This window comes from Kitasatospora sp. LaBMicrA B282, assembly GCF_050325825.1.
Classification (GTDB): Bacteria; Actinomycetota; Actinomycetes; order Streptomycetales; family Streptomycetaceae; genus Kitasatospora.
Genome location: NZ_JBNQTI010000035.1, coordinates 10602 through 58353, shown reverse-complemented (window position 1 = coordinate 58353; position 47752 = coordinate 10602). Strand labels below are relative to the sequence as shown.

The following is a 47752-nucleotide window of genomic DNA, read 5'->3' as shown; positions in this document are numbered from 1 at the left end:
CCTGGGCCCGGCCGGCCGGCGCGGCGCGCCCGGCCCCCGGCGGCGCGGCGGGCGGACCCGCCGGCTTGGTTCGGGCGGCGGCGCGATGGGATCCGGACATGCGATCGATCCTGCCAAATTCGACCACGGACGGTAAACCCGGGCCACCATAAATCCTCATGAAGAGGCGTCAGGCCCGGTGCGGGACCCGTGGCGTGGCCCGCGGCGGTCGGGTCAGAGGCGCATCGCCTGCGGGGTCTCCCGGCGCAGCGGGTCCGGGCCCTCGTACTCGCGGATGATCTCGTAGCGGGTGTTGCGCTCGACCGGCCGGAAACCGGCGTCCCGGATCAGCCCGAGCAGGTCGTCGCGGCCGAGCTTGTTCGGGGTGCCGAAGTTGTCCGCATCGTGGGTGATCTTGTACTCGACCACCGAGCCGTCCATGTCGTCCGCGCCGTGGCTGAGCGCCAGCTGCGCGGTGGTGACGCCGTGCATCACCCAGAAGACCTTGACGTGCGGGACGTTGTCGAAGAGCAGCCGGGACACCGCGAAGGTCTTCAGCGCCTCGGCGCCGGTGGCCATCTCGGTGCGCGCCATCAGGCGGTTGCGGACCACGCCGTCCTTGGAGTCGTGGAAGTCGTGCTGGTAGCGCAGCGGGATGAAGACCTGGAAGCCGCCGGTCTCGTCCTGCAGCTCGCGCAGCCGCAGCACGTGGTCGACCCGGTGGCGGGGCTCCTCGATGTGGCCGTAGAGCATGGTGCACGGGGTCTTCAGACCCTTCTCGTGCGCCAGGCGGTGGATCCGCGACCAGTCCTCCCAGTGGGTCTCGTGGTCGACGATGTGCTGGCGGACCTCCCAGTCGAAGATCTCCGCGCCGCCGCCGGTCAGCGACTCCAGCCCGGCGTCGATCAGCTCGTCCAGGATCTCGCTCGCGCTCAGCCCGCTGATCTTCTCGAACCAGTGGATCTCGGTGGCGGTGAAGGCCTTCAGCGAGACGTTCGGCAGCGCCGCCTTCAGCTCCCGCAGCGAGCGCGGGTAGTAGCGCCAGGGCAGGGTCGGGTGCAGGCCGTTGACGATGTGCAGCTCGGTGAGCGAGTCCGACTCCATCGCCTTGGCCAGCCGCACCGCCTCCTCGATCCGCATCGTGTAGGCGTCCTTCTCGCCCGGCTTGCGCTGGAACGAGCAGTAGGCGCAGGAGGCGGCGCAGACGTTGGTCATGTTGAGGTGGCGGTTGACGTTGAAGTGGACCACGTCACCGTTCTTCACCGTCCGCACGTGGTGCGCCAGACCGCCCAGCCAGGCCAGGTCGTCGCTCTCGTAGAGCGCGATGCCGTCCTCGCGGGTGAGCCGCTCCCCCGCGTAGACCTTCGCCTCCAGCTCCCGCTTCAGCCCTGCGTCCATGCGGTGAACCGCCTCCCACGTCTTCGATCCGATGGCTGTGCGCCGCGAACGAGACTACGCCTATGCGGTCAGCAGCTCGGACAGCAGCTTGGGGTCGAGGTTGCCGCCGCTGACCACGGCGGCGAAGCAACGACCGCGCAGCTCACCGGGCCCGCGCAGCTCCTCGGCCCGGTGCAGGTAGGCGGCGGTGGCCACGGCGCCGGACGGCTCGGCGACCAGCCGGCCGCGCCGGGCCAGCACCGCCACGGTGTCCCGGATCTCCGCCTCGGTGACCGTGACGATGTCGTCCACGTAGGCCTGCAGGTGGGCGAAGTTCAGCACGCCGACCGGGCTGCGCAGCCCGTCCGCGAGGGTCCGGTAGCGCTCCTGGGTCGTCCAGGGCCGCAGCTCGCCGGCCCGCAGGCTCTCCCGCGCGTCGGCCGCGAGCTCCGGCTCGACGCCGATCACCCGCACCCCCGGCGTGGTCAGCTTGAGCGCCGCCGCGGTGCCGCCGATCAGGCCGCCGCCGCTGACCGGGACCAGCACGGTGTCCAGCTCGTCCGGGGCGTCCTCGCCGATCTCCAGGCCCACGGTGCCCTGGCCGGCGATGATGTCCGGGTCGTCGTACGGCGGCACCCAGACGTAGCCGTGCTCCTCGACCAGCTCGGCGGGCCGGGTGTCCCGCTCCGCGGCCGGCACCAGCAGCACCTCGGCGCCGTAGGAGCGGGTGGCGGCCACCTTGACCTCGGGCGAGCCGTCCGGCATCACGATCACCGCGGTGATGCCGAGCTGCCGGGCCGCGTAGGCGACCGCCTGGGCGTGGTTGCCGCTGGACTGGGCGACCACGCCGCGGGCCCGCTCGGCCGCGGTGAGCTGGGCCAGCCGGTTGTAGGCGCCGCGGATCTTGAAGGCGCCGGTCGGCTGCAGGTTCTCCGGTTTCAGCCAGAGCCGGCGGTGGCCGTCCTCGGCCCAGGGGGCCGGGAGCAGCGGGGTGCGCACCGCCACTCCGGCTATCCGGCGCTGCGCGGCCCGCAGCTCTTCCAGTCCGACCAGTGCCATCGTCACTCCCGCCGATCTCGTCCCGGACCCGCTCCGCCGACCCGCGCCACTGCCCCGCGCCGCTCCCTGGGCGCCGCCGCTCAGTCCTGCAGCGGCAGCTCGCTCACCCGGTTCTCCCACTTGGTGGAGAGCACCACCGTGGTCCGGGTCCGGGCCACGCCCTTGGTCCCGGAGAGCCGCTTGACCACCGACTCCAGGCCCTCCACGTCGGAGACCCGCACCTTGAGCATGTACGAGTCGTCGCCCGCGATGAACCAGCAGTCCTCGACCTCACCGAGGTCCTTCAGCCGGCGTGCCACGTCCTCGTGGTCGGCGGCGTCGGTGAGCTGAAGGCCGATCAGGGCGGTGACGCCGAACCCGAGCGAGGCCGGATTGACGGTGGCGCGGTAGCCGGTGATCACCCCGGCCTGCTCCAACCGGTTGATCCGGTCCGTGACGCTCGGGCCGGACAGGCCCACCAGACGGCCCAACTCGGCGTACGAAGCGCGGCCGTTCTCCCGCAGCGCCTGGATGAGCTGTCTGTCCACCGTGTCCATGTACCGTCCGCGTCCTTCCGAACCGAGCCAGACCCCGAGAGCATTATCCGCAGTTCCAAGGTCACGCGGCGCGCGCAACCCGGATTTCGCAGACGTCAGATGTCGGCTGCCAGATATCGCAGAGAAGATACTCTCCCGGAGCGCTCCGTCTCACGCCCCCTCGGCAACTGCCGCCGCTCGGGCCGCCCCCAGCTCGCCCGCCCAGCGGCGGTAGAGCCCGTGCGGCACGCCGATCGCGTCCAGCACCCGACCCGCCACGAAGTCCACCAACTCCCTGGCCGTGGACCCGCCGGCGTAGAAACCGGGCGACGCGGGCAGCACCACGGCGCCGGCCGCGTCCAGCTCGACCAGTTGACGCAACGTCACTCCGTCGAGCGGTGTCTCGCGCAGGCAGACCACCAGCGGACGGCGCTCCTTGAGGGTGACCGCGGCCGCCCGCTGGACCAGGTCCTTGCTCAGCCCGAGCGCGATCCCGGCCACCGCGCCGGTGGTCGCGGGCACCACCAGCATCCCCTTGGCCGGGTAGGAGCCGCTGGACGGGCCGGCCGCGAAGTCGCCCGCGGTCCAGTACCGGACGCCGGCCAGCAGCGCCTCGTCGAACGGCTCGTCCCGGCCCAGCCAGGCGGCCAGGTCGGCCTGCCACTGCGCGTCCCGGAACGAGATGCCGGTCTCGTCCAGGATGGTCAGCCGGGCCGCCCGGCTGACCACCAGGTCCACCGCCTCCCCCGCGGCGAGCAGCGCCCGCAGCACCGCCGCCGGGTACGGCGTCCCGGAGGCACCGGTGACCCCGAGCACCCACGGCCGCCGCACCCCGGCCCCCGCCGACCCGCTCCCGTCCGCGCCGCTCCCGGCCGACCCACTCCCGGCCGACCCGACGCTGTTCACCGCTGCGTTGCCCATACCCCGCACCCTAGGTGGTGCGACGCGGGAGGATGGCGGCATGGCGCCGATCCTGCTCGACCTCACCCACCAGGTCACCACCGGCATGCCCGTCTACCCCGGCGATCCGGAGGTGGTGCTGCGCCCCGCGCTGACCACCGACACCGCCGGGGTCAACCTGCTGGCGGTGCACCTCGGCTCGCAGTCCGGCACCCACGTGGACGCGCCCTACCACGTGGACGTCACCTGGCCCACCCTGGACGGGCTGCCACTGGAGCGCTTCACCGGCCCGGCCGTGGTCGCCGACCTGCGCGCGCTGCCCGCCCGCAGCGCCGTCACCCCGGACCGGCTGGCGCCCGCGCTGGCCCGGGTGACCCCCGGTGCGGTGCTGCTGCTGGCCACCGGCTGGCCCCGGTTCTGGGGCACCGACCGGTACCTGGCCCACCCCTACCTGACCCCGGAGGCGGCGGCGGCGATCGTCGAGGCCGGGGTGCGCACGGTCGGGGTGGACGCGCTGAGCGTGGACCCAACCCCGGACCCGGGGCCGGGCGACCCGGCGGTGGCGGTGCTGCTGGCCGACCTGAGCGACGAGCACGACGGCGAGCCGGCCGCCGCGGCGCCGGAGCTGGCCGCGCACCGGATCCTGCTCGGTGCGCCGGGCGGCGGGGTGATCGCGGAGAACCTGACCGACCTGACCGCGCTGCTGGAGGCGCAGGCCCGGGAGAAGCCGGTCGAGGTGAGCCTCTTCCCGCTGCGGCTGGCGGCCGCCGACGGTGCGCCGGTGCGGGCGGTGGCCCGGGTGGGCTAGGGCGTGTCTTTCGGATCACGCCGGGCGGTCGCCGCCGGGGCACGCACCTCGACGGCTTCTCGTCAGTCGCCGATGCTCCGCATGGACTTCTTCCTCGGCGCCGCCGATGCACGCACCCCAACGCCGCCCGCTGATCCGACGTGATCCGAAAGACACGCCCTGGCCGTGCCGGCCCGGCGGGGCCGCTGCGAGCAAGGCCACAGAGCGATCAAGGCTGGTCACCAGGTACTGTCCGCGCGTGGAAAACGTGATTATCAGCCCCTCGGGTCGCCAGCTCCGGGCCTACCTGCTGCGGCTGGCGGCCCTGGTCGCGGTGATGTGCGGCGGCGCCTACCTGACCACCCGCAACGTGGCCGCCCTGGTCCTGGGCGTGGTGGTGGTCTTCGGCCCGCTGGCCCTCTCCGCCGCCCGCAGCCGCACTGTGCTGAGCCCGACCGGCATCGAGGTCCGGCGCTTCGTCACCGGCAAGCGGCGCTACCGCTGGGACGAGGTCGCGGAGATCCGCGAGGAGCAGCGCAGCGGCAGCCGGATGATGCGGGTCGAGCTGTCCGGCGGGCACACCTTCGTGCTGCCGGCCCCGGCCCACACCGCGCTCTCCCCCAACCCCGACTTCGACGCCGAGCGCGACCGGGTGCTCGGCTACCGCAAGCGCCGGCACGGCCGCCGCCGCTGAGGCCATAGGTCTAGACCAAGCCTTGCCGACCCGGTTAGGCTGACCGGCCATGGCAGAGATCGTCGGTGTGGTCGAGCGGCTCTGGCGCTACCCCGTGAAATCCACCGCCGGCGAGCGCCTGCTGGAGGTCGCCGTGGACGATCGCGGCCTGGCCGGCGACCGGCTCTACGCGGTCCGGGACGCCGACGGCAAGCTCGGCTCGGGCAAGAACACCCGGCGCTTCCGGCGGATGGACGGGCTGCTGCGGCTCGGCTCGCGGCTCGGGCACCGGCTCGACGGCCCCGAGCTGCTCGACCCGCTGGGCCACACCGTCACCGACCCCGACGCCTTCCTCCAGGCCTACCTGCAGCGCGCCGACGTCCGGCTGGCCCGCGAGGACGGCGTCTCGCACTTCGACCAGCTCCCGGTGAGCCTGCTGACCACCGCCACCCTGGACTGGGTCCGCGAGGCGGCACCGAACGCGCTGGTGGACGAGCGCCGGTTCCGCCCCAACATCCTGCTGCGCACCCCGCCGGGCACCCCGCCGTTCGTCGAGGACCAGTGGTTCGGCCACGAGGGCGAGCTGAGGTCGGGCGTCCGGCTGGCCTTCGTCCGCTCCAGCGAGCGCTGCGCGATGGCCACCGCGGCCCAGCCCGGGCTGCCGCGCGCCCCGGAGATCCTGCGGGTGCTGACCCGGGCGCACCAGAGCCGGCTGGACGCGCTGGCCACCGTGCACGCCCCCGGGCTGCTGCGGGTCGGCGACCGGCTGCGGCTGCACTGACCGCGGGGCCTGCCGGCCCCCGGCTCAGGCCGGCGCGTGGGGCGGCACCAGGCAGAACGGGTGGCCGGCCGGGTCCGCGTAGACCGCCCAGCCCTCGGCACGCTGCAGCAGGGCCGCGCCGTGCTCGGTGACCTCGCGCTCGGCGGCCGCCAGGTCCGCCACCTCGACGTCCAGGTGGAGCTGCTGCGGGTGCAGCGGGTCCGGCCACTGCGGCGGGTGGAAGTCCGCCACCCGCTGGAAGCCGAGCACCAGCCCGCCCGGCGTGTGCAGGGTGGACCACTCCTCGTCCAGCGACCAGCGCGGGTCGGGCCGGTCCACCTCGCCGCCGAACAGGACCTGGTAGAACCGGGCCAGGGCCGCCGGGTAGTGGCAGTCCAGGACCACGCACTGCAGGGTGCCGAGCATCGCCGTCTCCTTCGGCCGGAAGCCGTCACCGGCGATCATGCCGCACCGGCCCGGCGGCCGCTCGGCATTCCAGTCAGCTTCGGCCTTCCAGTCAGCTGAAGTGCAGGCCGCGCAGGATCAGGTCGAGCAGCGCGAAGCCGAAGAGCGAGATCCCGACGAACCCGTTGATGGTGAAGAAGGCCCGGTTGAGCCGCGAGATGTCGCCGGGGCGGACGATGCTGTGCTCGTACAGGAAGGCCACCACCACCACGGCCAGGCCCACGAAGAAGGCCGGGCCGGCGTGGGTCAGCACGCCGTACCAGCCGAGCAGGGCGCTGGTCACCAGGTGGCAGCCGCGGGCGCCGTACAGCGCCCCCGCCTGGCCGAACCGGGCCGGCACCGAGCGCACGCCCTCGGCCCGGTCGGTCTCGATGTCCTGGCAGGCGTAGATCAGGTCGAAGCCGCCGATCCAGACGCCGACCGCCAGCCCCAGCACCACGGCCTCCCAGGACCAGCTGCCGGTCACCGCGAGCCAGGCGCCGATCGGCCCCACCGCCTGCGCCAGGCCGAGGATCGCCTGCGGGAAGTCGGTGAACCGCTTGCCGTAGGGGTAGACCACCATCGGCACCACGGCGACCGGGGCGAGCCACAGGCAGAGCGGGTTGAGCAGCGCGGCGGCGCCCAGGAAGACCAGCAGCGCCACCGCCGAGCCGGTGTAGGCGGTGCGCACCGAGACCGCGCCGGTCACCAGCTCGCGGCCGGCGGTGCGCGGGTTGCGGGCGTCGATCTCCCGGTCGATGATCCGGTTCGCCGCCATCGCGAAGGTGCGCATGCTCACCATGGCGACGGTGACGATCAGCAGCTGGCCCCAGTGCACCCGCTTGTCGGCCAGGAACATCGCGGTGAGGGTGGCGATGTAGGCGAAGGGCAGGGCGAAGACCGAGTGCTCGATCATGACCAGGCGCAGGAAGGCCCTGATCTTGTTCGGGGGCGGTGCCTCGAACAGGTCGGCAGTGGTGCTCACAGCCCGTATTCCTTCCAGCGCTTCGTCACCCGTTCGGCGGTGGCCGGGTCCGAGGTGACCATCTCGGGCCACCCTCCGTCGCGGGTGTAGCCCTCCTCCGGGAGCTTACGGGTCGCGTCGATGCCCGCCTTGCCGCCCCAGAACTTCTGGTACGAGGCGTGGTCCAGGTGGTCCACCGGCCCCTCGACCACGCTCAGGTCGCGGCTGTAGTCCACGTTGCCCAGGGCGCGCCAGGCGACCTCCTGGTAGTCGTGCACGTCGCAGTCGGCGTCCACCACGACGATCAGCTTGGTCAGCGACATCATGTGGGCGCCCCAGATGGCGTGCATCACCTTCTGGGCGTGCTTGGGGTACTTCTTGTCGATCGAGACGATCACGCAGTTGTGGAAGCCGCCGGCCTCGGGCAGGTCGTAGTCGACGATGTCCGGGACCACCACCTTGAGCAGCGGCAGGAAGAACCGCTCGGTGAACTTGCCGAGCGGGCCGTCCTCGGTCGGCGGGCGGCCGACCACGATCGACTGCAGCAGCGGACGCCGACGCATCGTCAGGCAGTCGACGGTGAGCGCCGGGAAGAGCTCCTGCGGGGTGTAGAAGCCGGTGTGGTCGCCGAACGGGCCCTCGGGCAGCAGCTGGTCGGGCTCCAGCCAGCCCTCCACCACCACCTCGGCGTCGGCCGGCACCTGGAGCGGGACGGTCTTGCAGTCGACCATCCGGACCCGCTCGCCGGCCACGAAACCGGCGAACAGGTACTCGTCGATGTCGCCGGGCAGCGGGGCGGTGGCGGCGTAGGTGACCACCGGCGGGCAGCCGAAGGCGATGGCGACCGGCAGCCGTTCGCCGCGGCGGGCGGCCACCGCGGCGTGGTTGCGGCTGTCCTTGTGGATCTGCCAGTGCATCCCGATGGTCCGCTTGTCGTGCCGCTGGAGGCGGTAGAGCCCCAGGTTGCGCACGCCGGTCTCGGGATCCTTGGTGTGGGTGAGGCCCAGGTTGAAGAAGGAGCCGCCGTCCTGCGGCCAGGTGAAGAGGGCGGGCAGCGCGTCCAGGTCGACCTGGTCGCCGGTCAGCACCACCTCCTGCACCGGAGCCTCGGTCGGCTTCACCTTGCGGGGCGGTACATGCGTCATCGAGGCCAGCTTGCCGAAGGCGTCGCGCACTCCGGTGAAGCCGTGCGGCAGTTCGGGCTTGAGCAGGCCGGCGATCTTCTCCGCGATGTCGTCCGGCGACTTGAGGCCGAGCGCCTTGGCGAGCCGCGCCTCGGTGCCGAACACGTTCATGGCCAGCGGCATCGTGCTGCCCTTGACGTTCTCGAAGAGCAGCGCCGGCCCCTTGGCCTTCTGCACCCGGTCGACGATCTCGCCGATCTCCAGGTACGGGTCGACCTCGACCTTGATGCGCTTCAGTTCGCCTTCGCGGTCGAGTGCCCGGAGAAACGAGCGGAGATCGTCGTATGCCATGCCTGCCAGTATCGGCTACCCGCTAGCCTGGCCAGGTCATCAGGGCCCGCCCAGTCCGCTCGGCGCGGCCCGGCCGCCGCCCGGCCTGGGGGGAGTTCCCGCATGTGGGATGTCGCGCTGTTCCTGGTCGTCCTGATGCTCTGGATCTGGGCCTTCGTCGACTGCCTGACCACGCCCGACGACGAGGTCCGGTACCTGCCCAAGGTGATCTGGCTGCTGCTCATCCTCTTCACCGGTGAGGTGCTGGCCGGCCCGGTCGCCTGGCTGCTGGTCGGCAAGCGCCGCTTCGCCCGGACCGCCGCCCGCGCCGACCGCGCCGCCCGCGCCGCCCGGGCCGACCGCGCGCCCGAGCCGACGCCCGCCCGGTTCGTGGCGCCGGACGACAACCCGGAGTTCCTGGCCGCGCTCGGCCGGGAGAACGAGCGCCGCCGCCGCGAGGGCGGCACTTCCTGAACCCGCGCCGGTCGCGGTCCTTGGCCGGCGCCGGTCGTCCGCCTTGGCCCGCGGCTGGCCCGCGCTGGTCCCGTGCCTGGCCCGTGCCTGGGCCGGACCAGGTGATCGACTCGCTATAGGTTTTGGCGCATCCCTACCATTGCGGTGGTATGGCTCGCTGCAAGAATGCGACCGCGCCGCCACCGCGAAACGGCCCCGGCCGGACCTCGGAAGATCCCCGGAACACCGGCTCTGAGCTGGGAAGTCTCCGGTTCGATCCGGGCCCGCCCGGCGGTCGCCCGGCAACAGCCGGTGCGACCTGCGCGACGGGTGGGGCCGGCGGCCCCCATTCCACCCCCGGTCGATTTTCTGTTGAGCCTCGACAGGTAAACCCGTCGGACCTTGTACGGAATCAACGCCGAAACCAAGTGCTCCGGCCTCGTAATGTCGTAGGGGAAGCAGGAAATCGCAGCCGGAGCCCGCACTCGACACCGACTGCTCGCTCGCTCAGACCTTGGGAGTTCGAGATGACGGTGTTGCAGGAGGCCGCTGCCGGGGAACCCGCGGACACGCGGGGCCGGGTCGCCGAGCTGCGGGAGCTGCGCGAGCAGGTCCGCCGCGGCCCGAGCGACAAGGCGACCGAGGCGCAGCACGCCAAGGGCAAGCTGACGGTCCGTGAGCGGATCGACCTGCTGCTGGACGAGGGCTCGTTCCACGAGGTGGAGCAGCTGCGCCGGCACCGCGCCCAGGGCTTCGGCCTGGAGGCGAAGAAGCCGCACACCGACGGTGTGGTCACCGGCTGGGGCACCGTGCACGGGCGCACCGTCTTCGTCTACGCGCACGACTTCCGGATCTTCGGTGGCGCGCTGGGTGAGGCGCACGCGCAGAAGATCCACAAGATCATGGACATGGCCATCTCGGCCGGTGCGCCGCTGGTCTCGCTGAACGACGGCGCCGGGGCCCGGATCCAGGAGGGTGTCACCGCGCTGGCCGGTTACGGCGGCATCTTCCAGCGCAACACCAAGGCCTCCGGGGTGATCCCGCAGATCTCGGTGATGCTCGGCCCCTGTGCCGGTGGCGCCGCCTACTCGCCGGCGCTGACGGACTTCGTCTTCATGGTCCGCGAGACCTCGCAGATGTTCATCACCGGCCCGGACGTGGTCAAGGCGGTGACCGGCGAGGAGATCAGCCAGAACGGCCTGGGCGGCGCCGACGTGCACGCCGGTGTCTCGGGTGTGGCGCACTTCGCCTACGACGACGAGCAGTCGTGCATCGAGGAGGTGCGCTACCTGCTGTCGCTGCTGCCGCAGAACAACCGGGAGATGCCGCCCTCGGTGCCCAACGACGACCCCGTCGAGCGTTCCTGCGAGGCGCTGCTGGACCTGGTGCCGGCCGACGGCAACCGGCCCTACGACATGCGCAAGGTGATCGAGGAGGTCGTCGACCACGGCGAGTACCTGGAGATCCACGAGCGCTGGGCGACCAACGTGCTGGTGGCGCTGGCCCGGATCGACGGTCACCTGGTGGGCATCATCGCCAACCAGCCGCAGTCGCTGGCCGGCGTGCTGGACATCAACGCCTCGGAGAAGGCGGCGCGTTTCGTGCAGATGTGCGACGCCTTCAACATCCCGCTGGTCACCCTGCTGGACGTGCCCGGCTTCCTGCCCGGCGTCGACCAGGAGCACGACGGCATCATCCGCCACGGCGCCAAGCTGCTGTACGCCTACTGCAACGCCACCGTGCCGCGGATCTCGCTGATCCTGCGCAAGGCCTACGGCGGCGCCTACATCGTGATGGACTCCCGCTCGATCGGCGCCGACCTCTCCTACGCCTGGCCCACCAACGAGATCGCCGTGATGGGCGCCGAGGGTGCCGCCAACGTGATCTTCCGCCGCGACATCAACGGCGCCGAGGACCCCGAGGCGATGCGGGCCCAGAAGATCAAGGAGTACAAGAGCGAGCTGATGCACCCGTACTACGCGGCCGAACGCGGGCTCGTCGACGACGTCATCGACCCCGCCGAGACCCGCACGGTGCTCGCCCACGCCCTGGCCATGCTCCGCACCAAGCACGCCGACCTGCCCTCCCGCAAGCACGGCAACCCGCCCCAGTGACCACCGCGCGGCCGCGCGCCGCCGACGGCCACGACCCGACGGCGCGCACCGCCCGACGACGAACCACCCACCTGAAGCTTCCCGGGGGAGAACCCGACATGACCGCTTCCGCCGAACCGCTCATCAAGATCACCCGCGGCACCCTCAGCGACGAGGAGCTCGCCGCCCTCACCGCGGTGCTCACCGCCCGCGCCGCGGCCGCCCAGCAGCCCGCCGTCGCGGTGGTGCGGGAGATCACCAACTGGCAGCGCCCCGAGCGCCGGCCCGTCTACTACTCGCCGGTCAGCTGGCAGTGGGCGGCCTGACCGGCAGCCCCCCGCAGCACCGCAACCGAGCACCCGTCGCCGTCCCGGCGCGGGTGCTCGGGCGTTCCCGGCCGCGGCCGGATGGCCGGGCGCCAGAGGGTCCGCCGCCGGAGGGTCGGGCGCCGGAGGGTCAGGCGGCCACCAGGGCCGAGGAGCGGCCCGCGTGCATCACGCTCAGGTGGTCGGCCAGCAGCTGCGGGTCCTGGGCCAGCCAGAGCCGCAGCGCGGCCCCGAGCATCGCGCAGCCGGAGCCCAACCGCACCCCGGTGGCCCGGGCCACCCGCTCCGCCGCGGGCACCAGCAGGTCGGCCAGCGGCGCGGGCAGCCAGACGGTCAGCGCGCACGGCGCGGGTTCGGCCAGCGCCGCCAGCAGCCGGTAGGCGCGGGCGGTGTCGTGCAGCGTCGGCAGGACGTCGAGCAGCCCGTCGGCCACCACCTCGGAGAGGTCGCTGCGGTGCCCCTGGGCGAGGCGCCGCAGCAGCGCACGCTCCGCGACGGTGATGCGGACCGTCAGCATGAGCTCCTCGCTGTCCATCTCGCGCTCTCCTCGCCATCGGGACGCCCGGTTCTTTTGGTACCGGTACGTCCTACTTTGTCACAGCGGGTCGTCCGTTCTGACACTGCCCAGCAGTACCGGTCATGACACCCCGTCCGCCACTTGTCTCGACTGACTCGCGATCAGTTCTGCTGCGGGGCAGGGCTCCTGGGGCGCCCTCGAGCGAGGGCGCCCCGACTGCGGGGCCGGTCAGCCCACGCCGGCGTACGAGTGCTTGCCGGTGATGAAGATGTTGACGCCGTAGTAGTTGAACAGGAAGCAGGCGAAGGCCAGCAGCGCCAGGTACCCCGCCTTGCGGCCGCGCCAGCCGGCGGTGGCCCGGGCGTGCAGGTAGGCCGCGTAGACCACCCAGGTGATGAAGGACCAGGTCTCCTTCGGGTCCCACTCCCAGTACTTGCCCCAGGCCGCCTCGGCCCAGATCGCGCCCGCGATGATGGTGAAGGTCCAGAGCGGGAAGACCAGGGCGTTGATCCGGTAGGAGAGCTTGTCCAGGGTCGCGGTGGCGGGCAGCCGCTCCCAGACCGAGGCCGCGGTCCGGAACGGGCCGCCGGGCAGGCCGGCCGCCTTGCGCTGGTCGTAGGCCTCGCGGCCCAGGTAGAGCGCGGTGGAGGCGAAGGCCGCGTAGAACGCACCGCCGCAGATGATCGCGCAGGTGACGTGGATGCCCAGCCAGTAGGAGTGCAGCGCCGGCACCAGCTGCTCGTCGGCGGTGTACAGCACGCTGGTGGCCAGGCCCAGGGTCAGGCAGGCGGCCACCACCGCGGGCAGGCCCATCCAGCGGACCGGCTTGCCGAGCGCCATCAGCACCAGGTAGGTGCCGATCATGGTGACGCCGAAGGCGCAGGAGAACTCGTACATGTTCCCCCACGGGAACCGGTCCGTGGCCATGCCGCGGAAGAGCACCCCGCCCGCGTTGGCCAGGAAGCCGACCACGGTGAGCGAGATCGCGATCCGGCCCGCCAGGTCGCCCTTCTCGCTAGTGCCGGCCGCACCCAGGCCGTCGACCTGCTGCTCCTCGCCGCGGCCGCTGGTGACCACGATGTTGCCCTCGCCGGCCAGCGCGGTGCGGGTCAGCGTGGTGGTGCCGCCCTCGCCGGTGGCGACCGTGACGGTCACCTTCTTGGCGGCCCGGGCCGCCTGGGCCTGCCCGGCGGCGGAGGCCGCGGCGGCGGCCTCGCCCAGCGAGGCCTGCTCCACCGAGCGGCGGGCGACCGCGCCCTTGCTGCCGAAGGTCCACTCGAACATGTGGGCGAACATGGCCAGCGCGTAGACGAACATGGCCGAGTAGATCAGTTTGTCGGAGATGCCCGCGAGCTGGGCATTGACCCCGATGGCGAGGTGCGTCACCGTTCTCTACTCCTTGGTTTCCGGGGCGGCGGGGGTGGCATCGGTTGCGGCTTCCTCGGCGGCTGCGTCCGCGGCGGCCGGTTCCTCGGCGGCTGGGTCCGCGGCGGGGGCCTCCTCGACGGGGGCCTCCGCGTCGTCCAGCGCCGGGGCGTCGTCCTGCAGGTCGACCGCCAGGTCGGCCAGTTCCTCGGCGATCTTCGCCGACTCGCTGCGGGCCAGACCGGCCAGCTCGACCAGGGTCCGGCCGTCCGGGGTGGCGACCGCGCGCACCCAGATCCGGCGGCGCTGCACCAGCAGCGAGCCGATCAGGCCGGCGATCGCCAGCACCGCGCCGGTCAGCGCGACGTAGTTGCCGGGGCGGTGCGAGATGCTGAAGCTGGCCCACTGCTTGTAGCCGTCGAAGCTGATCGAGCCGTAGCCGTCCGGCAGGGTCCAGCCCTGGCCCGGCACCAGCTTGGCGCGGGCCGGCTGGTCGTCCTGGGTCAGCTGGGTCAGGTGGCTCAGGTCCAGCTGGTAGACGTTCTGCGGCACGCCGGAGTCGGTGCCCAGGTCGCCCTCGTAGGCGGTGAGCACCAGCGCCGGGTTGGCGTCGCCCGGGAAGAGCGAGCGCGGGCCGGTGTTGGCGTCGAAGGCGTCCGGCGCGGTCGGCAGGAAGAACCCGGAGAAACCGAGCTGCACCTTCTTGCCGTCCTTCTGACCGTAGTCACCGACCTTGATCACACCGGTCGAGGTCAGGTTGGCGTCCTGCGGCAGGAAGGGGACCGCGTCGTGGTAGACGACCTTGCCGGACCCGTCCTTGACCGTGATCACCGGCGCGAAGCCGTGGCCGATCAGGAAGACCTTGCTGCCGCCGATCTCCAGCGGGTTGTTGACCGAGATGTTGCCGGTCCTGCTCCTGCTCGGGTCGGAGCCGGTCCAGTAGTGCACCTTGGCGTCGAAGGTGCGCGGCTGGCCCATCTGGTCACCGGTCAGCTGGTAGGTCGCGTCGAAGCCGTCCAGGTGGAAGCCGAACGCGTCCAGGTCACCGGGGCCGTAGAACCGCGAGCCGTTGAAGTCGTCCATCTGGGTCAGGGTGTTGGTGTACCCGTCCCCCTCGACGACCAGCTTGCCGCCGGTGCCGCTGGCCAGGCTGGCCCAGGCGAAGCCGGCCAGCAGGGCGAAGAGCGAGAGGTGGAAGAGCAGGTTGCCGACCTCGCGCAGGTAGCCCTTCTCGGCCGCCACCGAGGCCCCGCCCTTGCCGCCCGCCGAGCCGTGCGCCCGGAAGCGCCGGCGGCGCAGCTGCCGCTCGGCGGCCGCGACCGCGGTGGCCGGGTCGACGTCGGTGTGCCAGGCCGCGTAGACCGGCATCCGGGTCAGGTTGGCCGGCGCCACCGGCGGCTTGGCCCGCAGCACCCCGACGAACTGCCAGGTGCGCGGGACGATGCAGCCGGCCAGCGAGACGAAGAGCAGGATGTAGATCGAGGAGAACCAGACCGAGCTGTAGACGTCGAACAGCTGGAGCTTCTGGTAGATCGGGGTCAGGCCCTTGTGCGCGGCCTGCCAGGTCTGCACCTGGAAGGCGTTCTCCGCGGTCTGCGGGATCAGCGAGCCCGGGATCGCGGCGAGCGAGAGCAGGAAGAGCAGGATCAGCGCGACCCGCATCGAGGTCAGCTGCCGCCAGGTCCAGCGCAGCCAGCCGAGGACTCCTATGCCGGTCGGCCCGTCGGACTCGACCGGCGCGGTGCTGAGCCGCTCGGCGGACGCCTCGTCGGCCGGTGTGGCCCCGGTCTCGGGCTTCAGGTCGGTATCGCTCACGGGTCAGATTCCGATCAGAGTGTCGCCGAAGGCGTACTGGAGCTGGTTGGTCAGGTAGTCCCAGCCACCGGTGATCAGCAGGACGCCGACCACGACGAGCATGCCGCCGCCGATCCGCATCACCCACTGGTAGTGCCGCTTGATGAAGGCGAAGGCGCCGAGCGCCCGGCGGAAGGCGAGCGCCGCCAGCACGAACGGCAGGCCGAGGCCGAGGCAGTACACCGCCATCAGGAAGGCGCCGCGACCGGCGCTGGCCTGGTTGATCGAGAGCGCGTTGAGCGAGCCCATGGTCGGCCCGATGCACGGGGTCCAGCCGAGCCCGAAGACCACGCCGAGCAGCGGGGCGCCGAGCAGCCCGACCGCCGGGCGGCGGTGCGAGCGCATCTCCCGGGTGCTGAAGCCGGGCAGCACCCCCATGAAGGCCAGGCCCATCAGCACCGTGAAGCCGCCGAGGACGTAGTTGATGACCTTCTGGTGGTCCTTCAGGTCCTGCCCGAGGTAGCCGAAGAGCGCCCCGGCCGAGACGAAGACGAAGGTGAAGCCCAGGATGAAGAGCAGCGAGCCGGCCAGCATCCGGCCGCGCCGCCGGCCCCCGGCGTCCGCCAGGTCGGCGGCCGAGAAGCCCGTCACGTAGGACAGGTAGCCGGGCACCAGCGGCAGCACGCAGGGCGAGAAGAAGGAGACCAGCCCGGCCGCGACGGCGACCGGGACGGCGAGCAGCAGCGGGCCGCTCAGCACGGTCTGGTTGTCCGAGAAGGCCAGCTGGACGGCGGTGGGCAGCGTCCCGATCACGAGTGCTGCTCCGCCAGCAGCGGCGTGAGCATGGCGTCCAGGTCGTAGGTCGACATCGGCTTCATCGCGCGCCCGGCCAGCCGGCCCTGCCGGTCGATCACCAGCGTGGTCGGAATGGATTCCGGATTCAGCGATCCCTTGGGGAACTTGAGGATCTGGGTGCCGTCCGGGTCGTAGATGCTCGGATAGGTGATGCCCTGGTTGACCTCGAACTGCCGGGCATTGGTGGTGGAGGTGTCCCGGGTGTTGATGCCGAGGAACTGGACGCCCTGCGCCTGGTACTTCTCGTACGACTGCTCCAGGCCCTTGGCCTCCTGCCGGCACGGCGAGCACCAGGAGCCCCAGATGTTGATCACGACGATCTTGCCGGAGTAGTCCGCGAGCGAGACCTGCTTGCCCTCCAGGTCCGTGCCGCTGATCACCGGCGCCGGCTTGCGGCCGGCCGCCGGGACGGTGTCGATCCCGCTGCTGCCGGTGACGAATCCGGCCTGCGCGTCGCCGCTCCCGCCGGAGCCGGTGGAGCTGCATCCGGCGACGGTGAGGACGGCTGCGGCGGCGGTGAGCAGTGCGGCCATGCGGAAGCGGGGCGTACCAGACATGTGAAAAGTTTCGCATGGCAGTTCAGGGGCCTTGAGGGGGGTCGGCCTTTGCGTGTCGACCCCCCGCTGAACTGGCCTTGTAAAGATCCTTTAAGCGCTGGATGAGAGCGCGGGAAAGTTAGGCCCCGAAGCTTTTCCCGACCGGCTTGTCGCCCTTCTTCCCCTTGCCCACCAGATGGGCCGGCAGCAGGTCGCGGGCCGGCTCGCGGTAGCCGACCGAGACCAGCTTGTCGCCCTCGTAGGTGAAGCTGGTGATCGAGGCCAGCGAGCACTGCCGCTTGCGCGGGTCGTGCCAGAGCCGGCGCTTCTCGGCGAACGAGCGGGCCGTCCAGACCGGCAGCTGGTGGCTGACGGCGACCGCCTCGTGCCCGCGCGCCGCGTCCCGGGCGGCGGCCAGCGCGCCCATCATGCGGACCGCGATCTCCAGGTACGGCTCGCCCCAGGACGGGCGGAACGGGTTGGTGAGGTGCTTCCAGTAGCGCGGGTTGCGCAGCGAGCCGTCGCCCACGCCGAAGGTCTTGCCCTCGAACACGTTGTCGGCCTCGATCAGCCGGTCGTCCGAGGCCACCGTCAGCCCGTGCGACTTGGCGGTCGGCTCGGCGGTCTCCTGGGCCCGCTCCAGCGGGGAGGCGACCACGTAGGTGATGTCCCGGCCGGCCAGGTGCTCGGCGACCCGGTCGGCCATCTGCCGGCCCAGCTCGGAGAGGTGGAAGTCGGGCAGCCGGCCGTAGAGCACGCCCTCGGGGTTGTGCACCTCGCCGTGCCGGACCAGGTGGACGGTGGTGACCTCGAGGCCGGCCCCGTTCGACGCAGTGGTGCTCATCGCAGCTCCTCCGCGGGCTTGGCCAGCGCGGCGGCCTTGGCAGCGGCCGGCAGTGCGGCGGCGATCCGCTCCAGGGCGCGCTCGTCGTGCGAGGCCGAGACGAACCAGGACTCGAAGGCGGACGGCGGCAGGTAGACCCCGTCGGCCAGCAGGCTGTGGAAGAACTCGGTGAAGCGGAAGGCCTCCTGCCGCTTGGCCGAGGCGTAGTCGGTGACCGGCTCCTCGGTGAAGAAGACCGAGAACATGCTGCCGGCCCGCTGCACCCGGTGCGCCACGCCCTCCTTGGCCAGCGCCTCGCCGACCAGCGCCGAGACCGTGTCGGCGACCTGGCCGACCTTGGCGTACACCTCGTCGGTGCAGGCCCGCAGCTGGGCCAGGCCGGCGGCGGTGGCGATCGGGTTCCCGGACAGGGTGCCGGCCTGGTAGACCGGGCCGGCCGGGGCCAGGTGGGCCATCACGTCGGCGCGCCCGCCGAAGGCCGCGGCCGGGAAGCCGCCGCCCATCACCTTGCCGAAGGTGAGCAGGTCGGGCGCCCAGCCCTCGTGCGCCGCCTCCAGGCCGTACCAGCCCGCCTTGGAGACCCGGAAGCCGGTCATCACCTCGTCGGAGACGAACAGCGCGCCGTTCTCCCGGCAGAGCCGGGCCAGGCCGGCGTTGAAGCCGGGCAGCGGCGGCACCACGCCCATGTTGCCGGGCGCCGCCTCGGTGATCACGCAGGCGATCTCCCCGGCGTGCCGCTTGAAGGCCTCCTCGACCGCGGCCAGGTCGTTGTAGGGCAGCACGATGGTGTCGCCGGCCTGAGCGCCCGTCACGCCGGGCGTGTCGGGCAGCGCGAAGGTGGCCACCCCGGAGCCGGCGGCGGCCAGCAGGGCGTCCACGTGGCCGTGGTAGCAGCCGGCGAACTTGATCACCTTGGCGCGGCCGGTGAAGCCGCGGGCCAGCCGGATCGCCGACATGGTGGCCTCGGTGCCGGAGGAGACCAGGCGGACCTGCTCGACCGGAGCCACCCGGGCGACGATCTCCTCGGCCAGCTCCACCTCGCCCTGGCCGGGGGTGCCGAACGAGGTGCCCTTGCCGACCGCCTCGCGGACCGCGTCCAGCACCGCCGGGTGCGCGTGGCCGAGGATCATCGGGCCCCAAGAACAGACCAGGTCGACGTACTCGCGGCCGTCGGCGTCGGTCAGGTAGGGGCCGCTGCCGGAGACCATGAAGCGCGGCGTGCCGCCGACCGCGCGGAAGGCCCGCACCGGCGAGTTGACCCCACCTGGGGTGACGACCGACGCGCGTTCGAAGAGCGACTGGGACTGGGGTGCTTCATAGGGGTAGCTCACGAGACGACATCTTCTCAAACGGCTCCGGTAACAAATCGTGTCCTTCTCCTCTGCATGTCGGACCCGATCATCTGGAACGATGATCCGTGTGCGGGCGCGCGCCCGGCATCCCGCACACTGGAGAGGGAGCGGTTCGCGCCCCGGCTCGGGCGGGAGCCGACGCGGCCCGATCGAGGCTGAGCGGCTGCGGCCGCTCGGCAGCCGCACAACGGGTGACAAAAACGGTAGAAAGGGACCTCCGGCGGGACACCGGAGGTCCGGGGGTCTGTCGATTCCGGCGAATTCCGGTGAGGATGGTCCGAGTGTCCGAGGAGCAGGACGGCTTCGAGGAGGCCACGGGGGTCGGCCGCAAGGCCGCGCGCGCGGGAAGGGGAAGGCGGGGTGAAGGACGCGTGGGGGTGACGTACAAGTACTTCGGTGCACCCGACCGCGCCACCGCCGCCAGAGTCCCCACCGCACTCGGCCCCGGTGGCCTCGGCCTGGATGCCGGCGAGCTCGGCTCCCTCGGCCGGCTCGGCGACCTGATGGAGACCAGTGGCTCCCCCACCGGCCACCTCTCCACCAAGATCAAGCCGGAGACCATGAGCGCGATGGTCCTCACCGGCATCGAGGGCGTCCCGCTGCACCAGGTGCCCCCGCTGGAGCTGGTGGTGCTGCACCCCGACTACGCGGTGGTCCAGCTCCCGCACACCGTGGTCGAACCGCTGCGCAAGGCGGACGAGACCGAGCTGGGCGCGGCGGCCTTCATCTGGTCCACGGTCCCCGACCGGCGCGGCCCGCGCGACGCCTTCGTGATCTACACCATGCTGCACGAGTGGCAGGACTTCGCGAACCGGCTGCACGACGCGGGGCACCAGCTGTACTGCCTGGTCTGGCCCTGAGCCCCGGTCAACCCTTCGCTGCGGGCTGTCAGGCCGTGAGGCGGGCCATGGTGAAGGGGAGGATGCCGCCGACGCGCAGGTAGTCCACCTCACGGGTGGTCTCCACCGCGGCGGTGGCGGTGAAGGAGTGCGCGGTGCCGTCGGCACGGCGGACCAGCACCCGGACCGGACCGTGCGGCCGCAGCGCGGCCAGACCGGCGAGGTCGAGCTGCTCGGAGCCGTCCAGGCCGTGGTCGGCCGCGGTGCTGCCCGCCGGGAAGCGCAGCGGGAGCACGCCCATGCCGACCAGGTTGCTCCGGTGGATGCGCTCGAAGCTCTCCGCCAGCACGGCCCGGACCCCCAGCAGGGCGGTGCCCTTGGCCGCCCAGTCGCGGGCGCTGCCGCAGCCGTACTCCCGGCCCGCGACCACCACCAGCGGGGTGCCGGCGGCCCGGTGGGCCTCGGCCGCCGCGTGGATCGAGAGCAGCTCGCCGGAGGGGTGGTGCACGGTCCACGGGCCCGTGGCGCCGCCCGCCATGGCGTTGCGCAGGCGGGGGCTGCCGAAGGTGCCGCGGAGCATCACGTGGTGGTTGCCGCGGCGGCCGCCGTAGCTGTTGAACTCCGCCTCGGGGACGCCGAGCTCGGCGAGCAGGCGGCCCGCGTCGCCCTGCGGGGTGATCGCGCCGACCGGTGAGATGTGGTCGGTGGAGACGCTGTCGCCGAGCAGCGCGAGGATCCGGGCTCCGGTGAGCTCGTCGCCGGTCAGGCCCGCGCTCGGCGCGTCGACGTAGGGCGGTTCGAGGATGTAGGTGGAGTCGTCCTGCCAGGCGTACAGCTCGCCCTCGGGGGCGGCCAGCGAGCGCCAGCGCTCGTCCCCCTCGAAGAGGTCGGCGTAGGCCGCGCCGAACTGGCCCGGGTCGACGGCCGCGCGGACGGTGCGGGCGACCTCCGCCGGGTCGGGCCAGAGGTCGCGCAGGTACACCTCGGTGCCGTCCGGCGCGGTGCCGACGGGCTCCGTCGTCAGGTCGCGGGTCACGGTGCCGGCCAGCGCGTAGGCGACCACCAGGCCCGGGGAGGCGAGGTAGGCGGCCCGGATCTGCGGGTGGATGCGGCCCTCGAAGTTCCGGTTCCCGCTCAGCACGGCGACGCCGAGCGCGCCGTCCTCGGCCACCGCGCGGGCGGCCTCGGGGGTGAGCGGCCCGCTGTTGCCGTGGCAGGTGGTGCAGCCGAAGGCGACCACGTCGAAGCCGAGCCGGCGCAGCGGGTCCAGCAGCCCGGCCCGCTCCAGGTACTCCGGCACGGCCCGGCTGCCCGGCGCCAGGCTGGTCCTGGTCCAGGCGGGCACCCGCAGCCCGAGCTCCACCGCCCGCCGGGCGACCAGGCCGGCGATCACCATCGACTCGGGGTGCGAGGTGTTGGTGCAGCTGGTCAGCGCGGCGATCAGCACCGAGCCGTCCACCGGGCCCGTGGCGCCGGTCGGCACCGGCCGCTCCAGCAGCGGCGCCAGCGAGCCGGGCACGGCGTCGAGCGGCACCCGCTGGTCGGGTCGGTGCGGGCCCGCGACGCAGGGCTCCACCGAGCCGAGGTCGAAGGTGGCCACCTCCGGGTAGCGGATCCGCCCGGCCGCGTCGGGCTCGTGGAACAGGCCCCGCTCCCGGCAGTGCCGCTCGACCAGGTCGACCTGCTCCGCCGGGCGGCCGGTGGCGGCCAGGAAGCGCAGGGTCTCCCGGTCGACCGGGAAGAACGCGGTGGTGGCCCCGTAGTCCGGCGCCATGTTGGCGACGGTGGCCCGGTCCTGGACGGACAGGCTCGCCACGCCCGGGCCGTGGAACTCCAGGATCGCGCCCAACACGCCGTAGCTGCGCAGGAACTGGGTGAGCGTCAGCACCAGGTCGGTCGCGGTGGTGCCGGGGCGCGGGCGGCCGGTCAGCCGCACGCCGACCACCCGGGGCGGGGCGAGCAGCACCGGCTCGCCGAGCAGCACCGAGGTCGCCTCGATCCCGCCCACCCCCCAGCCCAGCACGCCGAGCGCGCCCACCATCGAGGTGTGCGAGTCGGTGCCCAGCACGGTGTCGGGGCGCAGCCGCACCCGCCCGTCCGGACCCTCGGCGCGCACCACGACCTGGGCCAGCCGCTCCAGGTTGATCTGGTGGATGATGCCCTTGCCCGGCGGCACGATCCGCACCTGCGGGAAGGCCTGCCCGGCCCAGCGGAGCAGGGCGTAGCGCTCGCCGTTGCGGGCGTACTCCAGGTCCGTGTTGGTGCGCAGGGCCGCGGCGTTCCCCGCCGCGTCGACCCGCACCGTGTGGTCGACCACCAGGTGGGCCGGGACGACCGGGTTGACCCGCTCGGCGGGGATCCCGCGCCGGGCCGCCGCCGCGCGCAGCGCCGCGAGGTCCAGCAGCACCGGGATGCCCGAGTAGTCCTGCAGGACGATCCGGGCGGGCTGGAACGGCAGGCTCGCCAACTCGCCGGCCGCGCCGGCTCCGGCGCTACCGCCGGCTCCGCCGGTTCCGTCGCCCCCGCCGGCCGCACCGCGCGCGGCCGCCCAGCGGGCCAGCGCGGGCGGCAGGGCGGCCTCGCACAGGCCCTCCTCGGCCAGCTGGACGACGTTCTCCAGCAGGACGCGCACCACGTACGGCAGCGTGTCGAGCGCCACCCCCGCCGCCGCGGCGACGGCGACCAGGTCGTGGGCGGGCTCCGCACGGCCGGCTCGGGGGTGCTGGGGCGTGCTGGTCATGGTCGCTGGCTCGCTTCCGGTTCGCAGGGGTGACGGGTGGGTCAGGGTGGGTGGCCTCAGGCCTCAGGCCTCAGGCCTCGAGGGCGGCCAGCAGGGCCGGCTGGTCGAGCTTGCCGTTGGCGCTCCGCGGCAGGGCGTCGAGCCGACGCACCGTGGGCGGCACCATGTAGTGCGGCAACTCCCCGGCCAGGGCGTGCTGCAGCTCCGCGGGCGGCGGGCACCCGGCGGCCCCGCGGTAGAACAGGGCGAGCCGGTCGACGGCACCGCTCGGATCGGGCACGGGCAGCACGGCGCACTCCCGCACGCCCGGCAGGCGGAGCGCGGCCTGCTCGATCTCGGCGGGCTCCACCCGGTAGCCGGAGATCTTGATCTGCCGGTCCGCCCGGCCGAGGTAGTGCAGCACGCCGCCGTCGTCCTGGCTGCCCAGGTCGCCGGTGCGGTAGAGCGGGGTCGGCACCCCGTCGAGCCGCACCGTGACGAACTTCTCGGCGGTCGCCGCCGGGTTGTCCAGGTAGCCGAGGGCCAGGCCGTCCCCGGCGAGGCAGATCTCGCCGGGCGTGCCGCCCTCGACCGCCCGCTCGCCGTCGAGCAGGTGCACGGCGGTGCCGGGGGCCGGGCGGCCCACCGGGATGCCGTGCGGCGCGTCGCAGTCGGCGGGGCGGACCGCACGGGTGGTGGCGAACACGCAACTCTCCACCGGGCCGTAGCCGTTCAGCAGACCGATCTGCGGGTGGCGCTCGACGAAGGCCCGCACGTGCGGCACCGACAGCCGCTCGCCGCCGGTCATCACCTGCCGCAGGCCGGTGAAGCAGTCGAGGTCCTCGTCCACGAAGAGGTTGAACAGCGAGGCGGTGAGCCAGACGGTGTCCACCCCGGCCGAGGCGGTCAGTTCGCGCAACTCCCCCGGGAAGAGCTGGTCACCGGGGACGATCACGCTGGTGCCACCGGTGGTGAGCATGCCCCACAGCTCCAGCGCGAAGGCGTCCCAGGGCACCGGCGCGGCCTGGGTCATCACCCGCCCGCGGCCGAAGTCGGCGAAGGACCGGCCCGCGAACAGCCGGGTGGTGGCCCGGTGCGGCGAGAGCACGCCCTTGGGGCGGCCGGTCGTGCCGGAGGTGAAGAAGACCATGGCGGGCGACGACGGGTCGACGGCCACCGGCTCCGGCACCGCGCCCGAGCGCGCGGCCGCGGCCAGGCCACCCGCCGGTGGCCCCCAGCAGCGGCCCGCGAAGCCCGGCAGCGGCCGGTCGGCCACCAGCAGCTCGGCCCGCAGCGCCGCCGTCACCGCGAGCATCCGCTCGGCCGGCCAGCGGTGGTCCAGCGCCGAGTACGCGGCGCCGCAGCGGAGCACCGCCAGCAGCACGGCCACCAACTCGGGCGAGCGCCGCACCAGCACCGGCACCAGGTCCCCCGGCCCGACCCCGAGCCGCTGCAACTCGGCGGCGTAGGCATCGGCCGCCGCGTCCAGCTCGGCGTAACCGGTCCGCTCGCCCGCATGGACGAGCGCACAGGCCCCCGGCCTGGTCCGGGCCTGCCAGGCCACGGCGTGATGGATGAGCCGCCGGTCCATGACGGGCTGCTCGGCGGGGTCTGACAAGACGTCACCGTCCTTCTTCGATCGGTTCGGGCGGCCGGGCCGGCGGGCGGCCGAAGGTGAGGCCGGGCCGCCGGGGCTCCCGGCTGGAGGCCGGGGCCCAGCGGTGGGAGGCTGGAGGTCCGGGGGCTGGAGGTCCGGGGGCCGGAGGTCGGGATCCTGCGGCCGGAGGTGGGGGCCGAGGGTCTGGGTCGGGTCCGCGAGGCCCCAAGGCCGTGAACCCGTAAGGCCAGCGGCCAACGGCCAGGGCCGGAGGCCAGCGGCGCGAAGCCCGCGGCGGGTGCCTCCCGGCTGGAGGCCGGGGGTGGAGCCCGGCGGCGTGGGCCCGGTCGGGCTGGCCCTAGCGGTCCAGCCAGGCCAGCCAGGCGCCCAGGGTGAGCAGCGGGAAGGCCAGTTCGACGGCCGGTGCCTCTCCTGCGGCCAGGCGGCCGAGCAGGGTGTCCAGGCCGGCGGCGGACAGGCCGAGGTCGGTCAGCCGGGCGCGGTGGCCGGTGAGTTCGGCGTACACCCGGGCGGCTGCCGGGCCGGTCAGCCAGTCGGCGACCGGGGCCCGGAAGGGCTTCTTGACCTCCTCGGCGAAGTGCGGCAGTTCGGCCGCGTACGCCTGCCGCAGCGCCACCTTGGTCTGCCCTCCGTGCACCAGCGCGTCGAAGGGCAGCGCGGTGGCGAGCGCGGGCAGGCCGCCGTGCAGGAAGGGGGTGCGCCCCTCCACGCCCTGGGCCATCAGCAGGTGGTCGGCCCGGCGCAGCAGCGGTTCCAGGCTGTGCACGTACTCGAACTCCCGCACCACCTCCGCGGCCGGCCGTCCGTCCGCCGGCGGCAGCGCCGCCCCGGCCGCCGTGCGGGCCGCCGCGCAGGCCGGCTCGCCGAGCAGGGTGCGCACCAGCTCCGCTCGGGCCGGGGAGAGGTAGAAGTCGGCCGGATCGGCCAGTTCGGCCAGCCCCAGGTAGCTCCGGTAGCCGCCGAACAGCTCGTCGGCCCCCTCGCCGACCAGCAGCGCCACGATGCCGCTCGCCCGGGCCAGCCGGGCCAGTGCGGCGTACATCGGCACGCTGGTCATCGCCGTCGGCTCGCCGAGCGCCCGGACGGCGTCGGCGACCCCGTCGAGCAGGTCCTGCGGGCCGAACTCGACGAAGGTGTGCCGCCAGCTCCGCCAGGCGGTGCCGGGCAGGCGCAGCGCGGCGAGGTCGGTGGCCCCGTCGCCGGTGCCGCGGGGCACCACGCTCACGGTGGCGAGGTCCGTGACGCCGCGCAGCGAGAGCTCGGCGGCGAGCACGGTGGAGTCCAGTCCCCCGCTCAGGGCCAGCCCGAGCGGGCGGTCGGCGACCAGCACCCGCTCCACCGCGCGGGCCACCGCGGCCCGCAGCTGCGCCGGGCCGGGCACCTGCCGGTCCTCGGCCGGACGGCCGGCAGCCGGCCGGGCGGCCGAGTCGAGCCGCTGGACCCGGCCCTCCTTCAGCCGCAGCCGCGCGCCCGGCGGCACCGGCTCGATGTCGCGGAAGAACGTCCCGCCGTCCACCACCCGCCCGAGGAGCAGGAACTGCGCCACGGCCTCGGGGCGCGGCTCGGCGGGCCCGAAGATGTCGAGCAGCGCGGGCAGTTCGGAGGCGACGGCCACCCCGTCCGGGTGGCGCCGCAGGTAGAGCGGCTTGATGCCGAGCGGGTCGCGGGTCACCTCGACGCTGCCGTCCGGCTCCCGCCGGACCAGCGCATACATCCCGTCCAGGGCCGGGGCGGGCCGGGCCGCCACCGCCTCCGCCTCGTCCAGGCCGCCGGCGGGCACGGTGACCGGCCCGGTGCCGGCCCAGGCGTCGGGACCCACCGCGTACACCTCGCCGTTGAAGGCGTGGGCGGGGGCGCCCGGCTCGGCCCGGAAGGGCACCCGGTCCCCAGGCCGGCTGCGCAGCCGCAGCCGGCACATCGCCACCGCGGAGTCGGCGTCGCCGTGCACCCCGTGGCCGTCGGGGCCCCGGTGGAGCAACCGTCGGATGCCCGCCTCGGCCAGCTGGTCGGCCCGCGGCCCGGCCCCCGTCCCGGTGGGGGCCAGGCACACCGCCACGACTCCGCACACGGGTCAGGCTCCCGCGGCGGCGCGGTACAGGCGGGTCTTCGGCGCCTGGCCGAACTCCTCGGCGTCCAGCAGCTCCAGGCCGCGCTCCGCGACCCGGGCCCGGCCCAGCAGCGCGACGATGTCCTCGTGGTCGAAGCGCTGCTCGCGGCCCCGGCCGCGGTACCACTGGAGCAGCAGCTCCGGCGCGATGTCGCCGTGCGGCAGCAGGGCGTCGGTGAGGACGTCCCCGGCCGCACCGAAGTCGATCACCTTCTCGGCGGCGTCGAAGAAGGTCGCCACGCAGCCGCGCTCGGTGCCGAGCTCGATCATCCGCTCGTCCATCGGGTACAGCCCGAGCTTGATCGAGGCCCGCAGCTGGCCGCCGTCGGCGAGCAGGTCGAGCATGCCCTCGATCCCCCGCAGCGCCTCGGTCTCGCTGAAGCGGTTCACCAGGCGGTCGTTGAGCACGAACCGCTGGGTGCCGCGCAGCTCCGCCGGGGCGGGGCGGGTGATGTCGTGGCGCAGCACCCGGCAGGAGCCGGCCGGCAGCGCCGCGCGCAGGTCGGCGCACATCCGCTCGGAGAAGTCGAGGACGGTCACCTCGGCGCCGAGCGCGATCAGCGCCTCGACCAGGTCCTTGGTGGAGGCCCCGACGACGGTACAGCGGTCACCCGGCTCGATGCCCGCCGTGAAGAGCCCGATCTCCTCGTCGCTCGGCTTGGCGGTGGTGCGGCCGGACTCCCAGAACAGCGAGCCGATCAGGTCCCAGGCCTCGGCCTTCTGGTTCTCCGTCAGCTGGTCGCCCGCCGGCTGCTCGCCCGCAAGCCGGTCGGCGGTCGGACGGTGCTCGGTCTGGATGCTCATCGGTCGCTCCCGATCGAATCGAGCAGGCTGGAGTTGTAGTCGCCTGCGAGGACGTGGTTGAGGTAGGTGCCGGCGCCGCCGAGGACGCGGTAGCCGTGCGGCACACCGGCGGGGATGAAGACGCTCGCGGGGCTCGCCAGCGGGAAGACCCGGTCGCCGAGGGTCACCTCGACGGACAGGCCGCGGTAGCCCTCCTCCTCGCCGAGGAAGACGAAGAGGCTGTCGCAGTGGTGCACGTGGGTGTCGACGTGCCCGGCGCCGTAGTCGTCGAGCTGCGGCACCCGCCGCGCGATGCAGTACTGCTCGGCGCCGGCGACGAAGCGGTTGTCGACCAGCACGTAGCGCTCGCCGGGGCCGTGGCGGTGGTGCCGCAGCTCCGTCGCGGAGATCACCTGCGGGTCCACCACCCAGTCCATCGGCTCCGGGGAGAGCGCGGGGCGGCCGACGCTGGCGGTCCGGCCGACGGTGGCCGGGTTCACCCACTCGTACGCGTCGGGCTCCCGCTCGATCGCGGCCACGTGCAGCTTGGCCACGTGGTGGAAGACGTCGCGGCCGACCACCGGCCGCCGGTGGTCCGGCATCGACCGGGAGTACGCGCCGACCCGCCGGCTCAGGTCGCTGATCAGGGTGCCGTCGGTCATCGGGCGGCTGCCCCGGTACTGGAGGTTGACCACCAGGGCGGCGTAGTCGGTGATCCCGGCGCGCTCGCCCAGGCCGTTGACCGAGGTGGAGATCCAGGCGGCGCCGGCGTCGGTGGCCGCCAGGGCGTTGGCCAGCGACAGGCCGCGGTCGTCGTGCAGGTGGACCTCGATGTCGGTGTCCGGGCAGGCGGTGCGCAGCCGGGCGATCCGCTCGCGGATGCCGTCCGGCTCCAGCACGCCCAGGGTGTCGGCGAAGCAGACCCGGTCGGCACCGGCGGCGGCCGCGATCCGGTACGCCTCCAGCAGCTCCTCGCTCTCGGTGCGGCTGCTGTCCTCCACGGTGAAGCGCACCTTGAGGCCGAGCGCGCGGGCGTGGCCGACCGACTCCTCGACCATCGCGTAGAGCTCGGCCAGCTCGCGTCCGGGCAGCCGCGAGCGGCGCGAGACGTCGTTGATGCCGAGGAAGATGCCCACCCAGGCGGCACCGGTCTTGGCCACGGCCTCGATGTCGCCGCGGTGCGCGCGGGCGTGGGCCAGCACCGGCACCTCTCCGGCGGCCTCGACCACGGCCGCGACGCGGAGCAGCTCGTCCGAGCTGACGGCCGGGTGGCCGCACTCGACGGCGTCCACCCCGGTGGCCACCAGCAGCTTGGTGATCTCCACGCTCTGGTCGAGGGTGAACCGGCCGTGCGCCGACTGCATCCCCTCGCGCAGAGTGCTGTCGATGATGTAGGTCACAGGGATCTCCTGGATTGCTCGTCTGGTGGGCGGTCAGTCGCGTCCGAGGGCCGCCAGGTCGGCGATCGGGAAGCTGTCCTTGGCGCGGAACTCGGGGTCAGAGGCGTCGGCGAAGACCACGACCATGCCGCGCCGGTCGTCGGCGGAGGTGTTGGCGGCGCTGCCGTGGGCGAAGTGGCGGTCCCACATCACGCCGTCACCGGGGGCGAGTTCGAACTGCACCGGCTCGCTCAGGCCGTCCTCGGCGACGTCCAGGCAGGCGTGCCAGCGGTAGTGCGGGCGGTCGCGGTGCTCGAGGGTGCCGCCCGCGTGCGAGCCGGGGCAGCCGAACAGGCCGCCGTTGGCCGGGCTGACCGGGGTCAGCGCCGTCCAGACGCTGAACGCCTTGGGGTAGGTGTAGGTCCACAGCGCCTGGTCCTGGTGCAGGGCGACCTCGGTGCCGACCAGGGCGGGCTTGAGGAAGGCGGCGTGGAAGACCACCGCCGCGTTCTCGCCGACCACGGTCCGGGCCAGCTCGGTGACCCCGGCGCGGTTGAGCATCGGACCCCACAGCGCGGGGTCGTTCCACAGCAGGCGGCGCAGCTTGCGCAGCCGGCGCAGGCCGTCGGCCTGGTCGTACTCGGCCTCGTAGCCGGCGGCCACCTGCTCGGCGGCGTCGAAGGCGTCGAAGAACTCCAGGGCGCGCCGGGTGTCCTCGGCCCGCAGCAGCCCGGGGAGGGTGTGGTAGCCGTCCGCGGCGTAGGTGTCGATGTCGATGGTGGGCACGGTGGCTCAGCTTTCTGACGGGATGACGGGCGGCCGGTGGCCGAGGGAGTCGAGCACCTCGCCCACGGGCAGGTCGGGTGCGGCCGCCAGCGCGCCGACGGCGGCGAGGAAGTCGTCGGCGAACTCGCGGACGTAGCTCTCGGGGTACTCGGAGCGGTAGTGCAGGACGGTGAGGTCCACCGCGGGGCCGTCCTGGAGCAGCCACATGTGCAGGCCCGGCGAGTCCGCCGTCTCCTCCAGCGGTACGGGCTCCACCTCCGCCCCGTCGAACCGCAGGGCCCGGCCCCACAGCTCGTTGAACATGAAGTACACGCCGGGGTCCTTGCGGAACCCGGCCGGCACCGAGGGCCACATCCGGCGGCGGACGTACCAGGCCGGCAGGTCGCCGTGGGCGGTGGCCGCCAGCGCGGTGCCCCGGACCCGCTCGACGAGCCGGCGGAAGCTCAGCCCCAGCTCGACGTCGGTGGTCGGGAAGACCCCGTTGGCGTACCAGCCGACGGTGTCCTGGTACTCGGGCTCCAGGCGGTTCGCGGCGGTGGTGAGCACGGTGACCCGCGGGCTCCCGGTCTGCCGGGCGATCAGCGCCTTCAGCGCGGCCATGCTCACGCAGTACGGCGTGCTGCGCAGTTCGCGGCAGGCCCCCTCCAGCGCGCTGACCGCCGCCGCCGGGACTCGCAGCCGCAGGCTCGCCGGGTCGCTCAGGCCCCGGCCCGCCCGGTAGCCGGGCAGTCGGACGGCGAACGCCGACGGGTCCGCGCCGAGCCGGCCCTTCCAGTAGCCGGCGACCTCGTCCAGCCGGCCGGTGCGGTGGCGCTCCCACTGCTCGGCGGCCCAGCGCTGGTACGGCCGGGACTCGGTGAGCTCGGCCGGCTCGCCGGTGAGCGCGGCCCGGTAGGCGGCGCCGAGGTCGGCGACCAGCAGGTCCAGCGACCAGCCGTCGGCCGCGACGTGGTCCAGGACCAGGGCCAGCAGCTGGTCCCGGTCGGCCAGGCGGACCAGGTGGGCCCGGAGCAGCGGGGCCCTGGTGCGGTCGAAGGGGCGGCGGACCTCGTGGTCGAGCAGCAGCAGCGCCTCGGTGACCCGGCTCGGCTCGGGGAGCCAGCCCAGCTCCTCGACGGCCGGCTCGGCGGTGGCGTCCAGCAGGTGCGAGCGCACCGTCTCCCCGTCCACCCGCAGCACCGTGCGCAGCGCCGGGTGCCGGTCGAGCACGGCCTGCAGCGCGGCGCGCAGCGCCCCGGTGTCCAGCGGCCCGCGGACCCGGTACACCGCGTGGAACTGGAGGGTGGGGGCGTCCGGGTCGTGCACGGCGGAGAGCACCGCCCACTCCTGCGCCATGGAGGCGCGGGGCGCGCCCACCCCCACGGGGGCGGCGGGGGCCCGGTCGACCGGGGTCAGCCGCTGCGCCAGCTCGCCGATGGTGGCGGCGGTGAAGACGGCCTGGGCCGAGAGCCGGGCCCCGAGCCGCTCGGCGGTGAGCTTGATGACCCGGAAGGCCAGCAGGCTGTTGCCGCCGAGGTCGAAGAAGTTGTCGTCGGGACCCACCTCCGGACGCTCCAGCACCTCGCGGTGGATCTGGAGCAGGAGGGCGCGGGTCTCCTCGTGGGGTGAGGGCAAGGGTCGTCTCCTCGACCGGAGTGGGGAGCGGGAGAGGGTGGGGGTGGGGGTGGTTCAGGGAGGTGGGCGGGGGGCCTGGCCGCTCCCGCCGACCTCTACCTTGGTCGCGCCGCGGCGCCGGGAGAAGGGTCGGGCGGTGGACCGATGCGGCCGTGGACCCTTCCGTCCACGCGCTGACCGCCCGTCAGCCGGGGGCGCCGTCAGTGCGCCGGGGCGAGCACCACGCGGTCGGTGAACCAGGCGGCCAGCTCGCGCAGGCGCTGCTCCACCTGGGCCTCGTCCCGCCCGGTCAGCACGGCCAGGCCCGCCCGCAGGTTGGAGCCGGCGGTGGTGTCGGGCATGACGGCGCCGGGGGCGAGCGAGACCTCGGCGTAGACCACGCCGGGGCGGCCCAGCACCTCCTCGACGGTGGGCGCGGCGGTGACCACCCCCGGCGGGGCGGGCAGGTTCATCCCGCCGATCGCGGCACCGTCGGCGACGGTGGGGGCGACGGGCTCCCCGGCCGGCAGGCCGAGCGCCCAGCGGGCCCACTCGGCGTGCAGGTCGACGCCGTGGCGCCGCCGCACCACCTCGTCCGTCCGGCCGCCGCCCACCCGCGCCGCGCACTCGCCGAAGACGATCCGCCCGTCCTGCGGGTGCTGGAACACCTCCAGGTGGAAGACCCCGTCCTTGTGGTCCAGCGCCTCGAAGGCGGCCGCGGCGACGGCGTGGACGCCCGCGTACAGCTCCCGGTGCCGCTCGGGCTCGAGCACCACGTGGGCGACCAGGCCGCCCTGGCGCACCTCGATCAGGTTCTGCAGGTAGCGGGAGACCGACAGCAGCCGGATCTCGCCGTCCCGGACCAGGCCGTCGACCTTGAACTCGGCGCCCGGGACGAACTCCTCCAGCAGCCACGGGCCGGAGGCGCCGGCCGCGCGGGCGGCCGCGGCCGCGGCGCGCAGTGCCGCGGCGTCGGCCAGCACCCGGGTGTCCCGCACCCCGCCGCCGTCGAGCGGCTTCAGCACCAGCGGGAAGGCGAGGTCGGGCGGGCCGGCCGTGCCCAGGTCGTCCAGCACGGCGCAGCCGGCGGTGTCGATCCCGGCCGCGCGGACGGCCTGCTTCTGGACGTACTTGTCCCGCATGGCCAACGCCCGGTGGACGTCGGCTCTGCCGCCCCCGCCCACGGCCGCCACGGCGGCGGCGTTCAGCAGGCAGAACTCCAGGCCGCTGCAGACCGCCCGGAAGTCCGCGACCGCCAGGCCGTGCCGGGCCAGCGCGGCCAGTACGTCGGTGGTGCTGGTCGGGTCGGGCACGACCAGCACCCGCGCGCCGGCGGCCCGGGCGGCGGCCGCGTCGCCGGGCGCCACGGCGCAGGTGACGGGCCGTCCGGTGGCGACCAGCGCGGCCACGGCCCGGGCCATCCAGCCGATGTGCAGGACGGCGGAGCTCGATTGCATGACTACCTCACAGGGTGGGGGGAGGAACGTCGAAGGCGTCGCGGTAGAAGTCGGCGAGCAGGCCGACCGCCGACTCCCGCAGGAAGGAGGTGTGCGTCCCGGCGGTGACCGCGGTACGGAGGAGCGGGTGGCGGCGGGCGGCCGTCCGGGCCCGCTCGGCCGCGGGCACCACCCGGCTGTCCGCCGCGACCACGGAGAGCACCGGGATGCCCAGCGCCAGCGCGGCGTCCACCAGGTGGCGGTAGTCGTAGGCCCACTTGAGGAAGCTCGCCTCGGCCCACTCGTCGGCCGCGTAGCGCTCCGGCAGGGACTCGAAGGCCTGGTCGAGCAGCGCCACGCTGGCCACCCGCCGTGGCCCGAGGGTGACCGCCAGCACGGCGGCCACCAGCGCGCCGTAGGAGTGCCCGACGACGTGCAGGGGCTGCGGCGCCACATCCAGCACGCGCTGCACGTCGGCGGCGAAGTCGAGCGGCGAGTAGCCCCAGGCCGGGGCGGGGCTGCTGCCGTGCGCCCGCAGCGTCGGGTGCAGCGCGGTGCCGCCAACCGGGCAGAGCGCCTCGCCGATCGGGTGGAGCCGGCTGCTGTCGTCGCCGAAGCCGTGCAGCAGCAGCATGGAGCCGGGGGCGCAGCGGCCCACGGCCGTGCCGGGCCGGGTCTCCCAGGCGATCAGCTCGACCCGGTCGACGGCGGCCAGCTCCGGGGCGGGCCGGGCACCGGGGCCGGCGGTCATCCGAGCGCGGCGACCGGGCGACCCAGCTGCGCGGGCGCGCCACCGGCCGGCCAGACCCCGCCGCGGTAGCTGCCGCCCGCCGTCGCGCCGTACAGCGCGGCGTAGTGCTCGGGCAGTTCGGGGCTGTCGGCGAAGGCCAGCCAGAGCCGCAGCAGCAGCCGGCCGCGGCCGCCGCCGTCGGCGAAGGCCGTCCGGGCGTGCAGGATGTGGAAGTTGTTGAGCAGCTGCAGGTCGCCCTCGCGCAGCTCCATGTCGAGCGAGAGGCCCGGCCGCTCCAGGATCTCGTCCAGCGCGTCCATCGCCTCGATCTGCCGCTCGGTCAGCCGGGGCGCGCCGGGGTGGCGCTGCGAGCCGGTGATGAAGCGGCGCACGTACCTGGTCGCGAAGTCGCCCCCGGTCTCGCTGAACACCGGGATGCCCGACCACGGCTGCTCGCCGGGCTGCTCCTCGCCGCGCCGGTCGTGCGGCAGCGGCTGCTCCAGCTCCGCCAGCAGGTCCGGCCACTCGGCGGCGAGCAGGTCGCGCACCAGGCGGGAGGAGGCCACCCGGCTCAGGCCGCCGGAGGCGGCGGGCCGCACGCACAGCAGCCCGATCACGTCCGTCCGGTCCACGTGGAACGGCAGGCCGGCCGAGCTCTCGTAGCCGCGCTGGACCGGGCTGGAGATGTCGGCGCCGCGGTCCTCGACCCGGCCGAGCAGGTCGCGCTTGCCGCTCTGCGAGACGGGACGGCCGAGCAGCAGCCCGAGCAGCCAGTACGCCATCTCGTACTCCAGCGGGTCCAGCCCGGCGGCCGGGAAGCCGGTGGCCACCACGAAGCCGGGCCCGCCGGCCAGCCGCCCGCCCAGCTCGGCCGCGAAGGCCTCGCTCGCCCCGAGCGAGGTGGGGCGGGGGGCGTCCAGATCCGGGCGGCGGCCGGCGGCCACCGCCGCACGGGCTGCCGCGAGCAGCTCGGCCGCCACCTCCGGGGGCACGGCGATCCGCCAGGCCTCCGGCTCGTCCGCCAGCTCCTTGCCCCACCAGGCTTGTCCTGCACGGGAGTTCACATGATCCATGGCACACCGCATTTCGAGGTTCGGCCGTCGAGGGCATCGAGCATCAGAGCCCGGAGAGCCGGGTCGGACAGGTCGACTGCGAGGGGAGATCGGCTCGGCGTGGGCCGCCACGACCCACGGGCTCCCGCGCCAGGGGGAGCGACCGGCCGCCCGGGCGCACCGCGCACCGGGACGAGAGCAGACCCTAGACACGTCCGCGGCGCACTGTCCAGCACCCGCCCGGGCCACCGCTGGACGCTTCCGGCCCTGGTCACAAGTGGCCAGGGCGCCGGGTTTTGTGATCGGCCGTCAGGCTGCAACGGTGGGGGGATGTACCTCGTCCACGCCACCCTGCGCGCGCGGCCCGGCAGCACCGTGCCCGGCGGCCTGCTCGCCTCGGTGCGCGCACAGGCAAGCGCCGACGACGGCCTGGAGCACGCGGTCGTGCACCCGCTGGGGCCCGGCGCCGCGGTCGTCGGGATGTTCCTGCGCGCGCCCCGGCTGGCGGACGCCGAACGGGCGGCCGGCCTGCTGTGCCGGCGCGCCCTGGCGGCCGACCCGGCCCTGCTGGAGCTGGAGTTGGCCTCCTGCGAAGCCCCGCTGGTCGGCGCGTTCTACGAGCGGCTGCTGGGCGGACCGCCCGGCGGCTGGCCCGAATAGTCCACGGCCGGTTCCGTCCAGAGCGGCGCGCTTCTCAGCGCCGCGGACGGTGGCCAAGCTGGTGATCTCGATAGTCGAAGGACAGGTGACGCGATGCCGGAGCTGCGGCAGCAACTGCTCGACGAGGCGTGGGCGCTCCTGGGCGGAGCCCCGGAGCACACCGCCGCGGTGCGCTGGACCGGCCCGGACGGGCTGCTGCCCTCGCGGCTGCAGGTCGCCGCGCTCGCGGAGGCGAGCGTGGGTGCCGCCGCGCTGGCGGCGGCCGAGCTGGCGGCGGTGCGGGGCGGCGGGCCCCGGCCCGGGGCCGTGGTGGACTCGGGCGCCGTCGCGACGGCCTTCGCCAGCGACCGGGCGCTGCGGCTGGACGGCGCGGAGCAGGTCAGCTGGGCCGCGCTGTCGCGGTTCTGGCGCAGCTCGGACGGCTGGGTGCGGACCCACACCAACTACCCCCACCACCAGCAGCGCCTGCTGGCCGCGCTGGGGCTGCCGTCCGACGCGTCGGTCGAGGCGGTCGGGCAGGCCGTCGCGGCCCGTACCGCCGACGAGCTGGCCGACGCGGTGAGCGCGCAGGGCGGCCTGGCCGTGGCCGTCCGCACGCCGCAGGCGTGGGCCGCGCACGAGCAGGGCGCCGCGGTGGCCGCGCTGCCGCTGCTCGCCCTGGACCGGGTCGGCGACGCCCCGCCGGTGCCGCTCCCGCCCTGCCCGCGCGAACCGCTGCTGCCCGCCGCCGGGCTGCGCGTGCTGGACCTCACCCGGGTGATCGCCGGGCCGGTGGCCACCCGCACGCTGGCCCTGCTGGGCGCGGACGTGCTGCGGATCGACAGCCCGCACCTGCCCGAGCTCACCGCCCAGCACCTGGACACCGACCTGGGCAAGCGCTCCTGCCTGCTCGACCTGGCCGCGCCCGGGGACCGGGAGACCTTCGAACAACTGCTGGCGAGCGCCGACGTGGTGGTCACCGGCTACCGCCCGGGCGCGCTGGACCGCTTCGGACTGGACGCCGCCGCGCTGCTCGCCCGCCGGCCCCAGCTGGTGGTCGCCTCGCTCAGCGCCTGGAGCCGCCGGGGCCCGTGGGGCGGGCGGCGGGCCTTCGACAGCGTCGTGCAGGCCGCCTGCGGCATCGCGGCGATCGAGGCCGCGCCGGACGGCGCCCCCGGCGCGATGCCGGTCCAGGCCCTCGACCACGCCACCGGCTACCTGCTGGCCGCCGCCGTCCTGCGCGCCGTCACCCGGCGCACCGGCGAGGGGGGCGGCTGGCGGGCCGAGCTCTCGCTGGCCCAGACCGCCGCCTGGCTGCTGCGCCAGCCCGTCACCGCAACACCCCCGCCCCGCGGCGAGAGCGGCACGGACTCCACCGCCGAGCGCCCAACCGAACTCGGCCTGCTGCGCTACGCCCTCTCCCCGGTCCACCTGGACGGCGGCCCCCGCGACTGGTCCCGCCCGGTCGGCCCCCAGGGCGCGGACGCACCGGAGTGGCTCTAGGGCCGACACCGGACGGGTCCCCGGCGGCCCGTCAGTGGCGCCATAAGGGCGCAGAACGCCGGTAACACCGAACAGGGATGGTCAGGAGTACGCATGGCAGGCAAGACCGCGGTCCTCTGCATAGGTTGGCACGTCAAGACCGTGGCCGCGTTCGAACGGCTCGGCTGCCGGGTCGTCAGCGCCGTCACGGCGAAGGACCTCGGGCGGGCCTCGGCGCACAGTGCGGCGGCGGACCTGGTGCTGGTCACGGACGCGAACAACCTGGAGGCGGTGCTCGCCGGGCTCACCCGGGCCGGGGTGGACCCCGCGGGGTTCGACGCCGTCTGCAGCATCCACGAGTTGTCGCTGGTGACGGCCGCCGCGCTGGCCCGGTTGACCGGCCGTCAGGTGCTGCCGGTCGAGACCGCGATCGCCCTGCGCGACAAGTTCGTCCAGAAGCGGCTGATCCGCGCCGCCGGCCTGCCGGTCGCCGACTGCCGGGTGGTCGGCCGGCTCGGTGACCTGGCCGAGGGCGCCTGGACCGGGCCGCTGGTGGTCAAGCCGCTCGCCGACGCCGGCTCCCGGGACACCTTCGCCCTGCGCACCCCGCAGGAGCTGGCCGCGCTGCTGGCCGCGGACCGCCCCGGCGCGGGCTCGGGGCCCTGGCTGGTCGAGGGGTTCGTCGAGGGCGCCGAGCTGCACCTGGACGGCGTGGTGCGCGGCGGCGAGCTGCTCTTCCTCAGCGTCTCCCGCTACCTGGACAACGTGATCTCGGTCCGCTCCGGCGGGGTGATCGGCTCGGTGGCGCTCGACCCCGCCGACCGGCCGGAGCTGTACGGGCGGGCCCGCGAGCTGGTGGTCCGCGCCCTGGACGCGCTGGGTCACCGGGACGGCGTCTTCCACCTGGAGGCGTTCGACGGCCGGGCCGGGCTGGTCTTCAGCGAGTGCGCCGGGCGGATCGGCGGCGGGATGATCCCCGACGTCAACGCGCACGCCTTCGGCGTCGACCTGGTCGAGGAGTTCGCCCGCGCCGTCCTGCAGCTGCCCTCCGGCCTCCCCGCCGGCACCCCCACCGCGCCCGCCACCCGCCGCCCGGCCTGCGGCTTCGTCCAGCTCGCCGCCCCGGCCGGGCGGATCGACCGGATGCCCACCGAGCAGCAGGTGCTGGACCGGCCGGGCTGCACCGCCGTCCGGCTCGCGCTCACCGAGGGCGCCGAGGTCCCCGACTTCACCGCTGGCTCCCACCTGATGGCGGGCAAGGCCCTGCTGACGGCCGACGACGACACCGCGCTGGAGCAGCGGATGCACGAGCTGGCCGACTGGTTCCGGGACGCCGTGATCACCAGCCCGGCGGTCACCAGCCCGCTGGGCGGCTGAGCATGGCGCTCACCACCGCGCCGCGCGGCCGGGCGGCCGCCTGGGCCGCCGAGGCGCTCCCGGCCCGCGGCCCCGGCCGGGCGCTCTACCGGGCGAGCCTGGTCAACGCCGTCGGCACCGGGATGTACCTGGTCAGCAGTGCCATCTTCTTCGTCCGCTACCTCGGCCTCGGGGAGACCGAGGTGGGCCTGGGCCTCTCCGTCGGCTCGCTGATCGGGCTGTGCAGCGGGGTGCCGGTGGGTCACCTCGCCGACCGCCTCGGGGCGCGCCGGGTGTACGTCCTGGCGCTGCTGGCCGAGGCGCTGGCGATGTGCTCGTTCACCCTGGTCGGCTCCTTCTGGAGCTTCGCCGCCGTCACCACGGCCGCGTCCGTGGCGGGCTCCGCCAGCTCGGCCGCCCGCGCGCCGCTCATCCAGGCGCTCTCCGAACGGAGTGCGGCCCGGCTCAAGGCCCAGCTGCGCTCGGTGACCAACGCCGGGTTCTTCGTCGGCGGGGCCGCCGCCGGGGTCGTGCTCGGCACCGGGAGCAGGCTCTGCTACCTGCTGCTGATCCTCGGGAACGCGGCCTCGTTCGCGCTCTGCGCCCTGATGGTGCTCGCCGTGCCGAAGGTCCCGGCGACCCTGGGGAAGGCCTCCGGGAAGGGCTGGGCCTCGCTGCGGGATGTGACCTACCTGCGCTTCGTGCTGATCAACAGCGTGCTGAGCCTGCAGTACCCCGTGCTGCCGATCGTGCTGCCGCTCTGGGTCTTCGCCCGGACCGGCGTGCCGCACTGGGTCGTCGCGACGATGATCCCGCTCAACACCGCCCTGGTGGTGGCCCTCCAGATGCGGGTGGCCCGCCGGGTGGGCGGGCTGCGCTCGGGGGCCCGGCTGCTGGCCCTGGGGGCCGCCGTGATGAGCGCCAGCTTCGTGCTGATGGCCGTGCTGCCGGGGTTGGCGACGCCGGTGCAGATCGCGGTGCTGCTGCTCGCCGTGGTGGTCAACGCGCTGGGCGAGATCTACTGGGTCACCGGCAGTTACGAGTTGAGCTTCGGGCTGGCGCCGGCCGGATCGACCGGCCAGTACCTCGGCCTCTACTCGATGGGCGGTGGGCTCGGCCGGGCCGTCTCGCAGGCCCTGGTCAGCTACCTGTGCCTCTCCCTCGGGCTGCCCGGCTGGCTGCTCTTCGCCGGGCTGATCCTGCTGGCCGGACTGGCCGGACCCTACGCGGTGCCCCGGACCCGACGGCCCGACCGCCCGACCTGACGGCCTATAAGCGGACTTTTCCCCCACCGCATGCTGGACGCAACGGGCCATGGCACATTGCGTCCAACCGTCACCCCTCCCCCCGCCCCACCTTGGCTGACTAGCGTCGTTCGCGTACCCGCAGACGGAACCGAAGCCCTGAGGAAGAAGACATGCGCCTGATCGCCGCCGCCGCCGAGAACGCCACCGCCGCCAAGCGTGCCGCCCGGACCGCTGTGATGTCCCTCGCGGTCGCCGCGGCGGCCCTCGCGGTGGCGGCCGGCGTCTCGCTCGGCGGTGCGCAGCAGCCCGCCGCCCACACCAGCGCGGCAGTTGACACCGGCGTCGTCGCCCTGGACGTGACCTGGGGCCACTGAGCCCGGCAGCACCGGCTGGGCCGGGCTCGCCGGGCCCCGGAGAGCATCCGACCAGCGGCGTTACACTTCCGGATGCTTCTCCGCCCATGCGGGAGTCCGCCCGTCCCAGGAGGTACCGTGTTCGAGGCCCTCGGCCTGGACGCCGTGTCCGAGCAGGTCTACCGCGAGATGCTCGCGCATCCGCAGGACCGCCTGGACCAGCTGGCGGACCGCCTGGGCATCGACGGGGAGCAGCTGCTGAAGTCGCTGGAGCGGCTGAGCGCGCTCGCGCTGGTCGACCGCTCGCCCGAGGCCGACGAGTACCGGGTGCAGAGCCCGATCCGCAGCGTGGGGGTGCTGCTGGCCGGCCAGCAGCAGGAGCTGGCCCAGCTGCGGCGCCAGATCGAGGCCTCCCAGGCCGCCGCCACCCTGCTGCTCCACCAGTACACCGAGGTCTGCCGCGACGCGGAGACGGACTGGGAGGAGCTGACCGGCATCGCCGCGATCCGCTCGCGGCTGGCCGAGCTGAGCGCCCAGACCGAGCGGGAGATCATGACGCTGGCTCCCGGCGGCGCGCACACCGAGGAGGACCTGCTCGCCAGCCGCGCCCCGAACTCCCGGCTGCTGGAGCGCGGGGTGCAGGTCCGGACCGTCTACCTGGACAGCCTGCGCAACGACCAGCCGACGACCAACCACGTCCAGTGGCTGGCGGACCAGGGCGCCCGGGTCGGCACGGTGGCGGCCCTGCCGATCCGCATGGTGATCTTCGACCGGCGGACCGTCGTGCTGCCCACCGACACCGGCGACGCGGCCACCGGGGCGATGCTGATCCAGGGCAAGAGCACCGTCACCGCGCTCTGCGCGCTCTTCGACGAGATCTGGGCCCGGGCCACGCCCTGGACCCCGCACCAGGTCCGCACCGAGACCGGTCTGACCAACCAGGAGGCCGAGGCGCTGCGCCTGCTCGCCGGCGGCCTCACCGACGAGGCGATCGCTCGGCGGCTCGGCGTCTCCCACCGCACGGCCCGCCGGATCGTCGCCAACCTGATGACCGTCCTCGACGCCGGCAGTCGCTTCGAGGCCGGCGTCCACGCCGTGCAGGACGGCTGGCTGCCCGCTTCCCGGTGACCGCCGACCCCGGTGGCCGTCAGTAGAAGGCGCGGACCCGGGTGTCGATCAGCCGCGGCGCACGCTGCTCGGCGACGCAGGCCAGCGCCTCGCGGACGGCCACCGCGCCGAGGGCGCGGAAGGTGCGGTCGCAGCTGTCGGTGTAGTGCCAGAGCAGCGCGCGGACCACGGCCCGGGCGACCACCGGGGTGCCGCTGCGCGCGTCGGGGTGCCGGGGGTCGGCGGCGGCGAGCTCCAGCAGGACGCCCTCGGCCAGGGCCTGCTCGTATGCGGGGGCCGGGTCGGGTGTGAGGGGCCGGGTGAAGCCCATCGAGGTGCAGGCGAACGCGACCGCCGGCTCGGCACCGGCGGGCAGCGGCTCGAAGTCCAGCTCCACCCGTCCGAAGAGCGGCGCGCAGGCGCCGACGGGCTGCCGCGAGTGGACCCGCACCCCGCGCACGGCGTACGGCAGCGGCACCGCGGCAGGGCTGCTCACCGGGCGACCGGGCCGGTCGCCGCGGCCGGGCGGTCCAGCGCGTGCACGGTGATCGCCTTGCCGGCCAGCACGTCCTCGCGCAGCGGGGTGAAGCCGAGGCGGCGGGCCACCTCGGTGGAGGCGTCGTTGCCCTGGTGGATCATCGCGGTGATCCGCTCCAGACCGAGGTCGTGGAAGCCCCAGTGCAGCACGGCCCGGGCGGCCTCGGTGGCGTAGCCGTGGCCCCAGTGGGCCCGGGCCAGGGTCCAGCCGGCCTCGGTCTCGTCGAACTGCTGCCACCAGTTGAGCCCGCTGCGGCCGATCACCTCGCCGGTGGCGACGAGTTCGACGGCGCACAGGCCGTGGCCGCGGTGCTCCCACTGCTCCTCGATCGCGGCCAGTCGGGCGGCCGCCTGCTCCCGGGTGTAGCCGCCGACGAACCGGGCGACCTCGGGGTCGGCGTGCAGCTCCACCCACCAGTCGACGTCGGCGGTGCTCAGCGGGCGCAGGCGCAGGCGCGCGGTGGTGATCACCAGGCCACGGTAGGCCGTCCGGGTGCGAATCGGCAGGGAGTGACGGCTGCTCAGGCCCCGCTGGAGATACAGATCACATGATGCGAAAGACCGCTGTTCTGTTCTGCACGGCCGCCGCGCTGGCCTGTGCCACCCCCGCGCACGCCGACACGGTGTTGCAGCACCTCCCGTGGGCCTGCGAGGAGCCGTACTCCGGCTCGCTGGAGTGCGGCCCGCCGATGGAGATCCAGCCGGGCGGCTACCTCTGGGTCGGGGCGTACACCCCGGGGCCGAACATCTACACCGCCTTCGTCGGCGAGGGCGCCAACGCCGTGCAGGTGGGCTGGGGCGAGATGCAGGGCTCGAACGGGGCCTTCCGGCTCTACACCAACAACACCGGGCACCCGGTGCTGGTGCACGTCTTCGAGCACGCCGACGCGCCGGAGGACCGGTGCGGGACGGTCTTCGAGAGCGGCTACTACGAGTCGCGGATCTGAGCTGTTGATCCGGGTCGCCTTCAGCGACCGGTGAGGGGAAGTCGATCGGGTCGACTTCCCCTCACCGGCACGACGGGCCCGGTCAGCCGTGCAGGTAGACGATGCCGAGCTTGGTGAGCTGCCAGAGCTGGGCCGGGGCGCCGGAGTTCGCGGCCAGCTCGACGACCGGGTTGTTCTGGGCGTCGCGGTCGGCACTCACGGTGGCGACCATGCCGCTGCTCTGCGAGTCGGCGAGCTGGTACTGCCCGTTGCCGGCCGGCTCGACCAGCCAGTGCTGGTTGCCGCCGCCGTTGCAGCTCCACTGCTCCAGGCGGGTGCCGGCGGTGGTGGCCGCGCCGGTGGCGTCCAGGCACATGTTCCGGTTGCCGCTGAAGTCCAGTTCGTAGCTGCCGCCGGTCTTGGCCTCCAGCACGAAGGACTGGTTCAGGCCGCCGTCCGCCGGATAGCTGATGGCGAGCCTCCCGTCGGTGGTGTCGCCGTAGGTCCCGCCGCCGGAGAGGTCGAGCACCTGGCCGGTGGCCGCGTTGGTCAGCTGGTACCAGGCGCCGTCCTCGGGGACGTCGCCGAACGGCTGCCCCGGGCTCAGCGGCATGATCGTGGTGCCGTCGGCCTGGTCCAGGGTGCAGTACGCCTCCTGCTGGGCCGGCTCGCCGTAGAACTCGCCGAGGCAGGCGCCCTCACCCTTGTACCCGGCCACCCGCAGGTGGAAGGACTGCCGGATCTCGTTCTCGCAGAGCGAGAGGATGCCGATCGAGTCGTCGCAGCCGTTGCGGGTGTTCTCCGAGAGGTCGATCACGTCGCCGTTGGTGTACTCGTACGGCGAGGTGGTCCACTCCGCGCAGACCTCGTGGCCGTAGGAGACCCGGCGCTGGTCCAGGAACCGCACCCCCGGCACCGCCTCGGCGGCCTGCCGGAGCCCGTCGTCGAAGGTGGGCACCACCCAGTTGTGGCCCCAGGCCATGTCCTCCGGGAAGGCCGGGCAGCCCTGGGCGACCTTGGTCGCGTAGTCGTTGCTGCGGATGTCGGGGGTGAACGGGGTGAAGTACGACTGGGAGACCAGCTGGTACGACCCGTCGGCGTAGCCCGCGTTCCGCATGGTCTGGCGGATGTCGGTGAGCGCCGCCTCGACCTTCGGGATCACGTTGGCGACCCGCTGGCTGATCGCCGCACTGCCGATGGTGTCCCGGCAGCCGGTGGACTTCGGGATCGGGAAGTACTGGCCGAGGCAGCTCTCCATCAGCCCGCTGAAGTCGAGGTCGTCGTTGGCGCCGATCGTCACGACCACCATCTTGACGTCGTACTTGGCCGCGGTCTGGGCGAGTTGGGCGTCCTGTTTGGGTTCGCCGAAGTCGCCGCTGCCGCCGCCGGTGATCTTCGCCAGCGTCGGGTCGCTGACCAGGTCGCCGGTCTGGGCGCCGGAGCAGGCCAGGTCGATGCCGGTGATGCCGGCCAGGCCGGTGTCGAAGATCTCCGACTGCGGGTGCCGGTGGCAGTAGTCGGTGGGCCCGTCGGTGCCCGCGAAGTAGCCGTCGTTGGTGTCGGTGCCGGCGCCCTCGCCGGAGATGGCGCTGTCGCCGAGCGAGACGACGGCGCCGGGCAGCGCGGCCCGCGGGCTCGCGCCGGGGGTGCCGGTGGCGGCGCCGGCCTGCGGGGCGCCGACGGCCAGGCCGAGGGTGGCGACCAGCGCGGCGACGGCCAGCAGCGCGGTGGGGGGACCTGAGGTGTGTCGCCTGATCACGCATGACTCCTTGGTGGGGGTGGCGGAGCGGTGCGGTGAGCGGGTTCACATGGTAGGTACTGACAAGTAGTGCAACAAGGCTTGCGACAGAGGAACTTGAGGCACCCTCATGTCCGTCGGGGTCCAGGTCGCGGCGCCGACCGGGCATGCCGAAGCCGCCGCCGGTCGCCCCAGGAGGAGGGGACGGCCGACGGCGGCTCAGCGCGGAACGGCTCAGCCCTCGTTGGCGCAGGTGTTGCCGAAGGCCGGGTTCAGCGCACCGATCACGTCGACGCTGTTGCCGCAGACGTTGACCGGGATGTGGATCGGAACCTGGACCTGGTTGCCGGAGGCCACGCCGGGAGAACCCGCGGCGACGCCCTCGGCACCGGAGCTGGCCATGGCGGTACCGGCACCGGCAGCCACGAGGCCGGCCACGGCGGCGCCGACAGCGGCAGCCTTCTTGATGGTCATGTGAGTCTCCTAGTTGCTGAGCACGAAGCGTGCATGATCAGCAACGAGGCCCGGCCGCCGCGGTTGCGTGCGCGGACCGCCTATCACCCGTTCGTACGTATCCGGGACGCGCGAATCGCCGTCCCCGTTTCCAACGGCACCGCCGGTCGTTCTCCCACCGAAGCCGCTTCACCACGCAGCACCACGCAAGTCGCACCACCTACGCAACCGCAGGTTCCGCAGGATCCGTGCGTACCGCAGGAACAGCACGCAGATTCCGGGCGATCGCCCGCCTGAGTGATATTCGGCGGACGACCGGAACCTCTCGGCCGCCATTCCTGTTTTGCCCGATGGCCCGGGAAGAAGCACCCGACGAACCACCGGGAAATCAACGGAGGATTACCCCCATGCGCAAGTTCTCGAAGACCCTCGTGCTCACCACGGCCGCCGCGGGCCTGCTGCTCGGCGGTGCCGGTGTCGCCGCCGCCAGCGCGGGCGCCGAGGGCGTCGCCGCGCACTCCCCCGGTGTGCTGTCCGGCAACCTGCTCCAGGTGCCGGTCCACATCCCGGTCAACGTCTGCGGCAACACCGTCAACGTGATCGGCCTGCTGAACCCGGCGTTCGGCAACACCTGCGTCAACGCGGGCTGAGCCCACCCCACCCAGGGCTGATCGGCCCTTCCTGACCAAGGAGAATCCCATGCAGAACGCGAAGAAGCTCGCCGTACTCTCCAGCGCCGCCCTGGGCCTGGTGGTCGGCGGCGCCGGCGCGGCCTTCGCCAGCGCCGGTGCCGAGGGCGCCGCCGTCGGTTCCCCCGGCGTGCTGTCCGGCAACGAGGTGCAGGTTCCGGTCCACATCCCGGTCAACCTCTGCGGCAACACCGTCAACGTGATCGGCCTGCTGAACCCGGCCTTCGGCAACACCTGCGCGAACGTCGAGGAGCACCACGACGACGACTGCTGAGCACGGCTGAGCAGCGGAAGTCACGCACCCCACTGCCCCTCGGACCTCGCTGTCCGAGGGGCAGTGCCGTCTGGAAGGAGCCCTCGTTGAACCCGAAGACCACCGGCGCACTGCTGGCCTCGCTCGGCGCCGCGCTGCTGCTCGGCCCGGCGCCGGCCGCCGTCGCCGCGCCCGGCGCGCTGCACCTGCAGCCCACCGACGCCACTGCGGCCGCGAACTCGATCGGCTACCTCACCGGCCCGGTGAAGGACCTGACGGTCTACCCGTACGGCGGCACCGGCTTCGACCCGCTGAGCAACGGGGTCGCGGTGAAGCCCGACAACCCCGGAAGCCGCCCGATCAAGAGCACCTCACTGACCGACAAGCTGAGCAGCACCGGCGACGCCAAGGACCTGCCGGGCGTCGGCCTGCTGCTGCACGCGCTGCCGGGCTGAGCGGCCGGCCGACCCGGCAACGGCCTGAACGGCCCCGACCCGGCAGCGGCCCGACAGACCCCCGACAGGCCAAGGCCCGGTGCGTGAGTCCGCACCGGGCCGGTCCCGTCCGGAAACCGTCAACCCTGCGGCAGCAGGCCGGGCGCCTCCGCGGCCGCCGCACTGGTGGTGGTGAGCAGGTCCTGGACCTGCTGCACCAGCGAGGCGTCCTGCCGCGGACCGCCCAGCTCGGCCTTGGCGCCCGGCACCGCGGAGACCGCGGCCGGAATCAGGCGCGGGTCGAGGTCGCCCGACGCCAGCGAGCCGTCCGTCAGCTTCCCGTCCGCGCCCTCCACCATCTGCACCGGGTGGCCGAGGCCGACCGCCGGGCCGAACGCCCTCAGCTGGTCGTCGGCGGCGGCCAGGTTCAGGTTGCCGGGCTGCAGGCCGTCGGTGCCCGGCAGGGCCAGGCCCGTGTCCAGCCGCGGCCCGACCGTGCTGAAGTTCAGCGGCTGCACCACCTTGTCCGCCACCACGTCGTGCGGGCCCCGCTCCGCCGGCACCGGCGGCAGCACCGGCGAGGCCGGCACGCTGCCCTGCACCGCACCGCCCAGGCCGAGCATCGGCGCCGCCTGGCTGACCGTCTCCAGCGGAATCGCCATCGGCACGGACTTCTTCGCCAGCGCGTCCTCGACCGCCGCCACCTGGGACGGCGTCATCGGCGTCGCCGCGCTGGCCACGCCCTGGCCGACGACCGCCGAGGCCCCGACCGCCGCCAGCAGCGCCGCCCCGGTCCGCTTGGTGAGCTTCATCAGTGTTCCCTACCCGATCTTTTCGAGAGCTTCCGGACAGCCACCCCGCTGACGAATACAGCCGAGGCCAATCTGCCTCAACGACGCCTCGACGACGCGGGCACCGGGGCACGCGGGCTGTTTTACCCCAACGGAGTAGTAATCGGATTTCCAAAGGCCGCCGCGGAAGTCGGCGAAGAATTTTTCCGGGGAACCCGCGTAACTTTCCGCGCCGCCGCTCTTTGATATCCATGTCGCCGCAGACGACGGCTTGATCGCACGCGGATCAGCCGCCCCGGACTGCCGATAGGCCGGCCATGCCAGCCCGCAGAAAAGCAAATCAGAGAGGGAATTTCTCATGATCAAGAAGACGCTCGCCGCGGTCGGCATGGTCGCCGCCGCCGTCGCCGCTTCGGCCGCCCCGGCCGTGGCCATCGGCGACTCGGACGGCTCCGGCGCCTCGGTCCAGGGCAACGGCGGCACCAACTTCACCGGCACCATGGGCAACCACAGCCCGAACTTCCACTTCCTGGACAACCCCAACGTCTGCCTGCCCGAGGTCCACAACATCGCCGTCGCCGTCCTCGGCGTGGCGGTGCCGGTCGAGGTCCCGATCGCCAACAGCGGCGGCCACATGTACTGCACCCAGGGGCAGGGCACCCAGAGCACCGGCGACGGCGGCGTGTCCCACCTCGTCGGCTGACCTGCAGGCCGCACCATCAGAACCATCGGCAGCACCCGCACCACCAGCAAGTTCCACACCATCCACATCTTCTGAAGAAGCATCAGAGAGGAACCACCATGCTCAAGAAGTCCCTCGCCGCCGCCGGTATGGCTGCCGCCGCGCTGGCCATGACCGCTGCTCCCGCGCTGGCCATCGGTGACTCGGACGGCTCGGCCGCCTCCGTCCAGGGCAGCGGCGGCACCAACGCGACCGGGACCGTGGGTGACAAGAGCCCGAACTTCCACACCCTCGACAACCCGAACATCTGCCTGCCCGAGGTCCACAACATCGCGGTCGCGGTCATCGGTGTCGCGGTGCCGGTCGAGGTTCCGGTTCTGAACAACCAGCCGAAGCAGATCTGCAACGTGGGCCAGAACACCCAGAGCAGCGGCGACTCCGGCGTCAGCCACCTGATCGGCTGACCCTGGCGTGATCCCGGCCGCACGGCCGGGCACCCGCCCGGAGCCCGCTGACGGGCCCCACCTGACCCTCCGGAGCAGTACCTGACCCAAAGGAGCAGTACCAGCGGGGCCGGTGAGGACTCCTCCCGGCCCCGCTCTGGCCTTGCCACCTTCCGTACCCCGAGCAGTACACCGAGAGGAAACCACCATGCAGCGCACGCTGGGCCGGGCCGCGGCCGTCATCGCCGGCGCCATGATGATCGCCGGCATCGCCGCCCCGGCCTACGCCCACGTCTCCACCGGCGGCAACGGTGGCGGCGTGGTCAGCGCCGACCCGGTCTTCGCGGCCGGCTGGGGCGAGGGCTGGGCGAGCACCACCCACGTCCACACCGCAGCGGACGGTGCCCACTGGGCCACCGACGACGCCACCGGCGGCGAGGGCAGCCACCAGGTGGACATCGACGGCTGGAAGCACTGATCGCTGACGTCGGCACAGCAGTGAGGGGGGCGGCCCTTCCCCCCCCCCCTCACTG

General features: G+C 73.6%; 50 protein-coding genes. 20 read left to right on the top strand and 30 right to left on the bottom strand.

Features of this window, described 5'->3' with window-relative positions; genetic code table 11:
- Positions 1 to 213 precede the first annotated feature (213 nt).
- The 4 genes from mqnE to ACQRUO_RS12920 form a co-directional block, all read right to left on the bottom strand.
- Complete coding sequence (gene mqnE, locus ACQRUO_RS12935) at positions 214 to 1377, bottom strand: aminofutalosine synthase MqnE (RefSeq protein ID WP_428315987.1); 1164 nt, start codon at positions 1375 to 1377, stop codon at positions 214 to 216.
- A gap of 60 nt (positions 1378 to 1437) precedes the next feature.
- A complete protein-coding gene (locus ACQRUO_RS12930) occupies positions 1438 to 2415 on the bottom strand; it encodes a threonine ammonia-lyase (RefSeq protein WP_428315986.1) in 978 nt (325 codons plus the stop codon).
- An 80-nt stretch (positions 2416 to 2495) separates the two neighbouring features.
- Complete coding sequence (locus ACQRUO_RS12925; protein ID WP_428315985.1) at positions 2496 to 2951, bottom strand: Lrp/AsnC family transcriptional regulator; 456 nt, start codon at positions 2949 to 2951, stop codon at positions 2496 to 2498.
- A 150-nt stretch (positions 2952 to 3101) separates the two neighbouring features.
- Positions 3102 to 3851, bottom strand: a complete 750-nt coding sequence (locus tag ACQRUO_RS12920; protein WP_428315984.1) for a UbiX family flavin prenyltransferase — start codon at positions 3849 to 3851, stop codon at positions 3102 to 3104.
- Between the two features lie 40 nt (positions 3852 to 3891).
- Here ACQRUO_RS12920 and ACQRUO_RS12915 point away from each other — a divergent pair, with 40 nt between their 5' ends.
- From ACQRUO_RS12915 to ACQRUO_RS12905, 3 genes are all read left to right on the top strand, one after another.
- Positions 3892 to 4638 carry a cyclase family protein gene (locus ACQRUO_RS12915; RefSeq protein WP_428315983.1) on the top strand — a complete coding sequence of 249 codons (747 nt, stop codon included), beginning with the start codon at positions 3892 to 3894 and terminating at the stop codon, positions 4636 to 4638.
- Between the two features lie 238 nt (positions 4639 to 4876).
- Entirely contained in the window at positions 4877 to 5311 is a 435-nt protein-coding gene (locus ACQRUO_RS12910; RefSeq protein ID WP_428315982.1) for a PH domain-containing protein, read from the top strand.
- Positions 5312 to 5360: 49 nt separating this feature from the next.
- The gene (locus tag ACQRUO_RS12905; RefSeq protein ID WP_428315981.1) at positions 5361 to 6071 is read left to right on the top strand and encodes an MOSC domain-containing protein; all 711 of its coding nucleotides are present in this window, start codon (positions 5361 to 5363) and stop codon (positions 6069 to 6071) included.
- A gap of 24 nt (positions 6072 to 6095) precedes the next feature.
- Here ACQRUO_RS12905 and ACQRUO_RS12900 read toward each other — a convergent pair whose 3' ends face one another.
- The 3 genes from ACQRUO_RS12900 to ACQRUO_RS12890 all read right to left on the bottom strand — a co-directional run bounded on the left by ACQRUO_RS12900 (position 6096) and on the right by ACQRUO_RS12890 (position 8933).
- Positions 6096 to 6476 carry a VOC family protein gene (locus ACQRUO_RS12900; RefSeq protein ID WP_428315980.1) on the bottom strand — a complete coding sequence of 127 codons (381 nt, stop codon included), beginning with the start codon at positions 6474 to 6476 and terminating at the stop codon, positions 6096 to 6098.
- A 91-nt stretch (positions 6477 to 6567) separates the two neighbouring features.
- Positions 6568 to 7488, bottom strand: a complete 921-nt coding sequence (mqnP, locus tag ACQRUO_RS12895) for a menaquinone biosynthesis prenyltransferase MqnP (RefSeq protein WP_428315990.1) — start codon at positions 7486 to 7488, stop codon at positions 6568 to 6570.
- Complete coding sequence (locus ACQRUO_RS12890) at positions 7476 to 8933, bottom strand: menaquinone biosynthesis decarboxylase (protein ID WP_428315979.1); 1458 nt, start codon at positions 8931 to 8933, stop codon at positions 7476 to 7478. Before ACQRUO_RS12890 ends, mqnP begins: the two co-directional genes overlap by 13 nt.
- Before the next feature lie 102 nt (positions 8934 to 9035).
- Here ACQRUO_RS12890 and ACQRUO_RS12885 point away from each other — a divergent pair, with 102 nt between their 5' ends.
- The 3 genes from ACQRUO_RS12885 to ACQRUO_RS12875 all read left to right on the top strand — a co-directional run bounded on the left by ACQRUO_RS12885 (position 9036) and on the right by ACQRUO_RS12875 (position 11784).
- The gene (locus ACQRUO_RS12885) at positions 9036 to 9386 is read left to right on the top strand and encodes a PLDc N-terminal domain-containing protein (RefSeq protein ID WP_428315978.1); all 351 of its coding nucleotides are present in this window, start codon (positions 9036 to 9038) and stop codon (positions 9384 to 9386) included.
- Positions 9387 to 9892: 506 nt separating this feature from the next.
- Entirely contained in the window at positions 9893 to 11479 is a 1587-nt protein-coding gene (locus tag ACQRUO_RS12880) for an acyl-CoA carboxylase subunit beta (RefSeq protein WP_428315977.1), read from the top strand.
- Positions 11480 to 11577: 98 nt separating this feature from the next.
- A complete protein-coding gene (locus ACQRUO_RS12875) occupies positions 11578 to 11784 on the top strand; it encodes an acyl-CoA carboxylase subunit epsilon (protein ID WP_428315976.1) in 207 nt (68 codons plus the stop codon).
- Between the two features lie 130 nt (positions 11785 to 11914).
- Here ACQRUO_RS12875 and ACQRUO_RS12870 read toward each other — a convergent pair whose 3' ends face one another.
- The 7 genes from ACQRUO_RS12870 to hemL form a co-directional block, all read right to left on the bottom strand.
- Entirely contained in the window at positions 11915 to 12319 is a 405-nt protein-coding gene (locus ACQRUO_RS12870) for a hypothetical protein (RefSeq protein WP_428315975.1), read from the bottom strand.
- 210 nt (positions 12320 to 12529) lie between these two features.
- Positions 12530 to 13687, bottom strand: a complete 1158-nt coding sequence (gene ccsB, locus ACQRUO_RS12865; RefSeq protein WP_428315974.1) for a c-type cytochrome biogenesis protein CcsB — start codon at positions 13685 to 13687, stop codon at positions 12530 to 12532.
- A 6-nt stretch (positions 13688 to 13693) separates the two neighbouring features.
- The gene (gene resB, locus ACQRUO_RS12860) at positions 13694 to 15481 is read right to left on the bottom strand and encodes a cytochrome c biogenesis protein ResB (RefSeq protein ID WP_428315973.1); all 1788 of its coding nucleotides are present in this window, start codon (positions 15479 to 15481) and stop codon (positions 13694 to 13696) included.
- Between the two features lie 3 nt (positions 15482 to 15484).
- Positions 15485 to 16270 carry a cytochrome c biogenesis CcdA family protein gene (locus tag ACQRUO_RS12855; protein WP_428315989.1) on the bottom strand — a complete coding sequence of 262 codons (786 nt, stop codon included), beginning with the start codon at positions 16268 to 16270 and terminating at the stop codon, positions 15485 to 15487.
- Positions 16270 to 16872 carry a TlpA family protein disulfide reductase gene (locus tag ACQRUO_RS12850; RefSeq protein WP_428315972.1) on the bottom strand — a complete coding sequence of 201 codons (603 nt, stop codon included), beginning with the start codon at positions 16870 to 16872 and terminating at the stop codon, positions 16270 to 16272. Before ACQRUO_RS12850 ends, ACQRUO_RS12855 begins: the two co-directional genes overlap by 1 nt.
- 118 nt (positions 16873 to 16990) lie before the next feature.
- Complete coding sequence (locus tag ACQRUO_RS12845) at positions 16991 to 17695, bottom strand: histidine phosphatase family protein (RefSeq protein WP_428315971.1); 705 nt, start codon at positions 17693 to 17695, stop codon at positions 16991 to 16993.
- Positions 17692 to 19026, bottom strand: coding sequence for a glutamate-1-semialdehyde 2,1-aminomutase (gene hemL, locus ACQRUO_RS12840; RefSeq protein WP_428315970.1), 1335 nt, complete (start codon positions 19024 to 19026; stop codon positions 17692 to 17694). The genes ACQRUO_RS12845 and hemL overlap by 4 nt, the downstream gene beginning before the upstream one ends.
- A 293-nt stretch (positions 19027 to 19319) precedes the next feature.
- Between hemL and ACQRUO_RS12835 the strand changes: the two genes are divergently transcribed.
- Positions 19320 to 19907: a hypothetical protein gene (locus tag ACQRUO_RS12835; protein WP_428315969.1), complete on the top strand. Its 588-nt coding sequence runs from the start codon at positions 19320 to 19322 to the stop codon at positions 19905 to 19907.
- A 28-nt stretch (positions 19908 to 19935) separates the two neighbouring features.
- Here the strand turns inward: ACQRUO_RS12835 and acnA are convergent, their stop codons facing one another.
- The 10 genes from acnA to ACQRUO_RS12785 form a co-directional block, all read right to left on the bottom strand.
- Positions 19936 to 22626, bottom strand: a complete 2691-nt coding sequence (gene acnA, locus ACQRUO_RS12830) for an aconitate hydratase AcnA (protein WP_428315968.1) — start codon at positions 22624 to 22626, stop codon at positions 19936 to 19938.
- 70 nt (positions 22627 to 22696) lie between these two features.
- Positions 22697 to 24223, bottom strand: a complete 1527-nt coding sequence (locus ACQRUO_RS12825; protein WP_428315967.1) for an amino acid adenylation domain-containing protein — start codon at positions 24221 to 24223, stop codon at positions 22697 to 22699.
- A 337-nt stretch (positions 24224 to 24560) separates the two neighbouring features.
- Positions 24561 to 26291 (bottom strand): asparagine synthetase B family protein, encoded by a 1731-nt coding sequence (locus tag ACQRUO_RS12820; protein WP_428315966.1) that lies wholly within the window; start codon positions 26289 to 26291, stop codon positions 24561 to 24563.
- Positions 26292 to 26294: 3 nt separating this feature from the next.
- Entirely contained in the window at positions 26295 to 27134 is an 840-nt protein-coding gene (locus ACQRUO_RS12815) for a hypothetical protein (protein WP_428315965.1), read from the bottom strand.
- Positions 27131 to 28513, bottom strand: a complete 1383-nt coding sequence (locus tag ACQRUO_RS12810; RefSeq protein ID WP_428315964.1) for a hypothetical protein — start codon at positions 28511 to 28513, stop codon at positions 27131 to 27133. The genes ACQRUO_RS12815 and ACQRUO_RS12810 overlap by 4 nt, the downstream gene beginning before the upstream one ends.
- A gap of 33 nt (positions 28514 to 28546) precedes the next feature.
- Entirely contained in the window at positions 28547 to 29278 is a 732-nt protein-coding gene (locus ACQRUO_RS12805) for a phytanoyl-CoA dioxygenase family protein (protein WP_428315963.1), read from the bottom strand.
- Between the two features lie 6 nt (positions 29279 to 29284).
- Positions 29285 to 30892 carry a condensation domain-containing protein gene (locus ACQRUO_RS12800; RefSeq protein ID WP_428315962.1) on the bottom strand — a complete coding sequence of 536 codons (1608 nt, stop codon included), beginning with the start codon at positions 30890 to 30892 and terminating at the stop codon, positions 29285 to 29287.
- Positions 30893 to 31092: 200 nt separating this feature from the next.
- Positions 31093 to 32328 (bottom strand): ATP-grasp domain-containing protein, encoded by a 1236-nt coding sequence (locus ACQRUO_RS12795; protein ID WP_428315961.1) that lies wholly within the window; start codon positions 32326 to 32328, stop codon positions 31093 to 31095.
- Positions 32329 to 32335: 7 nt separating this feature from the next.
- Entirely contained in the window at positions 32336 to 33058 is a 723-nt protein-coding gene (locus tag ACQRUO_RS12790) for an alpha/beta fold hydrolase (RefSeq protein WP_428315960.1), read from the bottom strand.
- Positions 33055 to 34101 (bottom strand): TauD/TfdA family dioxygenase, encoded by a 1047-nt coding sequence (locus tag ACQRUO_RS12785; protein WP_428315959.1) that lies wholly within the window; start codon positions 34099 to 34101, stop codon positions 33055 to 33057. Before ACQRUO_RS12785 ends, ACQRUO_RS12790 begins: the two co-directional genes overlap by 4 nt.
- 318 nt (positions 34102 to 34419) lie before the next feature.
- Here ACQRUO_RS12785 and ACQRUO_RS12780 point away from each other — a divergent pair, with 318 nt between their 5' ends.
- The 6 genes from ACQRUO_RS12780 to ACQRUO_RS12755 all read left to right on the top strand — a co-directional run bounded on the left by ACQRUO_RS12780 (position 34420) and on the right by ACQRUO_RS12755 (position 40294).
- Positions 34420 to 34749, top strand: a complete 330-nt coding sequence (locus tag ACQRUO_RS12780) for a hypothetical protein (protein ID WP_428315958.1) — start codon at positions 34420 to 34422, stop codon at positions 34747 to 34749.
- A 93-nt stretch (positions 34750 to 34842) separates the two neighbouring features.
- A complete protein-coding gene (locus ACQRUO_RS12775; protein ID WP_428315957.1) occupies positions 34843 to 36231 on the top strand; it encodes a CoA transferase in 1389 nt (462 codons plus the stop codon).
- 93 nt (positions 36232 to 36324) lie between these two features.
- On the top strand, positions 36325 to 37587 hold the full coding sequence (locus tag ACQRUO_RS12770; RefSeq protein ID WP_428315956.1) for an ATP-grasp domain-containing protein: 1263 nt from the start codon (positions 36325 to 36327) through the stop codon (positions 37585 to 37587).
- Between the two features lie 2 nt (positions 37588 to 37589).
- Entirely contained in the window at positions 37590 to 38831 is a 1242-nt protein-coding gene (locus tag ACQRUO_RS12765; RefSeq protein WP_428315955.1) for an MFS transporter, read from the top strand.
- Between the two features lie 152 nt (positions 38832 to 38983).
- Positions 38984 to 39187 (top strand): hypothetical protein, encoded by a 204-nt coding sequence (locus ACQRUO_RS12760; protein WP_428315954.1) that lies wholly within the window; start codon positions 38984 to 38986, stop codon positions 39185 to 39187.
- Between the two features lie 117 nt (positions 39188 to 39304).
- Positions 39305 to 40294, top strand: a complete 990-nt coding sequence (locus ACQRUO_RS12755; protein ID WP_428315953.1) for a LuxR C-terminal-related transcriptional regulator — start codon at positions 39305 to 39307, stop codon at positions 40292 to 40294.
- 19 nt (positions 40295 to 40313) lie between these two features.
- Here ACQRUO_RS12755 and ACQRUO_RS12750 read toward each other — a convergent pair whose 3' ends face one another.
- Together ACQRUO_RS12750 and ACQRUO_RS12745 are read right to left on the bottom strand one after the other, a co-directional pair.
- Positions 40314 to 40769: a hypothetical protein gene (locus ACQRUO_RS12750; protein ID WP_428315952.1), complete on the bottom strand. Its 456-nt coding sequence runs from the start codon at positions 40767 to 40769 to the stop codon at positions 40314 to 40316.
- The gene (locus ACQRUO_RS12745; protein WP_428315951.1) at positions 40766 to 41281 is read right to left on the bottom strand and encodes a GNAT family N-acetyltransferase; all 516 of its coding nucleotides are present in this window, start codon (positions 41279 to 41281) and stop codon (positions 40766 to 40768) included. Before ACQRUO_RS12745 ends, ACQRUO_RS12750 begins: the two co-directional genes overlap by 4 nt.
- Positions 41282 to 41361: 80 nt before the next feature.
- On the opposite strand from ACQRUO_RS12745, the gene ACQRUO_RS12740 reads away from it, so the two are divergent.
- Positions 41362 to 41757: a hypothetical protein gene (locus tag ACQRUO_RS12740; RefSeq protein ID WP_428315950.1), complete on the top strand. Its 396-nt coding sequence runs from the start codon at positions 41362 to 41364 to the stop codon at positions 41755 to 41757.
- An 82-nt stretch (positions 41758 to 41839) separates the two neighbouring features.
- Here the strand turns inward: ACQRUO_RS12740 and ACQRUO_RS12735 are convergent, their stop codons facing one another.
- Together ACQRUO_RS12735 and ACQRUO_RS12730 are read right to left on the bottom strand one after the other, a co-directional pair.
- Positions 41840 to 43495, bottom strand: coding sequence for an RICIN domain-containing protein (locus ACQRUO_RS12735; RefSeq protein ID WP_428315949.1), 1656 nt, complete (start codon positions 43493 to 43495; stop codon positions 41840 to 41842).
- A gap of 213 nt (positions 43496 to 43708) precedes the next feature.
- On the bottom strand, positions 43709 to 43948 hold the full coding sequence (locus ACQRUO_RS12730; protein ID WP_428315948.1) for a chaplin: 240 nt from the start codon (positions 43946 to 43948) through the stop codon (positions 43709 to 43711).
- Between the two features lie 386 nt (positions 43949 to 44334).
- Between ACQRUO_RS12730 and ACQRUO_RS12725 the strand changes: the two genes are divergently transcribed.
- The 3 genes from ACQRUO_RS12725 (at position 44335) to ACQRUO_RS12715 (ending at position 45324) form a co-directional block, all read left to right on the top strand.
- Complete coding sequence (locus ACQRUO_RS12725) at positions 44335 to 44577, top strand: chaplin (protein ID WP_428315947.1); 243 nt, start codon at positions 44335 to 44337, stop codon at positions 44575 to 44577.
- Positions 44578 to 44626: 49 nt separating this feature from the next.
- Positions 44627 to 44890, top strand: coding sequence for a chaplin (locus ACQRUO_RS12720; protein WP_428315946.1), 264 nt, complete (start codon positions 44627 to 44629; stop codon positions 44888 to 44890).
- A gap of 86 nt (positions 44891 to 44976) precedes the next feature.
- Entirely contained in the window at positions 44977 to 45324 is a 348-nt protein-coding gene (locus tag ACQRUO_RS12715; RefSeq protein ID WP_428315945.1) for a hypothetical protein, read from the top strand.
- Between the two features lie 119 nt (positions 45325 to 45443).
- On the opposite strand, the gene ACQRUO_RS12710 is transcribed toward ACQRUO_RS12715, so the two are convergent.
- Complete coding sequence (locus tag ACQRUO_RS12710) at positions 45444 to 46115, bottom strand: hypothetical protein (RefSeq protein WP_428315944.1); 672 nt, start codon at positions 46113 to 46115, stop codon at positions 45444 to 45446.
- Positions 46116 to 46124: 9 nt separating this feature from the next.
- Entirely contained in the window at positions 46125 to 46454 is a 330-nt protein-coding gene (locus tag ACQRUO_RS12705; RefSeq protein ID WP_428315943.1) for a hypothetical protein, read from the bottom strand.
- Between ACQRUO_RS12705 and ACQRUO_RS12700 the strand changes: the two genes are divergently transcribed.
- The 3 genes from ACQRUO_RS12700 (at position 46453) to ACQRUO_RS12690 (ending at position 47697) form a co-directional block, all read left to right on the top strand.
- A complete protein-coding gene (locus ACQRUO_RS12700) occupies positions 46453 to 46797 on the top strand; it encodes a rodlet layer protein (RefSeq protein WP_428315942.1) in 345 nt (114 codons plus the stop codon). The two genes, ACQRUO_RS12705 and ACQRUO_RS12700, sit on opposite strands and share 2 nt — an antisense overlap.
- A 98-nt stretch (positions 46798 to 46895) precedes the next feature.
- On the top strand, positions 46896 to 47240 hold the full coding sequence (locus tag ACQRUO_RS12695; RefSeq protein ID WP_428315941.1) for a rodlet layer protein: 345 nt from the start codon (positions 46896 to 46898) through the stop codon (positions 47238 to 47240).
- Positions 47241 to 47427: 187 nt separating this feature from the next.
- Positions 47428 to 47697, top strand: coding sequence for a hypothetical protein (locus ACQRUO_RS12690; protein WP_428315940.1), 270 nt, complete (start codon positions 47428 to 47430; stop codon positions 47695 to 47697).
- Positions 47698 to 47752: the final 55 nt, after the last annotated feature.

Bases quoted from the DNA above. Each gene is read 5' to 3' on its own strand.
- acnA (WP_428315968.1), bottom strand. From the start codon at position 22,626: ATGACCAGCACGCCCCAGCACCCCCGAGCCGGCCGTGCGGAGCCCGCC.
- ACQRUO_RS12880 (WP_428315977.1), top strand. From the start codon at position 9,893: ATGACGGTGTTGCAGGAGGCCGCTGCCGGGGAACCCGCGGACACGCGG.
- ACQRUO_RS12790 (WP_428315960.1), bottom strand. From the start codon at position 33,058: ATGACCGCCGGCCCCGGTGCCCGGCCCGCCCCGGAGCTGGCCGCCGTC.
- ACQRUO_RS12770 (WP_428315956.1), top strand. From the start codon at position 36,325: ATGGCAGGCAAGACCGCGGTCCTCTGCATAGGTTGGCACGTCAAGACC.
- ACQRUO_RS12915 (WP_428315983.1), top strand. From the start codon at position 3,892: ATGGCGCCGATCCTGCTCGACCTCACCCACCAGGTCACCACCGGCATG.
- ACQRUO_RS12710 (WP_428315944.1), bottom strand. From the start codon at position 46,115: ATGAAGCTCACCAAGCGGACCGGGGCGGCGCTGCTGGCGGCGGTCGGG.
- ACQRUO_RS12925 (WP_428315985.1), bottom strand. From the start codon at position 2,951: ATGGACACGGTGGACAGACAGCTCATCCAGGCGCTGCGGGAGAACGGC.
- ACQRUO_RS12900 (WP_428315980.1), bottom strand. From the start codon at position 6,476: ATGCTCGGCACCCTGCAGTGCGTGGTCCTGGACTGCCACTACCCGGCG.
- ACQRUO_RS12690 (WP_428315940.1), top strand. From the start codon at position 47,428: ATGCAGCGCACGCTGGGCCGGGCCGCGGCCGTCATCGCCGGCGCCATG.
- ACQRUO_RS12845 (WP_428315971.1), bottom strand. From the start codon at position 17,695: ATGAGCACCACTGCGTCGAACGGGGCCGGCCTCGAGGTCACCACCGTC.
- ACQRUO_RS12720 (WP_428315946.1), top strand. From the start codon at position 44,627: ATGCAGAACGCGAAGAAGCTCGCCGTACTCTCCAGCGCCGCCCTGGGC.
- ACQRUO_RS12890 (WP_428315979.1), bottom strand. From the start codon at position 8,933: ATGGCATACGACGATCTCCGCTCGTTTCTCCGGGCACTCGACCGCGAA.
- ACQRUO_RS12875 (WP_428315976.1), top strand. From the start codon at position 11,578: ATGACCGCTTCCGCCGAACCGCTCATCAAGATCACCCGCGGCACCCTC.
- ACQRUO_RS12850 (WP_428315972.1), bottom strand. From the start codon at position 16,872: ATGTCTGGTACGCCCCGCTTCCGCATGGCCGCACTGCTCACCGCCGCC.
- ACQRUO_RS12920 (WP_428315984.1), bottom strand. From the start codon at position 3,851: ATGGGCAACGCAGCGGTGAACAGCGTCGGGTCGGCCGGGAGTGGGTCG.
- ACQRUO_RS12740 (WP_428315950.1), top strand. From the start codon at position 41,362: ATGCGAAAGACCGCTGTTCTGTTCTGCACGGCCGCCGCGCTGGCCTGT.
- ACQRUO_RS12795 (WP_428315961.1), bottom strand. From the start codon at position 32,328: ATGCAATCGAGCTCCGCCGTCCTGCACATCGGCTGGATGGCCCGGGCC.
- ACQRUO_RS12725 (WP_428315947.1), top strand. From the start codon at position 44,335: ATGCGCAAGTTCTCGAAGACCCTCGTGCTCACCACGGCCGCCGCGGGC.
- ACQRUO_RS12905 (WP_428315981.1), top strand. From the start codon at position 5,361: ATGGCAGAGATCGTCGGTGTGGTCGAGCGGCTCTGGCGCTACCCCGTG.
- ACQRUO_RS12780 (WP_428315958.1), top strand. From the start codon at position 34,420: ATGTACCTCGTCCACGCCACCCTGCGCGCGCGGCCCGGCAGCACCGTG.
- ACQRUO_RS12885 (WP_428315978.1), top strand. From the start codon at position 9,036: ATGTGGGATGTCGCGCTGTTCCTGGTCGTCCTGATGCTCTGGATCTGG.
- mqnE (WP_428315987.1), bottom strand. From the start codon at position 1,377: ATGGACGCAGGGCTGAAGCGGGAGCTGGAGGCGAAGGTCTACGCGGGG.
- ACQRUO_RS12730 (WP_428315948.1), bottom strand. From the start codon at position 43,948: ATGACCATCAAGAAGGCTGCCGCTGTCGGCGCCGCCGTGGCCGGCCTC.
- ACQRUO_RS12705 (WP_428315943.1), bottom strand. From the start codon at position 46,454: ATGAGAAATTCCCTCTCTGATTTGCTTTTCTGCGGGCTGGCATGGCCG.
- ACQRUO_RS12870 (WP_428315975.1), bottom strand. From the start codon at position 12,319: ATGGACAGCGAGGAGCTCATGCTGACGGTCCGCATCACCGTCGCGGAG.
- ACQRUO_RS12765 (WP_428315955.1), top strand. From the start codon at position 37,590: ATGGCGCTCACCACCGCGCCGCGCGGCCGGGCGGCCGCCTGGGCCGCC.
- ACQRUO_RS12700 (WP_428315942.1), top strand. From the start codon at position 46,453: ATGATCAAGAAGACGCTCGCCGCGGTCGGCATGGTCGCCGCCGCCGTC.
- ACQRUO_RS12695 (WP_428315941.1), top strand. From the start codon at position 46,896: ATGCTCAAGAAGTCCCTCGCCGCCGCCGGTATGGCTGCCGCCGCGCTG.
- ACQRUO_RS12815 (WP_428315965.1), bottom strand. From the start codon at position 27,134: ATGAGCATCCAGACCGAGCACCGTCCGACCGCCGACCGGCTTGCGGGC.
- ACQRUO_RS12835 (WP_428315969.1), top strand. From the start codon at position 19,320: ATGGTCCGAGTGTCCGAGGAGCAGGACGGCTTCGAGGAGGCCACGGGG.
- ACQRUO_RS12760 (WP_428315954.1), top strand. From the start codon at position 38,984: ATGCGCCTGATCGCCGCCGCCGCCGAGAACGCCACCGCCGCCAAGCGT.
- ACQRUO_RS12775 (WP_428315957.1), top strand. From the start codon at position 34,843: ATGCCGGAGCTGCGGCAGCAACTGCTCGACGAGGCGTGGGCGCTCCTG.
- ACQRUO_RS12930 (WP_428315986.1), bottom strand. From the start codon at position 2,415: ATGGCACTGGTCGGACTGGAAGAGCTGCGGGCCGCGCAGCGCCGGATA.